This is a genomic window from Alteromonas halophila (assembly GCF_014651815.1).
GTDB classification, from domain to species: domain Bacteria; phylum Pseudomonadota; class Gammaproteobacteria; order Enterobacterales; family Alteromonadaceae; genus Alteromonas; species Alteromonas halophila.
Genome location: NZ_BMXP01000007.1, coordinates 115003 through 172673, shown reverse-complemented (window position 1 = coordinate 172673; position 57671 = coordinate 115003). Strand labels below are relative to the sequence as shown.

General features: G+C 53.4%; 47 protein-coding genes (1 of these 47 running past the window's edge). 27 read left to right on the top strand and 20 right to left on the bottom strand.

Annotation, left to right across the window (positions count from 1 at the left end):
* Positions 1-80 precede the first annotated feature (80 nt).
* The 4 genes from IE054_RS13705 to IE054_RS13690 form a co-directional block, all read right to left on the bottom strand.
* Positions 81-1403 (bottom strand): ABC1 kinase family protein, encoded by a 1323-nt coding sequence (locus tag IE054_RS13705; RefSeq protein ID WP_189407335.1) that lies wholly within the window; start codon positions 1401-1403, stop codon positions 81-83.
* A 28-nt stretch (positions 1404-1431) separates the two neighbouring features.
* Positions 1432-1704, bottom strand: coding sequence for a hypothetical protein (locus IE054_RS13700; protein ID WP_189407333.1), 273 nt, complete (start codon positions 1702-1704; stop codon positions 1432-1434).
* 146 nt (positions 1705-1850) lie between these two features.
* Complete coding sequence (locus IE054_RS13695) at positions 1851-2351, bottom strand: DUF6702 family protein (protein ID WP_189407394.1); 501 nt, start codon at positions 2349-2351, stop codon at positions 1851-1853.
* A 10-nt stretch (positions 2352-2361) separates the two neighbouring features.
* Positions 2362-4848: a M1 family metallopeptidase gene (locus IE054_RS13690; RefSeq protein WP_189407331.1), complete on the bottom strand. Its 2487-nt coding sequence runs from the start codon at positions 4846-4848 to the stop codon at positions 2362-2364.
* Between the two features lie 279 nt (positions 4849-5127).
* Here IE054_RS13690 and proB point away from each other — a divergent pair, with 279 nt between their 5' ends.
* The 3 genes from proB (at position 5128) to IE054_RS13675 (ending at position 7663) form a co-directional block, all read left to right on the top strand.
* Positions 5128-6228: a glutamate 5-kinase gene (gene proB / locus IE054_RS13685; RefSeq protein WP_189407329.1), complete on the top strand. Its 1101-nt coding sequence runs from the start codon at positions 5128-5130 to the stop codon at positions 6226-6228.
* Between the two features lie 62 nt (positions 6229-6290).
* Complete coding sequence (locus tag IE054_RS13680; RefSeq protein ID WP_189407326.1) at positions 6291-6728, top strand: acyl-CoA thioesterase; 438 nt, start codon at positions 6291-6293, stop codon at positions 6726-6728.
* The gene (locus tag IE054_RS13675) at positions 6725-7663 is read left to right on the top strand and encodes a D-2-hydroxyacid dehydrogenase (protein ID WP_229805166.1); all 939 of its coding nucleotides are present in this window, start codon (positions 6725-6727) and stop codon (positions 7661-7663) included. The genes IE054_RS13680 and IE054_RS13675 overlap by 4 nt, the downstream gene beginning before the upstream one ends.
* A 43-nt stretch (positions 7664-7706) precedes the next feature.
* On the opposite strand, the gene IE054_RS13670 is transcribed toward IE054_RS13675, so the two are convergent.
* Positions 7707-7982, bottom strand: coding sequence for a hypothetical protein (locus IE054_RS13670; RefSeq protein ID WP_229805165.1), 276 nt, complete (start codon positions 7980-7982; stop codon positions 7707-7709).
* A 185-nt stretch (positions 7983-8167) separates the two neighbouring features.
* On the opposite strand from IE054_RS13670, the gene IE054_RS13665 reads away from it, so the two are divergent.
* The gene (locus tag IE054_RS13665) at positions 8168-8668 is read left to right on the top strand and encodes an RNA polymerase sigma factor (RefSeq protein WP_189407324.1); all 501 of its coding nucleotides are present in this window, start codon (positions 8168-8170) and stop codon (positions 8666-8668) included.
* On the top strand, positions 8658-9233 hold the full coding sequence (locus tag IE054_RS13660; protein ID WP_189407323.1) for a hypothetical protein: 576 nt from the start codon (positions 8658-8660) through the stop codon (positions 9231-9233). Before IE054_RS13665 ends, IE054_RS13660 begins: the two co-directional genes overlap by 11 nt.
* 53 nt (positions 9234-9286) lie before the next feature.
* Here IE054_RS13660 and IE054_RS13655 read toward each other — a convergent pair whose 3' ends face one another.
* Both IE054_RS13655 and IE054_RS13650 read right to left on the bottom strand, forming a co-directional pair.
* A complete protein-coding gene (locus tag IE054_RS13655; protein ID WP_189407320.1) occupies positions 9287-12982 on the bottom strand; it encodes a translocation/assembly module TamB domain-containing protein in 3696 nt (1231 codons plus the stop codon).
* Positions 12979-14769: an autotransporter assembly complex protein TamA gene (locus IE054_RS13650; RefSeq protein ID WP_229805163.1), complete on the bottom strand. Its 1791-nt coding sequence runs from the start codon at positions 14767-14769 to the stop codon at positions 12979-12981. The genes IE054_RS13655 and IE054_RS13650 overlap by 4 nt, the downstream gene beginning before the upstream one ends.
* A gap of 352 nt (positions 14770-15121) precedes the next feature.
* On the opposite strand from IE054_RS13650, the gene IE054_RS13645 reads away from it, so the two are divergent.
* Complete coding sequence (locus IE054_RS13645; RefSeq protein WP_189407316.1) at positions 15122-17086, top strand: alpha/beta hydrolase family protein; 1965 nt, start codon at positions 15122-15124, stop codon at positions 17084-17086.
* Between the two features lie 110 nt (positions 17087-17196).
* Positions 17197-18441: a multidrug effflux MFS transporter gene (locus IE054_RS13640; protein WP_189407314.1), complete on the top strand. Its 1245-nt coding sequence runs from the start codon at positions 17197-17199 to the stop codon at positions 18439-18441.
* 120 nt (positions 18442-18561) lie between these two features.
* Here the strand turns inward: IE054_RS13640 and IE054_RS13635 are convergent, their stop codons facing one another.
* Entirely contained in the window at positions 18562-18891 is a 330-nt protein-coding gene (locus IE054_RS13635; RefSeq protein ID WP_229805161.1) for a hypothetical protein, read from the bottom strand.
* Positions 18892-19262: 371 nt separating this feature from the next.
* The gene (gene ilvC, locus IE054_RS13630) at positions 19263-20741 is read right to left on the bottom strand and encodes a ketol-acid reductoisomerase (protein ID WP_189407312.1); all 1479 of its coding nucleotides are present in this window, start codon (positions 20739-20741) and stop codon (positions 19263-19265) included.
* A 168-nt stretch (positions 20742-20909) separates the two neighbouring features.
* Between ilvC and ilvY the strand changes: the two genes are divergently transcribed.
* Positions 20910-21773 carry an HTH-type transcriptional activator IlvY gene (gene ilvY / locus IE054_RS13625; protein WP_189407310.1) on the top strand — a complete coding sequence of 288 codons (864 nt, stop codon included), beginning with the start codon at positions 20910-20912 and terminating at the stop codon, positions 21771-21773.
* On the opposite strand, the gene IE054_RS13620 is transcribed toward ilvY, so the two are convergent.
* Entirely contained in the window at positions 21755-23269 is a 1515-nt protein-coding gene (locus IE054_RS13620; protein WP_189407308.1) for a YifB family Mg chelatase-like AAA ATPase, read from the bottom strand. The genes ilvY and IE054_RS13620 overlap by 19 nt on opposite strands.
* A 133-nt stretch (positions 23270-23402) precedes the next feature.
* Positions 23403-24014, bottom strand: coding sequence for a trimeric intracellular cation channel family protein (locus IE054_RS13615; protein ID WP_189407305.1), 612 nt, complete (start codon positions 24012-24014; stop codon positions 23403-23405).
* 389 nt (positions 24015-24403) lie between these two features.
* On the opposite strand from IE054_RS13615, the gene IE054_RS13610 reads away from it, so the two are divergent.
* From IE054_RS13610 to IE054_RS13595, 4 genes are read left to right on the top strand one after another with little or no spacing between them, the layout of a single operon-like run.
* The gene (locus tag IE054_RS13610) at positions 24404-25336 is read left to right on the top strand and encodes a branched-chain amino acid transaminase (RefSeq protein WP_189407303.1); all 933 of its coding nucleotides are present in this window, start codon (positions 24404-24406) and stop codon (positions 25334-25336) included.
* 26 nt (positions 25337-25362) lie between these two features.
* The gene (ilvD, locus tag IE054_RS13605; RefSeq protein ID WP_189407302.1) at positions 25363-27213 is read left to right on the top strand and encodes a dihydroxy-acid dehydratase; all 1851 of its coding nucleotides are present in this window, start codon (positions 25363-25365) and stop codon (positions 27211-27213) included.
* A complete protein-coding gene (gene ilvA, locus IE054_RS13600; RefSeq protein WP_189407300.1) occupies positions 27210-28745 on the top strand; it encodes a threonine ammonia-lyase, biosynthetic in 1536 nt (511 codons plus the stop codon). Before ilvD ends, ilvA begins: the two co-directional genes overlap by 4 nt.
* Positions 28746-28770: 25 nt before the next feature.
* Positions 28771-29664, top strand: coding sequence for a prenyltransferase (locus IE054_RS13595; RefSeq protein ID WP_189407298.1), 894 nt, complete (start codon positions 28771-28773; stop codon positions 29662-29664).
* Positions 29665-29735: 71 nt separating this feature from the next.
* On the opposite strand, the gene IE054_RS13590 is transcribed toward IE054_RS13595, so the two are convergent.
* The 8 genes from IE054_RS13590 to IE054_RS13555 all read right to left on the bottom strand — a co-directional run bounded on the left by IE054_RS13590 (position 29736) and on the right by IE054_RS13555 (position 38412).
* On the bottom strand, positions 29736-30962 hold the full coding sequence (locus IE054_RS13590; RefSeq protein WP_189407296.1) for an ABC transporter permease: 1227 nt from the start codon (positions 30960-30962) through the stop codon (positions 29736-29738).
* 10 nt (positions 30963-30972) lie between these two features.
* Positions 30973-32286, bottom strand: a complete 1314-nt coding sequence (locus IE054_RS13585; RefSeq protein ID WP_189407294.1) for an ABC transporter permease — start codon at positions 32284-32286, stop codon at positions 30973-30975.
* Between the two features lie 12 nt (positions 32287-32298).
* Positions 32299-32997: an ABC transporter ATP-binding protein gene (locus IE054_RS13580; RefSeq protein ID WP_189407292.1), complete on the bottom strand. Its 699-nt coding sequence runs from the start codon at positions 32995-32997 to the stop codon at positions 32299-32301.
* 20 nt (positions 32998-33017) lie between these two features.
* Positions 33018-34313: an efflux RND transporter periplasmic adaptor subunit gene (locus IE054_RS13575; RefSeq protein ID WP_189407290.1), complete on the bottom strand. Its 1296-nt coding sequence runs from the start codon at positions 34311-34313 to the stop codon at positions 33018-33020.
* Positions 34314-34433: 120 nt separating this feature from the next.
* The gene (gene plsB / locus IE054_RS13570) at positions 34434-36881 is read right to left on the bottom strand and encodes a glycerol-3-phosphate 1-O-acyltransferase PlsB (protein ID WP_189407288.1); all 2448 of its coding nucleotides are present in this window, start codon (positions 36879-36881) and stop codon (positions 34434-34436) included.
* 156 nt (positions 36882-37037) lie between these two features.
* Positions 37038-37523 (bottom strand): GNAT family N-acetyltransferase, encoded by a 486-nt coding sequence (locus tag IE054_RS13565; RefSeq protein ID WP_229805159.1) that lies wholly within the window; start codon positions 37521-37523, stop codon positions 37038-37040.
* A gap of 14 nt (positions 37524-37537) precedes the next feature.
* Positions 37538-37957 carry a DUF2177 family protein gene (locus IE054_RS13560; RefSeq protein WP_189407286.1) on the bottom strand — a complete coding sequence of 140 codons (420 nt, stop codon included), beginning with the start codon at positions 37955-37957 and terminating at the stop codon, positions 37538-37540.
* The gene (locus IE054_RS13555) at positions 37954-38412 is read right to left on the bottom strand and encodes a GNAT family N-acetyltransferase (protein ID WP_189407284.1); all 459 of its coding nucleotides are present in this window, start codon (positions 38410-38412) and stop codon (positions 37954-37956) included. The genes IE054_RS13560 and IE054_RS13555 overlap by 4 nt, the downstream gene beginning before the upstream one ends.
* A gap of 993 nt (positions 38413-39405) precedes the next feature.
* On the opposite strand from IE054_RS13555, the gene lexA reads away from it, so the two are divergent.
* The 5 genes from lexA to IE054_RS13530 all read left to right on the top strand — a co-directional run bounded on the left by lexA (position 39406) and on the right by IE054_RS13530 (position 44718).
* Complete coding sequence (gene lexA, locus IE054_RS13550) at positions 39406-40032, top strand: transcriptional repressor LexA (RefSeq protein WP_189407282.1); 627 nt, start codon at positions 39406-39408, stop codon at positions 40030-40032.
* 407 nt (positions 40033-40439) lie between these two features.
* Entirely contained in the window at positions 40440-41561 is a 1122-nt protein-coding gene (coxB, locus tag IE054_RS13545) for a cytochrome c oxidase subunit II (RefSeq protein ID WP_189407280.1), read from the top strand.
* Between the two features lie 9 nt (positions 41562-41570).
* Positions 41571-43190, top strand: a complete 1620-nt coding sequence (ctaD, locus tag IE054_RS13540; protein WP_189407278.1) for a cytochrome c oxidase subunit I — start codon at positions 41571-41573, stop codon at positions 43188-43190.
* A gap of 32 nt (positions 43191-43222) precedes the next feature.
* Positions 43223-43813, top strand: coding sequence for a cytochrome c oxidase assembly protein (locus IE054_RS13535; RefSeq protein WP_189407276.1), 591 nt, complete (start codon positions 43223-43225; stop codon positions 43811-43813).
* A 26-nt stretch (positions 43814-43839) separates the two neighbouring features.
* Positions 43840-44718, top strand: a complete 879-nt coding sequence (locus IE054_RS13530) for a cytochrome c oxidase subunit 3 (protein WP_189407274.1) — start codon at positions 43840-43842, stop codon at positions 44716-44718.
* Between the two features lie 12 nt (positions 44719-44730).
* On the opposite strand, the gene IE054_RS13525 is transcribed toward IE054_RS13530, so the two are convergent.
* Complete coding sequence (locus IE054_RS13525; RefSeq protein WP_189407272.1) at positions 44731-44940, bottom strand: DUF2909 domain-containing protein; 210 nt, start codon at positions 44938-44940, stop codon at positions 44731-44733.
* A gap of 95 nt (positions 44941-45035) precedes the next feature.
* Between IE054_RS13525 and IE054_RS13520 the strand changes: the two genes are divergently transcribed.
* From IE054_RS13520 to pdxR, 10 genes are all read left to right on the top strand, one after another.
* Complete coding sequence (locus tag IE054_RS13520; protein WP_229805157.1) at positions 45036-45683, top strand: SURF1 family protein; 648 nt, start codon at positions 45036-45038, stop codon at positions 45681-45683.
* A complete protein-coding gene (locus tag IE054_RS13515) occupies positions 45673-46236 on the top strand; it encodes a redox-active disulfide-containing membrane protein (protein WP_189407268.1) in 564 nt (187 codons plus the stop codon). Before IE054_RS13520 ends, IE054_RS13515 begins: the two co-directional genes overlap by 11 nt.
* Positions 46237-46243: 7 nt before the next feature.
* Positions 46244-47218 carry a COX15/CtaA family protein gene (locus IE054_RS13510; protein ID WP_189407266.1) on the top strand — a complete coding sequence of 325 codons (975 nt, stop codon included), beginning with the start codon at positions 46244-46246 and terminating at the stop codon, positions 47216-47218.
* Entirely contained in the window at positions 47211-48131 is a 921-nt protein-coding gene (gene cyoE / locus IE054_RS13505) for a heme o synthase (RefSeq protein ID WP_189407264.1), read from the top strand. Before IE054_RS13510 ends, cyoE begins: the two co-directional genes overlap by 8 nt.
* Complete coding sequence (locus IE054_RS13500) at positions 48128-48784, top strand: SCO family protein (protein WP_189407262.1); 657 nt, start codon at positions 48128-48130, stop codon at positions 48782-48784. Before cyoE ends, IE054_RS13500 begins: the two co-directional genes overlap by 4 nt.
* A complete protein-coding gene (locus tag IE054_RS13495; RefSeq protein WP_189407260.1) occupies positions 48785-49369 on the top strand; it encodes a GNAT family N-acetyltransferase in 585 nt (194 codons plus the stop codon).
* 450 nt (positions 49370-49819) lie between these two features.
* On the top strand, positions 49820-51871 hold the full coding sequence (betT, locus tag IE054_RS13490; RefSeq protein ID WP_189407258.1) for a choline BCCT transporter BetT: 2052 nt from the start codon (positions 49820-49822) through the stop codon (positions 51869-51871).
* Between the two features lie 250 nt (positions 51872-52121).
* Positions 52122-55049, top strand: coding sequence for a choice-of-anchor D domain-containing protein (locus IE054_RS13485; protein WP_189407256.1), 2928 nt, complete (start codon positions 52122-52124; stop codon positions 55047-55049).
* A gap of 70 nt (positions 55050-55119) precedes the next feature.
* Positions 55120-56325, top strand: coding sequence for an MFS transporter (locus tag IE054_RS13480; protein ID WP_229805155.1), 1206 nt, complete (start codon positions 55120-55122; stop codon positions 56323-56325).
* A gap of 13 nt (positions 56326-56338) precedes the next feature.
* Positions 56339-57671: the 5' portion of a MocR-like pyridoxine biosynthesis transcription factor PdxR gene (gene pdxR / locus IE054_RS13475; RefSeq protein WP_189407253.1), read on the top strand. The gene runs 461 nt beyond the window's last position; only the first 1333 of its 1794 coding nucleotides appear in the window; it begins with the start codon at positions 56339-56341; the stop codon falls past the right edge of the window.

Here is a 57671-nt window from a genome sequence, read left to right as displayed (position 1 = left end):
GCGCAGGAAAAAATGACGGTCGCCTTGTCTTAATGATACACCGGCTGCTGAAAAACGTGCACTGCAAAGGTCAGCACACCCTAGCCGTGATCCAGCCACGGTGCCGCCACATGTCGCATATCCACCCGCGCTTCAAGGCGTTTGGCCATTAAAAATAAGCCACCCAGTTTGCGGTGAATAAACAGGGCATCAGCTGGCGGTGCATGCCAGAACTGTAGGTCATAGGTGAGCGTCATCCCGGCATCATGGGTGCGGGTCAGCAGGTCGGTGGTACCAAAATCATAGGCGCCATCCGCACGTATTGACTCACAGGCCATCATTCCCAGTTCAATCACCGCCTGTTGCTGTGCGTCATTGTGGTATTCGCTGATAAGACCAATGGCCAGTGCGGCTTCACGCATCATGCCATGATCGTTACAGGCGGCCGCATTTAACAGTTGCTGGTAGTGTCCGGCAATGGCGGGCGGAATGCTGCGGGTGGCGCCAAAATCGAGAAGCACCAGCTGCTGCGACGCGTTGATAACCCGATAGTTGGCCAGGTTTGGATCGCTTTGTAAGGTATGAAACTCAAACAGCTCCCGAAAGAACAGCTCCATCAGTGATGTCATATAGGCATCGCGCTGCTCCTGGGGCTGCTCCAGAACGCTCTCCAGTGGCTGACTTTCGACAAAATCCATGGCCAGTACATCACCGCTGCTAAAGGCTGGTATAACCTCGGGGATAATAAAGCGCGGATCCTCGCCCACGGCGTCCCGGTAACGCTTTAGCATGGCCGCTTCGTGCAGGTAGTCTGCCTCGAGGTGCAATTGCGCCTTGGCTTCTTCCAGCAAGGGCGCAATAGGCACCGCTTTAGGAATAAGGCCGCTCATGCGGATGAGTGTGGCGACATTATCAACGTCACTGTCGATGCTGTCTTTGACGCCCGGGTATTGTACTTTCACTGCCATCATCCGGCCTTCAGGCGTGATGGCTTTATGGACCTGGCCGATGGACGCAGACGCGATGGGGGCGAAGGAAAAATACAGCAGGCGATCACGCCACTGCTTACCCCAGCTAGCCTCAAGTACCTCGATAAGCTGCGCCTCGGGCATTGGCTCGGCATCTTCACGTAAGCGTGCCAGTATTTGCCCCAGCTCTTTGGGCAGAAACTCGCCGCTGTCCATGGAAATGATCTGGCCAACTTTCATGGCGGCGCCACGCATGGTGGCAAGCTGATCGGTGATACGGGTAATGTTGGCCGGGGTCAGCAGCAGGTCAGACAGTCCTGGGCGCTTACCCTTAAACCATTCACTGGCGCCATTCGTTAGCATGCTGCCAGCAATGCGCCCGGCCATTGTGCCAAGACGTCCAACCCGGCTCAGGCGACCCGCGGGGATCGGGCGGCCTGTCGACTTATTGCTCATAGTGATACACGTATAAGGTTTATACTCTTTAAACCAGTTGCGATGCAATCTGGATCAGCAGCCCCACAACACTGCCGATGGCAAAGCCCAGCCAGCCATTGCGGCCGGTGTAGCGTGCCAGTGCAGCGCCAAACAAACCACACCATAGCATCGCAGCATACACGCCGATGGTGCCTGTGCCGACGCCGGTATCAGGTAAAAAAAGCAGTACTATGAAGGTGGTAGCCATTGCACCAGACAGCAGCACCCACATAATATTTTTGCGGTTGGCAAAGGCGCTTTCTGAGGTTTCGTTTTGCATGATTACACCACTGTTTAGGGTCTGATAGTAGTGTGTCCGGTCCTGATGAGGGGGTCAATGCCGTTGATATTAGACTATAGGCGTAGGCGTGAGGCTAAAAAGTGCAGAATGGCAGTCAGGCTGCCACTCTGCCGCATCTTACGGAACTAGTGTGCACTGTTGCCGAAGGAAACCTCCAGCAGCGTCACATTGTCGGTAAATGTCAGGGTTTGCAGGTCGCCTTTGCCTTCTACATTGAGGGTATTGACCTGCGTTGGCCACAGATCGCGCAGCGCATCATGACGAATTTTAAGGCCAGCCAACTCTGGCGGCTGCGCCGTTTCCTGATACACCCAGAAAAACTTACCTTCTGTTTCAAAGCCTACTGGCTTTAATGGCAGAGGCTGTTTGTCACTGTTCAGCAGCACAAAGTGGCGGGCAACGTAGTCAGCAAAAGCCTGCTGTGTTTGTTTATCGGCAATAATATCAGCCGATTTATCAAACAGTGCTTTTACTGCGTGCTCAGCATCGTGCAGATTAAACCGGTGCATGATTTCAATATTTTCAGTGCGCGGGTTAAACAGCACGGTGGTAATGGCCGCCTTGATCTGGTGCGCATGGCTAACGTGCGTAAACAGCAGCAACAGGGCCAGCAGGCCCCATTGCATCGCAGTGCGACTAGTCTTCATTGTCACTGTCGTCATCGTCGTCGGTTTTCAGCTCAGTGGTCGAATCGTGCATGATGTCACGGTATTCGTAGGTGTCCCGGGACTTTGACTTATACGCTTCAATGCGCGAGGGAATAATACGGCGCGGATAATGATTATTTTCCACATCCACATCCGCCGTTTCCCAGTGCGGATCCACCGTTACGCTCACCAGCTCTTCGTCTTTCTCTGTGACGATAAGCTTGCTGACCGCTTTTGGTGTGCGGCGCCAGATTTCTGCTGGGATCCGCATTTCACGGCTGGTGCCGTCTTTAAATTCCAGTTCCAGCAGGATAGGCATGACCAGCCCGCCCTGATTGGAGAACTCCAGCACGTAATAGTTTTTATCTTCACGCACTGCCCGTTCAAACGCCTTACGTTCCCACGGCTCAAGCTTATTGAGGAATTTACGGTACTTGTTGCGCTCTTTGTTGGTCACTGTGTAACGATCGTTCTCGTCGTAAAAATCACTGATGTCCTCAAAACGATCGACCCACAGCTCACGACCTTCTTCACGGTTACGTTTTACGGTCAGCGATTGCGGCTTGTCTTTCTCTGCCTGGCGTTCACGGGCAAAGTCGATGTCCGGATCTTCGGTATCCAGACGCAGTTTATACACGCTATCAATGCTGATATCGACGTGATCGGTGGTGTAGAACCAACCGCGCCAGAACCAGTCCAGATCAACACCGGAGGCTTCTTCCATAGTACGGAAGAAATCAGACGGCGTCGGACGTTTAAACATCCAGCGTTGTGCGTACTCTTTAAAGGCAAAATCAAACAGCTCACGGCCCAGAATCGTCTCGCGCAGAATGTTCAGTGCCACGGCTGGCTTGGTGTAGGCATTGGGTCCCAAACGCAGTACCGAGTCTGATTGCGTCATAATCGGTACCTGTGTGGACGACTTCATGTAGCCGGTGATATCGCGTGGCTCTACGCCCCACGGAATGTTCGGATCCCATTCGCGACCGGCCACGCCGTCTAAGAAGCTGTTTAAGCCTTCATCCATCCAAGTCCACTGGCGTTCATCAGAATTCACGGTCATGGGGAAGTAGATATGCCCGATTTCATGAATAACCACACCAATCAAAAAGCGCTTTTCGGCCAGCGAATAGGTACGGCTGCCATCATCGCGTAATTCGGTGCGCGGACCGTTAAAGGTGATCATGGGGTATTCCATGCCGCCTACCGGACCATTCACGGACTGGGCAACCGGATAGGGATAGTCAAAACTGAAACGGCTGTAAACATCCATCGTATGAATAACAGCTTCGGTGGAATACTTCTTCCATAAGTCGCCGCCTTCTTTCGGGTAAAACGACATCGCCATCACGGTAGGCTGTACGTCACCGCCCTGCTGATAACCGCGTGCATCCCACATAAACTTACGTGATGAAGCCCAGGCAAAGTCCCGTACATTCTCGGCTTTAAAGTGCCAGGTCTTTTGCTTGTCGGTACCGGCTTTTTCATTTTCCAGGGCCTCTTCTGCCGTCACGATAAACACCGTGCGATCAGCATCTTTTGCCTCTTCCAACCGCTCACGCTGAGTGCTGGTCAGCACTTCATCAGGATTTTGCAGTTCACCGGTAGACGACACGATATGATCCGCAGGCACGGTCATTTCCACGTCGTAGTTACCAAATTCCAGCGTAAACTCGCCGCGGCCGATAAATTCTTTGTTAGTCCAGGCTTCGTAGTCAGTATAGGCGGCCAGACGCGGGAACCACTGAGCCAGCAGGAAGATATCATTGCCACCCTCGCGTTCATCATCGGGAAAGTGCTCGTAACCAGCACGTGCCGCTACCGCGTTTTCCTCAACGATATTGAAAGCAAAATCGATATCAAAGGTAACCTGTTGCCCGGGTTTTAGGGGGCTGTTTAAATCCACCCGCATCAGCGTGCCGACAATGACATGATGCAGGTCGTTGCCGTTAGCATCTTCAACACGGGAAATGTCATAACCCAGTTCATGGTCTTCCACAAACTGCTGGCGACGCAGCGCGCCCATGCTCAGCTGCGCAGGTTTGTCACCACTTGCCGAACGGGTCGCTGGCCCACGGTTGCCAATGCCACCAAAGGTCGTGGTCAGGGCTGACATAGAGTCATCGCGGAATTTATTCTGGTCAAGCTGGATCCACAGATACTTCAGGGTATCCGGTGCGTTGTTCTGGTAGGTGATGGTTTCTGTAGCTTCAATACGGCGCTTGTCTTCATCCAGGGTTACATCAATGTCGTAATCGACTTTTTGTTGCCAGTACTGATGCCCCGGCTCGCCGGCCGCGTTACGGTAAACGTTTGGTGTAGGCAGCACTTCGTCAAGTTGTCTGAATTTATCTTCAAAGTCGCCTTTTGTTTGTTTTATCGCTGCATTGGCAACGGGAAGCTGCGCCATCAGAGTGATGACAGGCGCAGCAATCACCGGTACTAACCAACCCAGGCGGCGTTTACTGGTACGCATGCATAATCCTCGGAATTGTAAATAGTAAGATTGCAAAGTGTTACAGAGTAACGAAAAGTCATGGCCAATTACCAGTTTTTGAACGCACATTGCCCAGTGTCTGCCGCAAAACTGGGTGTACAGTAAGTTCTGCTGTGATGCGCAGTGTGGCCGCGTTATCCGCCTTGCGACTGCGCATTTCGGGACTCGCTGAGCGACGACAGACTTATTCGCATCTTCTCTTGCTTCTTCACCGGACTGTCGTATTCTTGGGCGATAAAACCCTGATAGCGATTCATCATGCAGACATTCTCCTGGCAGCGCGCCGTAATTAAGGTTGGCAGTGCCCTCATTGCCCCTGACGGTAATGCCTGCAGTGCCCAGTATCTGCTTGCAATTGCCGGTTTCATCACGGCAAGCCGTAAGGCCGGGAAAGAGGTTATTCTGGTCTCGTCGGGCAGCGTTGCCGCTGGACGGCGCAGCGTACCGGTCACCCACCAGGCAACTATCGCTGAAAAGCAGGCTATGGCGTCCATTGGGCAGATGCAGATGATGGCAAACTGGCAGCGCTTCTTTGACTTTCCCTGCGCCCAGGTACTGCTGACCGCCGATGATCTGCGCGACCGCACCCGCTACGTGAATACCAGAAATACCCTGCGAGAACTGCTGCGCCACCAGGCTCTGCCGGTAGTGAATGAAAACGATACAGTAGCGGTGAACGAGCTGAAAGTTGGCGACAATGACAATCTGGCCGCTTTTACTGCGCTGGTAGCCCAGGCCGACACATTGATCATCTGTTCGGACATTGACGGGCTATACAGCGCCGACCCCAGGCGTGATGCCACCGCCACGCTGATACCGCATGTGTCTGAGATAACGGCGGCAACTATGGCGCTGGCTGGCGGAGCAGGCACCGCATTGGGTACCGGCGGTATGCGCACCAAACTGGAGGCAGCATCGGTCTGTGCAAAGAGCGGAATACAAACGTTGATCGTAAACGGGCGTGACGCTGCCACCTTCGATGCGCTGAGTCAGGGGCGCATACCTGGCACGCACTTTACGCCGCAGCAGTCGGCCAGCAAAGCGCGTGCACTGTGGCTGACGCATACCATTAAGACACGCGGTATACTGCATATTGATGAGGGCGCACGTGATGCCGTAGTATCGCGGGGAGCCTCGCTACTGCCAATAGGTGTGCTGTCAGTAAGTGGTCACTTCAAAAACGGCGATGCGGTCGATCTGAAGTGCAATGATACGGTAATCGCCAAAGGACTGGCGCTTTATGATCATTATGAACTTCACAAAATTAAGGGGTTACGCTCGGTGGCGATTCGAGACGTGCTAGGCTACGACAACAGCGATGTAGTTGTGCATCGCGACGATATGGTATTGATTACATAGTTAACCGCCGGTGTTGTGACAAAGACCGGCTGCATGAACGACGATCACGCTTTGGAATAATTATGACTGAACTGGTTCCCGCACTGTCCGATTATCCGTATCAGGTAACCATTGCCAGCCGCTGGCAGGATAACGACGCCTACGGCCACATCAACAACGTGGTCTACTACAGCTTTTTCGATACGGCTGTGAACCGCTTTCTTATTGAACAGGGTAACCTCGATATTCACAACGGGCGTATTGTTGCCTACGTGGTCAGTTCGCAGTGTCAGTATTTGTCGCCTGCCGCCTACCCGGAGACGATTTATGTCGGTCTGCGGGTGGTGAAAACCGGGCGCAGCTCGGTCACCTACGGTTTATCAGTGTATGCCGGCGACGCGCAGCGCCGTGTTGCCCATGGCACCTTCGTGCATGTGTTTGTAGACCGCGAAACTAACAACGCGGTACCAATTCCGGCACAACTTAAAGACACGCTTTCAACATTGGCGGATGCATTATGATGCGGGCCGTATTTCTCGATGCCGGCTCACTGGGCCTGTCTGATCTGGATACCGCACAACTGGATGCCCTTGCCATTGATCTCACCTGCTATGAGACCACACGGCCTGATCAGGTGCAGGCTCGGGTGAAAGACGCAACGGTTATTCTCACCAACAAAGTGGTGCTGGATGAGACCGTTCTCTCGCAGGCATCTCATTGCAAATATATCGGTATTACCGCAACAGGCATGAACAATGTGGATCTGACGGTCTGCGAGCGGCGTGGCATCACAGTGCGCAATGTGGCCGGTTACGGCACCGATGCAGTGGCGCAACACACCCTGATGTTACTGCTCAATCTGGCGGCACGCTTTGTCGACTACTACCAGGATGTACGCGCAGGGAAATGGTCACAGTCGCCGCATTTTTGCAGGCTGGATCATCCGGTCACTGAACTGGCCGGCAAACATGCGGTAATTGTCGGGCATGGTGCGCTGGGTCAGCGGGTTGAGCAGCTTTTCGCGGCGCTTGGCATGCAAGTCAGCATTGCAGCAAGGCCCGGCAACGCCGATGACCCTCGCCCGCCGCTAAAGGATTTACTGCCTGACGCAGATGTACTGAGTCTGCATTGCCAGTTAAGCGAGCACACCCGTGCCATGGTCAATGCCGCACTGCTTGCGAAGGTGAAGCCTGGTTGCCTGCTAATAAATACTGCGCGAGGCGGACTCATTGACGAGGCGGCATTGCTGGACGCACTGGACAGCGGCAGACTCGGTGGCGCGGCGCTGGATGTGTTAAGTCAGGAGCCGCCGCCCGAGGATCATCCGCTGTTGCAGTATGACAAACCCAATTTATTGATAACGCCGCACAATGCCTGGGTTGCGACGGCGTCGCGCCAGCGTCTGCTAAATTCGGTGGTCAGTCAGCTGAGCGACTTTATTGCACAGCCGCAATAAGCATCACAGCGCACCGGCTACGCTCTTAAGCAGTCCACCATGATTATTTAAGTGCGTCGATTTGCTTTTTCAGCTCATAGGCCGGCTCAGTAACGATGGCCTCCAGCGTTGCAATCCGCTCGCTCAGCGCATCAATTTTCGCGTCTTTTTCCGCCAGCTTTTGTTTTAACGCCCCGGTCTCGCTACGTTTAAACGGATTGCTGCATTGCCCGTTAAAATAGTCGGTCAGCCGCCACTGGTACTTTGCATCCAGATAACTGCTGATAAGCCCAACCACCATAACCACACTAATTAAAGATATAAACGTTATTGCTTCCATAGTATTCTCCAGGTGATGTCAGGATCAGGGATGATGTAACAGCGTAAACGGTGTCGTATCCTCCCCAGGTGTCATCTCTACAGTCACCGCCAGCACAAAAAAATTACAGTTTGTGTAATTTTTCTGTGGGCAGGCTGACTAGGGAAGGTGCAAATGGCATTTTACTTACCGCTTCAGGACGCGCTGTGAATCATGATTTTGACACGATAATCAAAGACTATGGAGGCTTGCTAAGCCGGGTGGCCAGTACCTATGAAGCCAATGACGCAATAAGACAGGAATTGCTTCAGGAAATAGCGCTGGCAGTCTGGCAGGGACTGGAGCGGTTTAAGGGTAACAGCAGCCTTAAAACCTACGTACTGAAAATTGCCCATAACCGGGCAGTAAGCCATATTGCCGGTCAGGTCAGGCGACGCGATGAAATTGATATGGCAAAGATGCCTCAGGCCGAGGCAAGCGATCATAGTGAGCCGGATATGGCGTATGCGCAACAACAAAAAATGCACGCATTGCTGACCTGCGTCCGGACCCTCCCACTCCCCTCCCGGCAGGTGCTGACCCTGTCGCTTGAGGGTCTGAGCTACGATGAAATTGCAGAGGTGTGTGGTCTGACAAAAAGCCATGTCGGTGTGTTGCTTAATCGCGCTAAACAGACCCTGAGCAGGAGACTTTCCAATGAACAGTAATGAAGAGCTGAGCGAACTGTGGCAGTCACAGCCAGTGTCAGACGTTGATATTGCTCAGATAAAACAGGATTTTCGAGGGCAGGTAATTAAGCAGCGCTGTTATATGCTGCTGGATGTACTTGGCATGCTGCCAGCAATTTTGCTGGTATGGCTGGGGTGGGCGTCGTTTTCGCCGCTGGCGGCGGGCATGCTGGTCGGGTTAGGGATGGTGCTGTTACCGGTCGTGGGCTATTTACTGTGGCTGCGCCGGATTGCTGCATTTGGCAGCGCCTCAACCACCACAGAGTACCTGCATCAGCTTACCCGACAGATGCAGAACAATGCCCGAATCGCCTGGCTTACCCGCCATAGTGCCTGGCTAACCCCGCTGTTTATTGCGGTCTTTTATCTGGTGATGTTTGTCCGGGGTGAGATGACGCCAGACCGGTACCCAGTGGTAGCAGGCGCACTGCTGGGGATGTGTTGTCTGATGGCGGTTTTCTATCGCTGGGCACTACTGCGGGAGCGCCGGTTTACCCGGCTGGCGAAACAACTGGCGGCGCAACAGCGAAACAGCGTGTCGTGACGTATGTGAAGTCTGACGTGGCGAGCGTGTTGATAACCCCGTTTGCACTATCTTCACTCCTGCTCATCGTCACGGTCGCCTTCATCTTCGCCGTTTGTCCCTAAGAAAAACTCATAGTACAAATCCAGGGCAAATTCAGACTCGTCCTCTATGGTGGTTTGTATGGCTTCCAGAAATAGCCGCGGCAGCAGCTTGTAACGCAATGCCAGATCGGGTGGCTCCTGACGACGCCGCAAATTGCGCGACGTATCGTCATTTTTCGACAGGCCAACATCCACGTTATATTCTACTGACAAGCGGTCATTAATCTGGCCGGTGACCGACAGGCGGGACTCATTGGTGCCTAAGCTGAATTCATCAATGCCCAGTGCGTCTCCAACCTGCGTCGTTAGCGATTCGGTATTGGATAAGCCAAAGCCCAGCAGTAACGCATTATAATTGGGGTCGGTGCTGCCGGAGTCCGGCCCTTTGCCGGTCAGCAAATAGGACAATACCGCCTGCTGATCCATGGCCGGTTCAGAAAACAAATTTACAGACGGGCTGTCTGCCGTGCCATCAACCCGGATCCCGGCAATGACACCATCGTCAGTTTTAGCCGGTTCGCGCACGGCTTCTATCAGTAACATGGGTTGATCGATAGGACCGTTAAACTGAATTTCACCGGTCTGCACGACCAGGTTCTGACCATAAGCAGAGTACGCGCCTTCCAGTACCCGCACATCTCCAAACCCAACCAGGGACGGCTGTGTCTGTATCTCCAGCGCGCCATGCAGACTCGCTTTAACACCAAAGCCTTCCAGTCTGACCTGTCCGGCTTTCGCTTTATCAATGTTCACCATAATGGTGGCGTCGACTCTATCCAGCGGGTCTGTCGGTGGTGGTTCGCCACGCAAATGCACATCTTTGGATGGCGACACGGCGCTTTCGGGCAGTTCTTCAATTTTTATGCGGGCCCAGGGAATACTGATACTGCCGCTGGCATTAAGCATCTGCCGCGATGCTGTAACAGATAAGTCCGGTGAAACCTGAAAACGCATGTTGGGCTGGCGCACCTCAAACTGTTTGCCTTTGAGGGTCAGGGATACTTCAGGCTCGTCGTCCCAGGTTGCATCTCCGTTGAGGGAGCCCTCGCCACCGCCTAGCAGGAAGGTTCCGTCAAACGATGCATCTGTGCCGTTCAGCGTCACCGTCTGCTGCCAGTCCTGCAGGGTTATCGGGGTATCCTTTACATCAATGGCACCATTTTCAATACGCAGCTGACCAAACAATTCAGGTAAGCCTTCGGCTCTGGCAATGCGAATGTCACCATTTAACGTGCCGGTCAGTTCACGAATAGCGGGCGATAATGGCCGCAGCGGCGCTACGCTGATATCAGAAAGGCGGATATGGCCATTGATCTGCGGAGAGTCTGCCAGTGGGTTGGTGGTAATATTCACACTGGCCTGTCCCAGCTCAGGGCTGACGATGTTGCTGACAGCGTTCAGCGCATCGTCTTTGTAGGTACCGTCGGTCACAAACTGACTTAAGGACAAGGTAACCTGCCGGTCTTTACCGAGTCGCCAGGTACCGGGGGTAATCTCAGCATGGAAGGCAGCGTCGACCGGCTGCCCGGCCTGATAGCGGCCACTTGAAGAGATACTCAGCGTTGTGTCATTGACTGTCGCGACGATGTCCGGTGCCAGCTCCCGTGCCCATAATCCTATGGGCAGTGATTGTGCCAGAATATCCCAGTTCGCATTATTGTCCCTGTAGCTAAGCGCATTGATACACAATTCGCCATCTGCCCGTGACAGCCAGCAATGCGTGTTGGCTTTCAGACGCATTGGCTCCGGCGTGAGTGTCAGCGAGAACGGGTTCTCCAGCGTCCACTGCGTGTTTTGTATCTGCAACTGGCTTTCCTGAATCTGTGCCTGCCACGTATCGCTGCGCCACTGGCCATCTACCACCAGGTGTGCGCGGTGATCCGGCACCACCAAAGTGAGCTCAAGCGTATGTGTATCCAGTGCGCCGTCAATGTCGAGCTTGCCGTTCATGGCGCCCTGGTTAGCCAGTGCCTCATTTACTGCCGGGTCGATGCGCAGGTTGGCAAAGGCAATCTGGCCGTTTGCCGCCGGGTTAGTCCAGGGACCGGACACAGTAATATCGCCGCTGCCCTGGCCCGTGATCTGCGGATAGAGCGCCGATGCATTTACCACGTTTAGTTTTAGATCTGCGTTCAGGTAGCGCTGGTTAAATACCTGAGCATTAATACTGGCACGGTTTTGTGACTGTTCGACGTTCAGGTTACCGACCATAATGTCACTAGGCTGCGAGTAGACAAATGTACCGTCAACCGTGAGCGGCGCATCGCGCAGCTTACCGCTGATATTCAGATCTGTAATGCTGGCTTCTATTCCCTTTTCTGTTAATTGCATCAGGCTGGTGAACTGACCGGACAGCGCAGTCGGGCCGAAGGCATGCAGCGTGTCGGCAGAAATATTGGTAAGCCGGGTCGTACCATCCCAGGACAGTTGCTGATGCAGGTACAGGGTACCGGTATTAACGATGTCGCCGCCAAGCAATGACGCATTAAGTTTATTGACCTTCACATTGCGGGTGTTCAGCACAACATCTGCGGTAAACGGGATCTCCCCTATCTGGGGAATAACGGCCGTGCTGTCGGTGAGTAACTGATAATCTCCCATGGTACCGCGCAAACTCAGATTACCGGCTTTCAGCGCGCCCTGTTCCAGCTGCGGCAGACCCTGCGACGGCCAGTTAGCCGTTATTTCAAGCGGCAACGACGCACTCAGCAGGTTGGCGCTGGCCGCCATCGACAGGGTGAGCATGCCGTCAGCATCCACGTTGAGCTGCAATGCATCGGCGGCGCCGCTGGCGCTGAGGCTGACAGTTTGTTCGCTGCCGTCAACCTGGGTTGTGGCATCCAGGTCCAGTTCAAGCGGATAGTTGTCGCTCAGCGTGACCTGCGCGCTGCTTTGCACACTGCCCTTTTCATGGACCACATCCACCGCATCGATGGTGAGGGTATGGGTGTCAAAGTCCAGGGCGTCAAACGCCAGCCGCGACAGGGATTGCGGCGTGTCGCCCTGCTTCAGGGTTGCGTTTTCCAGCAAAAAATCGTCAATCTCAATGGGGATCGGCACACGGACTTCTGGTAAGTCCGGTGGTGTATAGGACAGTGCATAGGTATCGGGCAGATCGCTGCTGTCAGGGGGCTGACTTTGCGCCAGCACGACCGTTAATTCCTGTAAGCGAGGGCTGGTTAGCACAATCCGCTTATGCGCAGTGGCAGAGAGCGACAGGCGTCCCAGTGCGATTTCCTGCGCAGGTAAATTTACTGACAGGTCGTTAACCGTGACATCATTTACGCGCACCGGTACTGGCAGGGTTAAGGGCTCTTCAGATGCGGGATCTGTGGATTCAGGCGGCGTCGCGAGTTGTGTAACCCGCACGCCCGTGGCCGACAGTGTTTCTACACACACCCGGGGCGCCGCCAGACAGCGCCAGGCGATATTGACGGTAGCGCTGTCGGTCTGCACCTGCCAGATATCATCCTGCCAGCGGACATCCGTCAGCGTCAGATCGTGCGCCAGGCTGCCGCTGATATCCTCAATAGTGAGGCCCGGTACTGCCGAAACTGCTGCATAGCGAATAATTGGGGTGCCAAGCGGACTCATCAGCAGCGCCAGCACTGCCAGTATCAGGACAAACGGGGCCAGCAGCCACAATGACAGGACGCGTTTTCTCATAAAATCTCCGGCCCAAGAATGATATGCAGCCTGAATGTCGGATCACCCTCTGTAGGAAAGCCACGTCCGACATACACACGCACCGGTCCAACCGGAGAGATCCAGTGCACGCCCATACCGACACTGTAAGTCAGTGCCTGATCGAGATCATTGGTCGCGGTACCCACATCCGTGAATGCCGCCACCCGCCAGTTCTGAGCAACCTGGTAGGCGTATTCCACACCGGCTGTCGCCAGATATTTACCACCGATGGGATCCAGGCTCTCTTCGCCGGTAACCGGATTGACGAGCAGCGCTTTGGGTGACACATCACGGTAGGCGAAGCCACGAATACTGCGATCCCCCCCGGCAAAAAAGCGCAGTGAGGCAGGGACTCGATCAAAGTTATTGGTTTCAATTGCGCCAAGTTCGCTGCGCAGCGTAAAACGGTGTTTGTCGGCGAAGGTGCGGATAAGAATCGCCTCGGCGACGCCTTTAGCGAAATTTATGTCTGAACCCAGATTATCTCTGCCCACCTGGGCTAACAGCGACACATAAGTGCCGTTTGAAATATTCAGATCATCATCCTTGTCGCGGAAACGAATGCCATAGCCGGGCATGATGAGCGACGTGGTTGCCTCCGGCGCAATGCCCTGCAGATAGGTTTCACGTAAATAGGTCAGCGACACATCCTGCTGCCAGTTAGAATCCTGCGCCTGCCAGTAGCGGTGGCCGGACACCGACAGAGTCTCACTTTCCGTTTCTGAATTTTCGTATTCCACAAATTGATAACCGGCCTGAAGGCTGATGTAGTCCGTTGAAATGTTGTCCATGGGGATCCGGTAGTCGGTGGTCAGAGACTGCTCCGGTGCTGACACAAACATATTGGCGTTAAGCGAGTGGCCACGGGAGTTGACCCAGGGGCGTTCCCAGCCCAGCTTTAGACGCGGCCCGGTGTCGGTAGCCGCACCAATGCCGACATCAAAGATATCCCGGGGGCGGTGCTGCACCGACACTTCAATTGGCACGTTTAGTCCCTCTGCGTCTTTTACAACCGGCCGGGCGATAACCCGGGTAAAGTAGCCCGACTGATTCAGGGCCCGGTTAAACCTGGTCAGTTTTGACGCAGAATAAGGCTCGCCGGGTTTAAACGGGCTGAGCCGCTTTATAATAGCTTTGGCTTTGTCCTCACCAATGATCTTAATCTCACCGAAACGATAACGGGGACCACTCTGGGCAATCAACAGGATATTGGCTTCACGCTGCTCGCGAACCAAGTCCAGCCGGGTGGCCTGCCAGGAGTAGTCAAAATAGCCGTGAGACAAGGCATGGTTGAACATGGAAGACTTGAACGATTCATACGCAGGCTGCAGCATGATATCGCCCTTCTTAAGGGGGAAGCTGTTAAACTTTTTGCGAAATACCGGGTCTTCGCGACCAGCACCGATGATCTCCCGGGTCACATTGGAAATTTTCAGCGGTGTACCCAGTGTCACCGTGACACTTACCGCCTGCTCACCGGTCACCTCTACATCGGTGACAGCATTGTAGTAGCCGAAGGGCTCCACGGCGGTGGCCACGGTAGACTTTAATTCATCCTGCCAGTAGATATCTTCCAGTAAGCCCGGTTCCACCTGCATATTATTAAGATGTACCCGCACATTGTTTTTGATTTTGTCGTCGTTAATGCCACTGATGGTGTAAGTGACCGCCGCCGCGCTGTGACTGAATACAAGCAGAAGCCACACAGATGTCAGGATCAGAAACAATGAGGTTGCCGTGTGTCTTGCATGTCCAAAATTACTCATCAAACTCATTGCTGTAACTAATTCTCTTTCCTAAAGCGCCGGCCAGGGATGGTCTGCTGTAACGGTGTTCGGCTTAGCCTGCTACTTTACCACAGCAGAGGCCGTGACACGCAGCGTGCGTGTTACTGGAGCCTCCGGTGTTAATGCAGACTACCTGCCGGGGGCTGTCGTATGCCAGTCACGTGATTGACTATAAACCGATATGTCCCCTGCCTGATACCAAAAACAGTCTGACTAACCGCAAAAACATGGTAATTTATCCTGATTGTCAGGGAAGAAACTGAAGGACGGGCAGCGCATTTGCACGTTCAGTTGCTCTGATGCAGATACGTCGTAGTAAGGAAGAGGATCGATGAAAGGACTGCTTGCACTTGTTACTGCACTGGGCCTGCTGCTGCCGCTGACATGCCAGGCAGACACGGACACGGTTGCCACCCCACAGCTTCCGGCGGAGTTGTTTAGCCGGCTCCCTGAGTTTGAGCGCGCTGTGTTGTCACCCAACGGCGAACGTGTTGCGTACGTTCGCAATGGCAACAATCCGGATGCGGTGTCGCTGCTGGCGACCTTCGATCTCAACACCCGTGAGTCGCACTATCTGGTTACATCAGATAATGAAAAGGTAAAGATTAACTGGTTTCACTGGGCCAATAACGACACACTGGTTATCAGTGGCCGTTATGAATCGCGTGACAGGGCAACAAAGTATTACAGTACCCGTTTATTTAGTATGCCCTTTGATGGCGGTGACGCTGTCAATTTGATTAACTGGAGCCGTCTCAGCCGGCGTGCCAGCCACCCCAACTATGTACCGCAGTTTCAGGATCAGGTTATCGACTGGCTGGTGGATGATCCTGATCATATTCTGATGGCCATTGATGTGGAAGTGCCGCATATGCCATCGGTCTACAAGGTCAATATTCATAATGCCAATGCGAGCCGGCTGATTCGCGGTAAAATGCAAATTCGCGACTGGATCAGTGACCAGCAGGGCAACGTACGTATTGGTGTGTCGCTGGACAATAAAACCGGTGAGCGGGAGGTGTTACTGCTGGAAGAAGACGGTGACTGGCGAACCTTATTTGCGTTTAATATCATGACCGACAAGCCGGTAGAGCCCATTGGATTTGGCGCAGACCCACAGATACTCTACTACCGGGCCTACAAAAATGACCATCAGGTACTGTATCGGTTAAACCTGAAGACTAACCAGTCAGAAGAGGTGCTGGCGGATCCCAACTATGACGTCGATGGCAGCCTGATTTATTCGCCGGTGACCCGCGACGCTATTGGTGTGCGGCATCGTGGACGCCACTACTGGGATGATCGCTACAAATCGCTTCAGGAAGGGCTGGATAAAGCCTTAAGCGATATGGATAACTATCTGGTCAGCTTCAGCGACGATGAAAACAGTTACCTGCTGTATTCAGAAAGTGATACCACGCCGGGGATTTATCTCTATGGTAACCGTGAAAAAGGCAAGCTTGATGTGCTGTTTCAGCAATACGGCGGCATACCTTCAGACCAGCTTTCGCCCCATCAGCGAATCACTTACACCGCGCGTGACGATGTGCAGATTGAGGCATACCTCACCTTGCCTTCCACAGGCAGCGCACCCTATCCAACTATCATTCATCCCCATGGCGGGCCAGGGGTGCGTGACACCCGTGGTTTTGATTACTGGACCGCCTATTTTACTGCGCAGGGGTTTGCCGTATTGCGGCCTAACTTCAGAGGGTCGTCCGGCTATGGCTACAGCTTTTCGCAAAGCCAGATGAAACAGTGGGGGCTTGGCATGCAGGATGATATCACCGATGCTGCTAAGTGGATGGTGAAAGAAGGGTATGCCAGTAGCGACAACATGTGTATTGTCGGGGCCAGTTACGGGGGCTATGCGGCGCTGATGGCGACGGTCAAAACGCCGGCATTATTTCAGTGCGCAGTGAGCTTCGCCGGTGTCGGAAACCTAAAGGACCTGGTGATTCGCAGCCGCCAATTTACTAACAGTACTTTTGTGAAAAATCAGATAGGGGATGATTACGACGATCTGGAAGCCCGTTCGCCGTATTACCACGCAGAAAAAGTAATAGCGCCCATTCTGCTTATTCATGGTGACGAAGATCGCGTAGTCGATGTCAATCAAAGCCGGGACATGGTGGATGAGCTTGACGATTATGATAAAGACGTGACGTATATTGAGCTTGAAGCGGGTGATCATTACCTCTCGATTCAGCGAAACCGCCATGCGACTTTTGCAGCGATGGATAAATTTTTAAAATCCCACTTATCCACACAGCCACGCGGGGGAAGCGCCGACTGATACGATAAACAGCACAGCCTGACAGCGTATTATTGCGGTCAGTTTGGTATACTCTGATCTTTTCAGGCAGGCCTGCTCTGGGCCTGCCAGTATATTCCAGCAGGAGTGTCATGCAGCAACAGGAATCGGTGTCACCCGTCGCGAAGAAGCGTCTGGGGTTGGTGGAGTTTGTCGCGTTGATGGCGACCATGACATCCTTGGTGGCGCTGAGCATTGATGCCATGCTTCCAGCGCTGGATGCCATCGGCGAAGCACTGCATGCCAACGATGCCAGTGAGGCACATCTGATTGTCACGCTGTTCTTCGCAGGCATGGCGGTTGGCCAGTTGTTTTTTGGCCCCTTTGCCGACACTCGTGGACGTCGCGCCGCTATCTTACTGGGCCTGACCATATTTGTTGTCGGTACACTGATTTGTATGTCCGCTCAAACCATGACCACGATGCTTATCGGCAGGGTAGTACAGGCCTTTGGCGTTTCCGGTCCGCGTATTGCGGCCATGGCTATCATCCGGGACCTGTATGTGGGCGATGCCATGGCGCGTGTCATGTCATTCATTATGATGGTGTTTATTCTGGTCCCCATGCTTGCACCGATTGTGGGTCAGACCGTTCTGCTGTTTTTCTCATGGCCACATATTTTTAGCCTGTTTCTGATCGTCGCCTTTCTGGCCGGTACCTGGTTTTTTACCCGACAGTCAGAAACGCTGCCCAGACAGCGCCGCCAGCGTTTCTCATTCACACGCTTTTTGTCATCCTCGAAGTACATTCTCACGCATGCCTCGGTCATGGGCTATACACTGGCGATGGGGTGTATTTTTGGGGCGTTTCTGGCTTACCTGAGTGCGTCCCAGACCATTTTTCAGGGCTATTATCAGGCCGGTAAGCTGTTTCCGTTTATTTTCGCGACACTGGCGTTTTCCATTGGTATTGCTTCATTTTTCAATGGTCAGATGGTGATGCGCTTTGGTATGCGCACGCTATGCCGGGTTGCGCTGGTGGGCGTGACGGTATTCGCTGTGATCTTCAATTTTATTCTGCTTTCCTATGCAGGGCTGCCACCGTTGTGGCTGACGGTGATGATCATGTTCACCGGTTTCTTTTTCGTCGGCATTCTGTTTGGAAACCTCAACGCCATGGCCATGCAGCCACTCGGTGACATGGCCGGGTTAGGTGCAGCCATCATTGGTTCGCTATCCAGTCTGTTTTCGGTGCCTATAGCGTTGTTTGTCGACAGCTTCTTAAACGGTACGCTCTACCCAATCGGTTTAGGGTTTCTGGTATTTTTCGTGCTTGCCGGCATATGTGTACGCATGGCCGAGCGCGCAACACCCTGCTCAGCGAACACAGATACCTGACAAACTAAGGAAGAGGCGACTAGGTCTGTCATTACTCAGCGAGCCCTGAAGTGCGTAGCCGCAAGGCAGGTTTCGCAGGCAATGGCTAATCTCCTGGTAAGAACTTCCTTAACCGCAGCGTTATTTAACCAGCTTGATCTTGGCAGACCGGTTTGACGGCGAAATATCAACAATACGGGGGATACGGATCCCCTGGCGCACTTTGTCATAGTGTACCTGAGATAGCTCCATCTCCTGGCAGAAACGATAAAAGGTCGTGAAGTCCTGTCGGCTGAACTCAGCGTCAGCACGCGACATTTGCGTGTCGATATACGCCTGTTCACCATTAATGGTCATCATCGCCACCGATGAATAAGGCTCGCCAAAATGCGATGTTTTAAGGGCTCTGACCATTTTCACTTCAAATAACCAGTCACCCATCTGCGTAATTCTGGACGGGGAGAATTGCATGATTTTTCCTCTGATAAGCAAGTGTTTTATTATTAGGTGAGATTCACCAAAGTACCAGTTACAAAGTACGTGCCAAGGTTTGCAACCAGTTAAATTTCAGAGACTTAACTGATTAAGTACGGTCAGCATGTAAGTTATTGGCAACACTCATTCATTGGGCCTGTATAGCTGTACTCGTTGCCATCAAATGGGATCAACACGAATCTTTAACTGTATGATATTTAAGTTTTTTTAATGTGTAGCTATTAGGTAACAATAGTTCAGGCAGGCATAAAAAAGCCCGGTCAGAATGACCGGGCAAAAGGGCTTTTTAAAGCACCTAACGACAGAAACAGGGAGGCGTTGAGATCCTTGTCAGGATCTCGCCATCGTCAATCAATAATTGCTTTCATATCCGTCATATAGCCACGGAGCACCGCGCCTATTTGTTCGACACCATGGGCACGAATGGTGTCATTGACCTCCACCAGCCGCTTGTTTTCAACTTTATTGGAGGAAACCGCCAGGCCCTTGCCAATCAAGCTGGTATCCACAGACGGCATAAACTGTTCACGAAGCAGAGGAATGGCGGCATTAGCAAACAGATAGTTACCATATTCGGCAGTATCTGAAATCACCACATTCATTTCGTACAAGCGCTTTCTGGCAATGGTATTAGAGATAAGCGGTGTTTCATGCAAAGACTCGTAATACGCAGACTCAGGCAAAATGCCGGTTTCAACCATGACATCAAAAGCCAGCTCAACGCCGCATTTGATCATGGCAACCAGTAAAATACCGTTGTCGAAAAAGGTCTGTTCATCAATGCTGCCCGTGTACTCAGGGGCTTTTTCAAACGCACTCTGAGCGGTTTCTTCCCGCCATTTCAGCAGGTTGGCATCACCGTTCGCCCAGTCAGCCATCATCGTGCGTGAAAACTCACCGCTGATAATGTCATCCTGATGCTTTTCAAACAGAGGGCGAAGCACAACTTTCAGCCGTTCTGACAGATCGTGCGCTTTTAGCTTGGCCGGGTTTGATAAGCGGTCCATCATATTGGTGACGCCACCAATTTTTAACGCTTCAGTGATGGTTTCAAGACCAAACTGGATTAGCGCAGCAGCATAAGCCTGGTCAATGCCGTCATCGACCATTTTTTCATAGGCAAGCACCGCCGCCACCTGTTGCATTCCGCACAGGATTGTCTGCTCACCCATCAGATCAGATTTCACTTCAGCGACAAACGAGGACGCCAGTACACCTGCTCTATCGCCACCCGTTGCACTGGCCAGCGCTTTGGCAATATCCCAGCCTTTATTGTCCGGATCATTCTCCGGGTGAACGGCAATGAGCGTGGGAACGCCAAATCCGCGTTTATATTCTTCCCGCACTTCGGTGCCGGGACATTTTGGCGCACACATCACTACCGTAATATCACTGCGGATCTGCTGGCCTTCTTCAACAATATTAAATCCGTGTGAGTAGCCCAGTGCCGCACCTTTTTGCATCAGCGGCATGACTGCTTCTACCACACTGGCATGCTGCTTATCCGGCGTCAGGTTATACACCAGGTCCGCTTCGGGGATAAGTTGCTGGTAAGTGCCCACAGTGAAGCCATTGGATGTGGCGCGCTCATAGGATTCACGCTTTTCATCAATCGCGGCCTGGCGCAGCGCATACGCTACATCCAGCCCTGAGTCACGCATATTAAGTCCCTGATTCAGCCCCTGAGCGCCACAGCCAACAATGACAATTTTCTTGCCTTTGAGAGCTGCGCAGCCTTCGCTGAATTCATCACGCCGCATAAACCGACAGCGACCTAACTGGTCAAGTTGTTCACGCAGCGACAGGGTATTGAAATAATTAGCCATAAAAATTCCGAACACAATTATGTCATGCACCACGCCTCTGGCGTGGGCGGCCCAGGTAACAGAGGCCTGTTCTGACAGTGTTACACCGACGATTCTGAGACTATCCGATTTTATTTATATTTAAAAATGATATATTCGCAATGTAATATTTCAAAAAGTGAAACGCTAATGGATTTTCGAAGCCTGCAATTGTTTTCTCATCTGGCCAACAGCCTGCATTTCGGTGAAACGGCCCAGGCCATGTATGTATCGCCATCGACATTAAGCCGGGTTATTCAACGTCTTGAGGATGAGTGTGGCTGTATCCTGTTTAAACGGGACAACCGCAAGGTAGCCCTGACCCATAGCGGGCATAAGCTGCTCGCATTCAGTACACGGGCTCTGAAAGACTGGCAACAGTTAAAAGATGAGTTGCGCGATGACAGTGAAGCCCTGCAGGGCGAGCTAAGTCTGTTCTGCTCGGTAACTGCCAGTCAGAGTCATCTTCCAGCCCTGCTGCGCCGTTTTCGTCAGCACCATCCCGGCGTGGATATCCGTCTGCTTACCGGCGATCCCTCGCTGGCTATCGACAAAGTAAAGAAGCAGGAGTGTGATTTATCAATTGCAATTCATACCCCCGATTTTCCTACCGATCTGCATTTCACGCCACTGGAGCCGGTACCACTGGTGCTTATTGCGCCGCGTGACTGGCGGTTGACGCAGTTAGATCAAATCGACTGGACACAGCATCCGGTAATCATGCCCGAGCATGGACCGACCCGTCGTACGGTGTACCACTGGTTTGCTGAGCACAGTGTGCGACCCAATGTCTACGCGTCTGTCGGAGGCAATGAAGCTATCGTCAGCATGGTGGCACTGGAATGTGGCATTGGTTTTGTGCCCAAGGTAGTCCTTGATCACTCCAGTATGGCGAGTGCGGTGACGCAGATACGGGTGGACGATATTGAGCCATACGCGCTGGGGATCTGCTGTCAACAGCGGTCTAAAAACGAACCGATGCTGCATGCCTTTCTTCAGGTTGCACTGAGCTGATGAATCAGCCTGTCCAGAGCCCGGTAGCCCAGTGCTTCTGCAATATGTTCGCGGCGCACCCGCTGCGCACTTTCTAAATCTGCCAGCGTGCGACTGACCTTCAGGGTGCGATGAAAAACCCGCATCGACAATTTTAATTTGCTGGCGGCGTGCTGTAAGAAGCTTAGGTCGGCCGCATCAAGGTAGCAGACCTTTTCCAGCTCGCTTGGTGCCAGATGGGCGTTGGCTTTGCCCTGCCTGGCGTGCTGTTGCGTCACGGCTTCCATCACTGCATCACGGGCGGTGAGCATCGAATCCGGTTGCGACGGGTCGGGTGAACAAAGCAGGTAATCCGGTTGCCGGGGCACTTCAACCTGAATATCAATACGATCCAGCAACGGGCCTGACAGCCGGTTTAAGTAGTTTAGCTGCTGTTGTGGGGTTAGCCGGTTGTCATCAATATCGCCGGTCGGGCTGGGGTTCATAGCGGCGATCAGCTGAAAGCGGGCTGGGAACGTTGCCTGACCACTGGCCCGGGCAATGTGTACGTCGCCGGTTTCCAGCGGTTCGCGCAGGACATCCAGAGACCGGCGGCCAAACTCTGGCAGTTCGTCTAAAAACAGAATGCCGTGATGTGCCATGGACACTTCACCCGGCATCGGAATGCTGCCACCGCCCGTTAGGGCAACGGCCGAGCAGGTATGATGCGGTGAGCGAAAAGGCCGTTGCAGAAAACGGGCCGGTGACACCGGCTCGCCGCGGATCGACAGGATACTGGCCACCTCAAGCGCTTGTTGCTTTGTAAGCGGCGGTAACAGCGACGCCAGGCGACTGGCCAGTAAGCTTTTGCCGGTTCCCTGCGGACCAAGCATCAGCAGGTTATGCGCCCCTGCTGCTGCGACCTGCAAGGCTCGCTTGGCCTGTTGCTGGCCGATGATGTCGTCCCATCCGGGCAGGGCTGGTGGTGCAGCGTCGGCCGGCATCTCCGGGCTCTGACGTAATGCCAGTTCACCACTCAGGTGATGAACCACGGCCAGTAAATCAAACGCCGGCAGTCGCGTTGCCTGCGTGACCAGCGTTGCTTCAATGTCATTGTCTCCCGGATAGATGAGCGCACGGTTATTTTCTGCACTGGCAATCAATGCCGGAATCACCCCCTGCACCGGTTTGAGCTCCCCGTTTAAGCTCAGTTCGCCAATGAGATAACAGTTGTCCAGTTGTTCCTGTGAAAGGTATCCGGCGGCGGCGAGAATGCCGATAGCGATGGGTAAATCAAAGCGGCCGCCCGCTTTGGCAATATCGGCCGGGGCCAGATTCACGGTGATACGCTTGGCAGGAAAGTCAAAGCCGCAGGTGAGCAGCGCGCTGCGTACCCGCTCGCGGGCTTCTTTAACGCTGGTTTCTGCCATGCCCACCAGCTGAAACGCCGGCAGGCCGTTGGCCAGATGAACTTCGGCCGTGACCGGCAGCGCATTCACGCCCTGCCCGGCAAAGGTCGATACGAGGGCCAGTCCCATACTCACTCCTGTCAAAAGAGTGCTTAGTGTACTGTGCACGGCACAGGCCGACGACTGGCCTTAAGACAGGTTTTATCTGTTCTCGGGAAAAGTGTCAGCCCGGTTTCAACTGTGCGAAATGGCGGGCTCTGCGTTAGTCGCCACTGAACACCGGCAGTTGCCAGTGCCAGCGCAATGCGCCTAAGCGCAATAATACGGTCACACTTAAGGCAAGCAGGCCGCACCACGCCGTACTCAGCCCCGCCTGCATGGCGACCCCATACGCAATGCCACCGATAATACAGGTAATGGCATACAATTCGCCGTCCAGTACCAGGGGCACCTCGCGACAAATCACGTCACGCAACAACCCGCCAAAAACCCCGGTGATGGTGCCCATGGCGATAGCGACCGCCATTGAGGTATCGCTGGCCAGCGCCTTTTCAATGCCGACCACATTAAACAGAGCCAGGCCGAAGGCATCGGCAATCAGCAGGTAATGATAGGGGAACTGAGGGCTCAGGCGCAGCCAGATTACCGGCACCAGGGCCGCCATCAGTGTGGTATACAGGTAATCGGTATCGGCGATCCAGAATACCGGCACATCCAGCATCAAATCGCGCAGTGTACCGCCACCAATGGCAGTGGCGCTGGCCAGTACAACCACCCCAAAGCCATCCATACGCTTCTGATAGGCCATCAGCGTACCGGATACCGCACATACTGCGACCCCGGCCAGGTTTAGCCAGTGAAACCAGTCAATCATTAGTCCCCCGTTCGCGGATTGACGAATACCCACAGGATGTGTGCAAATTACTTGATTCGGCCGCGACTTTCATGCTATTTCTTACATCAAATGGCAATCACAGGAATAGCCAGCCTGTAATGCCCGTGGAATTCTCCACGTCCGAACCTACATATAACGCGATATCATATCGCGGTCATGCAAGCCTAAAGGTCTGCCTTACAGGGTGAACGCCGTTGTGTTGAAGACAGCGCGTTACGCTGGGTGGTTTGTAAATAATTCTGTCCAGAAAACCTGCGATTTGCCTGCCATATTGGGCGGTTGCTCAGGGTCATGTATTATTCGTCTCAACACGTAATGCCACCAAGGTGGCTATCCGGGTATTTACCCTACACTTGAAAGGAATAAACATGGCTAAGCAACCTGCAGAATACATTTGGTTTAACGGCGAAATCGCACACTGGAAAGATGCCACCGTGCATGTGATGACGCATGCGATCCACTATGGCTCGTCCGTATTCGAAGGCGTCCGGGCCTATAAAACACCGGATAAGGGGACCTGTGTGTTTCGTCTTCAGGAGCACAACCGTCGCCTCTTTGATTCGGCGAAAATTTACCGTATGACCATCCCGTACACGCTGGATGAAATTAATCAGGCGACCCTGGATATTATCCGTAAAAACGATTTGCAGTCTGCCTATATCCGTCCTATTGCCTATTACGGCGATATTGGCATGGGTCTGCAGGTACCGTTTGGCACCGAAACCGATGTCGCCATTGCCGCGTTTGAGTGGGGCGCCTACCTTGGTGAAGAGGCCATCAAAAATGGTGTCGATGCGGGTATTTCCTCATGGAACCGGCTGGCCGCTAATACCATGCCGACCGGTGCTAAAGCGGGCGGTAACTACCTGTCGTCACAGCTTATTTCCATGGAAGCCCGTCGCCACGGCTACGGCGAGGGTATTGCACTTGATCGCAATGGCTATATCAGTGAAGGCGCTGGCGAGAACATTTTTGTTATCCGCAATGGCGTGGTCAGTACCACACCGCGCACTGCCGCAATTTTACCGGGGATCACCCGCGATACCTGTATGACGCTGCTTAAAGAAATGGGCTATGAAGTGCGCGAAGAAAACATCCCGCGCGAAGCCATGTACCTGGCTGATGAAATCTTTATGTGCGGCACCGCTGCCGAAGTCACGCCGGTTCGCAGTGTCGACGGCATCGATGTAGGCAGTGGCGGTCGCGGGCCAATAACAGAGAAAGTCCAGAAGATGTTCTTTGGCCTGTTCGACGGCACCACCGAAGACAAATGGAACTGGCTGACGCCGGTTTATGACTAACACTTAAACAACTATGGGAAGTCACTATGCCCAAATTACGTTCTGCAACCACCACACAGGGAAGAAACATGGCTGGGGCGCGCGCCCTGTGGCGCGCCACCGGTATGAAAGATGCCGACTTCGGTAAGCCAATTATTGCCATTGCCAATTCCTTTACGCAGTTTGTACCCGGGCATGTGCATCTTAAAGACATGGGGCAGCTTGTCGCCCGCAGCGTCGAAGCAGCGGGCGGCGTAGCCAAAGAGTTTAATACCATCGCGGTGGATGACGGCATTGCCATGGGCCACAGTGGCATGCTGTACAGCCTGCCGTCGCGGGAAATCATTGCCGATTCGGTCGAGTACATGGTGAACGCGCACTGCGCCGATGCCATTGTGTGTATTTCGAACTGCGACAAGATCACGCCGGGGATGCTGATGGCGTCAATGCGCCTGAATGTGCCGGTGGTGTTTGTCTCAGGCGGGCCAATGGAAGCGGGTAAAACCCAGTTATCGGATAAACTGATAAAGCTGGATTTAGTCGATGCCATGGTAGCCGCAGCAGATGACAAGGTCAGCGATGATGACGCCAACGAGATTGAGCGGTCAGCCTGCCCGACCTGCGGCTCCTGCTCCGGCATGTTTACCGCCAACTCCATGAACTGCCTGACCGAAGCGCTGGGGCTGTCGCTGCCAGGCAACGGCTCGATGCTGGCCACCCATGCCGATCGGGAAGACCTGTTTAAACGTGCCGGCTCGGTGATAGTCGAGCTGTGTCAGCGCTGGTATGGCAATGACGATGCCAGCGCCCTGCCGCGCAATATCGCTAACTTCAAGGCGTTTGAAAACGCCATGAGTCTGGATATTGCCATGGGCGGCTCGACCAATACGATTTTGCATTTGCTGGCCGCGGCCATGGAGGGCGAGGTGCCCTTTGGAATGGCCGATATCGATCGGTTGTCGCGACGGGTGCCGCATCTTTGCAAAGTGGCCCCCTCCACCCAGCAGTACCATATGGAAGACGTGCACCGTGCCGGTGGCGTTCTCGGTATTCTCAACGAGCTGAATAAGGGTGGGCTGCTGCATAACGATGTCAGCCATGTCCTGGGTGGCAGTATTGGTGATGTCATCAGCGAGTGGGACATTACGTCCGGCAATAACGAGCAGGCTGATAAATTTTACCGCGCCGGGCCTGCCGGCATTCGTACCACGCAGGCATTCAGTCAGGATTGCCGCTGGCCCAGTGTGGATGCCGACCGCAGTAATGGCTGTATCCGCGATATGGCCCATGCGTTCAGTGAAGAAGGTGGCCTGGCGGTCCTGTACGGCAACATTGCCAAAAATGGCTGTATTGTGAAAACCGCCGGTGTTGATGAATCTATCCACACCTTTACCGGCAAAGCACGCATCTATGAGAGTCAGGATGCCGCCGTAGCCGGTATTCTGGGTGATGAGGTCGTCGCCGGGGATGTGGTGATCATTCGCTACGAAGGGCCAAAAGGCGGGCCGGGCATGCAGGAAATGCTCTACCCCACGTCGTATCTTAAATCCAAAGGGCTGGGCAAAGCCTGTGCACTGGTTACCGATGGCCGCTTCTCCGGCGGTACCAGCGGCCTCTCGATTGGTCACTGTTCACCGGAGGCAGCCAGTGGCGGCGGTATTGCGCTAATTGAAGATGGCGACCCCATTTGCATTGATATTCCTAACCGCACCATCAATATCGACATTGATGATGCCACGCTGGCAGCGCGGCGCGAAACCATGGAAAAAAGTGAGCGGCCCTGGCAGCCACAAAGCCGTGAACGGCATGTGTCACTGGCTCTGAAGAACTTTGCCGCGCTGGCGACCAGTGCCGATAAAGGCGCTGTGCGGGATGCGTCCAAGCTGGAGTCATTATGACGGTCAGCGATCATGACTACCTGAAAAAAGTCCTGCTGGCGCCGGTGTACGATGTGGCGGTTGCCAGTGACCTGGTGCTGATGTCGCGACTGTCAGCTGAGCTTGGAAACGACATTTTTTTAAAGCGCGAAGATCAGCAGCCGGTTAAGTCATTCAAATTACGGGGTGCCTACAACCGCATCTGCTCACTCACCGATGCGCAGCGCGAAGCGGGCGTGATTGCCGCGTCAGCAGGTAACCATGCGCAGGGGCTGGCCTATGGTGCTCACACCAAGGGTATTCGTGCCACCATTGTGATGCCGGAAACCACCCCCGATATCAAGGTCGAGGCAGTGCGCCGGTTTGGCGGCCAGAATGTGAAAATTGTCCTGCACGGGACCAGCTTTGATCAGGCCAATGATCATGCAAAAGCATTGTGTGAATCAGAAGGCTATACCTATGTGCCGCCCTTTGATAACCCCGATGTCATTGCCGGTCAGGGCACTGTTGCCCGTGAATTACTGGAGCAAAACCCCTATATTGACGTGCTGTTTGTGGCGATTGGGGGCGGTGGCCTGGCTGCCGGTATTGCTGTGTATTTGAAGCAGCTCAAGCCGGATATTCGTATTATTGGTGTCGAGTCTGAAGAGTCGGCCTGTTTTGCCGCTGCCCGGGAGGCAGGAAAACCGGTAACCCTGAAAAATGTCGGGATCTTTGCCGATGGCGTTGCGGTGCGCACCATGGGTGAGGAAACCTTTCGGCTGTGCGACCGCCTGCTGGATGACACCATGACGGTGAGCAACGACGAAATCTGTGGTGCGATAAAGGATATCTTTGATGATACCCGGGTTATCGCTGAGCCTGCCGGTGCTCTGTCGGTGGCGGCTATCCGTAAATATGCCAAGCACCATGATATTCAGGGCAAACGCCTCGGCGGTATTTTATGTGGCGCCAACATTAACTTTCATACCCTGCGCTACGTGTCTGAACGCTGTGAACTGGGCGAGCAGAAAGAAGCCGTGTTTGCGGTGCGGATCCCCGAACGTCCCGGCGCCTTTAAGCAGTTTTGCGAGTGTGTCGGCAACAAGGCAATCACCGAATTTAACTATCGCTATGCCAATGACAGCGAGGCCCATATTTTTGTGGGCGTGAAGCTTAAAGGTGGTAAAAGTGAATATGCCGAGCTGCAACAGGAGCTGGAAACGCGCGGTTATGCCTGTGTTAACCTGTCTGACAATGAGCTGGCAAAACTGCATGTGCGGCATATGGTCGGCGGACGGCCGCCTACGATCCTCAATGAACAGGTATTTGCCTTTGAGTTCCCAGAGCGCCCTGGTGCGTTGCTGAACTTCCTGACGACATTGTCGGATCGCTGGAATATCACCTTGTTCCACTACCGTAATCATGGGGCGGCGCAAGGACTGGTGCTGGCTGGCTTTGATATTGAGCCGGACAGCCGCGAGGACTTCAATGCGCATCTGGCCAAACTGGATTATGACTATCAGGACGTGTCAGATGATCCTGCCTACCGGTTCTTCTTGTCCCATGATTAAACACTAAGGTAACAGGAAGGCCGGCGTGACTGCGAACACTATCCTTCAGACCATGCGCTCGCCCTTTCTGCTGCTGGTGGTCAGCTGTCTGTCGTTACCGCTGTGCTACAGCATAGCTGCCGACATTCGCTGGTCGCCGGTGATCCTTACCCTCATTGTTGCCAGTGCGCTGCTCGCGCATATCAGCGTAAATATGCTCAACGAATATATGGACTGCGACAGTGACCGTCAGCGCGGCTCCAGCCGCACCCCGTTTAGTGGCGGAAGCGGCGCACTGGTCGCACAGCCTCAGCGACGCGACGTGGTAAAGCATATGGCCCTGGTGATGGTGGGGCTGACCATAACCGGCGGCCTGGCGATTGTTATGCTGCAGCCTGCTCAGACCGGATTGCTGGTGCTGCTGGGGCTATTGGGGGCTGGCATTGTTGTCACCTATACGCCCTGGCTGAACCGCCTGCCCTGGTTGTGTTTGCTGGCCCCGGGCACAGGCTTTGGGCTGGTGATGTGTTTTGGCAGTTATGTGGCACTGACCGGCCGTACTGACAGCGCGATGCTACTTCTCGCGCTTATTCCCATGTTGTTGGTGAATAACCTGCTGCTACTTAACCAGTTTCCCGATGCCGACATCGACAGGCGCCATGGCCGCCGTCATCTGGTGATTGTGTATGGGTACCGGACTGCCGCTACCGTGTTATGCGTGCAGTGGTGCCTGGCCGCCGCGATTATTGCCGGTCTGGTTGTCAGGGGTACCCTGCCAGTACCTGCCCTGGCAACGCTTACGTTTTTGCTCCCCGCGCTGTGGATAGCCGGCAAGGCGCGGCATTATCACGCGCCGACGCCAGCGTTTATCCGCGCCATGGGGCTGAATGTGCTGATAACGCTGCTGTTGCCGGTCGCCCTGGCCGTGAGTGTTTTGTAGGCAAAGACCGATGAATACAGGGCGACGGCTAAGAGTCTAACCGTCGCCTTTACCCACAATGTGCAACCTGCCTATACGGTGCGGGTGGCCAGTGCCGGTGGGGTTTGTGCGGCGCGTAGAGCTGGGCCAAGTACCGCAAGCTGACCAATCAGTATTAATACGCCAATGCCCGCCGGAATATAAAACCAGTCCAGCGCAGTCTGATTAAACCATTGTACCAGTGCCATGTTCAGGCCCACCGTCAGGGCACTGCCAAGCACAATGCCCAGTGTGCATATCATCAGGTTCTCCAGCATAAAGTAGCGAATGATGGCAGGTTTGGTGGCGCCCAGCGCCCGTCGGGTACCAATTTGCTTTCTGCGGCGGCTGACGTTAAAGCTGGTCAGACCCACAATACCCAGTGCGGTGATGGTGCACAGTAAGACCATCACCGCCGTGAGAATGGTGATCATGGCGCTGTGACGACGATAACTGCGCTCGCGGGTGGCGGTTAAGGTATCCACGTCGCGAATTATACGGTTGGGGTAGGCATCGGCCAGTGCTGTCTCAACCTCGGCCATTAGCCGGTCGCGCTGTCCCGGCTCGGTGCGAATGAGATACCGGGTAGACGAGAAGTCCATTTTTTCCGGCGTCAGCATGGCGTGTTCAAGCCGATCCCAGCCAATCCAGGGGGCCTGCAGTTTGTCGATAATCCCGGTCACGGTCACCGGTTCATCGTTACCGATATACACGGTTTTACCAACCACATCCGCATAATTAGTGTCCGGGAACAGATTTTCTGCCAGTGCTCTGGTGATCATGGCAACGGGTGGCCAGTCACTCTGGTTACGTCCGCGCAGGCGCACATCGGAAGCCGTGAAATTCTCCCCGGCAATCACCTGTAAATCCAGCGCATCCACACCGTGCTCATCCACAAAGTAATTGGCGGTGCCTATGCCGTCGATGTCGGCGCCGGTTTCGGTTTTGAGGCTCATCGACCAGCCGCCACCACTGATGGGGATGGCATTAATTTGCACCGCATCAACCACGCCGGGTGTGCCTCGTAGCCGCCGCAAATCCTCATCAATCACGGACGATGCATTAAACGCACTGCCAAAGCCGGTGCTGGTGAGATAAAAGGTATTGGCTTCATCGACGCCAGACTCCCTTCCCATCAGCGCACTGCGCTCCACAATAATGAAGATAGCGTTGATAATGATGGTCATGGTAATGGCAATTTGCAGGGCGATAAGCAGCGCGCCCACCTTATTGCGCGACATGGCGCGCAGAATCGGGCCGGTTTCCCAGTTATGTGTCATGGCTCGCTCCTTACTGTGTTTTTAGCTGACTGGCCGGGGCAATCAGTGTTGCCCGCCAGGCCGGATAACACCCAGCCAGCATGCTGGCCAGTACTGAGAGTAAGATTGCTGCTATCACCAGCGGAATATCCAGCGCCACCAGGTTGCTGACAAAGTCGCCGTACAGCAGCTTAATGCCTTCCAGCCCCAGTAATGTCAGGCCCAGACCGGCTATGCCACCGGCGACACCAATCAGCGCGGTCTCGGTCAGGTACTGGGCGAAAATTGCGCTGCGGCTGGCCCCGATGGCCCGGCGCAGCGCCACATCACTGCTGCGCTGTGAAAATTTCGAAAGCAGCAGGCCAATGGTGTTTAATATGCATACCAGCAAAAACAGCAGCGCCACCCACAGCATGATTTGCGCGTCGTCGGCCACCACCTGCTGGTTTTCCAGCCAGGTCATCACATCACTTAGCCGGTTATTCAGTGGTCGTTCAAAGCGGCCTAAGGCTTTTTGCTGTTCCACGTAACTGTTCATAAAATCCAGATAAGCGGCGCGCTCACCGTCAGAGGGCAGCTCGACCCACATCTGAAAGTTGATACATTCCGACTGCAGAAACGCGGTAAAACCCTCGCCTTCCGGTGACTTCCAGCAATTGGTGTTGCCGCTGTTAGGCAGTTCCAGTTCGCGCTTCATATAAAACGGCATAAAGATATCGGCGGTATCCTGAAAGGCGTTGGTGGTGACATCATAGAAGCGGGGCACAACAATCCAGGTATCCAGCACCCCCACTACCCTAAATGGCTTACCGGCCACCGTTAAGGTGCGGCCCACCGAGTTTTCTCCGCCGAACACCCGGTCATTCACGTCTTTACTGATCACCACCACATAGGCGGGGTCGTTATCGTCCTCACTGCCCCAGCCACTGCCATACAAAAAGGGCGTGTCGAACATCGGGAAGAAATCACTGAAGTTGAGTCGAAGTGAGGCCATAAACGGGTTAATGTCCTGGTCGGCAGGCTCCACCACGGCGCCACTGGTGGCCATGGCCGTCTGGCGATGGGCGCGCTTTGCTTCCATCAGATTGGTGGCATCGCGCCAGGTCAGCTGATCCGGTGGTTCGTTCGGCTCACGAAACGGCGAATACGGATCCCAGCTATCCAGCTGCACATAGTAAAGATCATCACTTTTGTGCGGGATAGGGTTGGACGACATAATGTAGTTCACCGTAATGGTGGTCATGCAGGCACCAATGCCCAGTGCAATCGCCAGCATCATCAACAGGCTCAGGTACGGGTTGCGGCGAATACTTTTGGTCGCTAACCGCAAATAGTAGGCAAACATAGCTTTCCCCTGTTATTCATTGACGGTGGCAAGCTGAACCGGTGCAGCTTCATCACACACGCGGCCGTCTTTTACGTAAACATTGCGCTGGGTCTGGCGGGCAAGTTCCGGGTCGTGGGTAACCATCACAATGGTCGTGCCCTGTTGATTAATGTCCTGTAGCAACCCCATCACACTGGCGGCCATCTGGCTGTCGAGGTTGCCGGTCGGTTCATCGGCCAGCAAAAAGCGCGGATCACCAGCCAGCGCGCGGGCAATTGCCACGCGTTGCTGCTGTCCTCCGGAGAGCTGAGCCGGAAGGTGTTTCATGCGGTTGGCCAGGCCAACCTGCTCGAGGCTGTCGCAGATACGCTGGTGGCGATCGCCGGCGGTCATGCCCCGGTAGCGCAGCGGTACATCGACATTGTCGTAAAGATTCAGGTCGGGAATAAGATTAAAACTTTGAAAAATAAAGCCAATTTTTTCATTTCGCAGCCGGCTGCGCTGCCGGTCGTTTAAGGTGAAAACATTCTGACCGTCCAGGGTATAGTCACCGCTGGTATAGGTTTCAAGTAGTCCGGCAATGTTGAGAAAGGTGGTTTTACCCGAGCCGGACGGGCCGGTCACAGAAACAAACTCACCTTCATCAACATGCAGACTAAAATCGCGCAGCGCGTGGGTTTCCACCAGTTCGGTGCGAAACACTTTGGACAGATTGGTCATACTCAGCATCGCAGAGGTTCCTTCTTATTTTATTGTGTAATTAATACCGACTGCGCACCGTCAAACGCACTGGTGCCGGAGATAATGATTTGATCATCAGGCGCCAGGCCATCAACGATTTCCACTGACGACAGACTGCGGGCCCCGGTCTGAATGGCCACCCGGTGGGCCATGTCGCCATCAACGCGATAGGCAATGCGCCCGGCACCGCTGTCGAGGAACTGGCCACGCTGCACCATCAGAACGTTAGGTTTGTTTTCCATAAGAATGCGGGTGGTCAGGCGCTGGTTCTGACGCAGGCCGACTGGAATGGCATCAGGATCATCCTCAGGCGGCGCAAAGCGTACCCGGCCAGTGACCTGATTGTTTTCTATTTCTGGTGAAATACTGATAAGTTTCGCCGCATACAGGCTGTTGTTAAACCGCACTTCGGCTGGCATACCAATACCGAGATCATCGGCGTAGCTCTCTGGAATGGCCACTTCCAGTTCCAGCTCCGTTAAGTCCACCACGCTGAGTAGTATCTGGTTTTTGGTGACCTGGTTTTTTTGCTCTACCGCCAGGTTGCCGACAATACCGGTGACCGGTGAGCGCAGTGTCAGAGCATCCACCTGACGCTTGAGGTCGCTGTACCTCAGTTGCTGGCGGTTGGCTTCATGTTCTTTTGCTTCTATTTCAAACAGCAGGCTCTCTTTATTCAGCGCTGCGTCCTGCACCGCATGCTCGTGCACCAGTTGGGCGTTATTTAAGTCATCCTGCGCCTTTTCATAGTCAATATTGCTGATTGCCCGGGTCTCGTAGGCTTTGTCGGCGCGTCGCTTTTCTCGATCGGCAGCCAGCAGGGTGACGTTGGCCAGATCAATGGCTTTCTGATCTTCCAGCATCTGTTTTTTGGCCTGAATGCGCTGGCGCTCAAGTGCCACATTCAGCGCCTCGTACTGGCTTTGTTCCTGCTGCAGCTCATTGGTCAGCAGCGGGCTGTCGATGGTGGCGAGTACCTGCCCCTGGGTTACCTGTTCACCGGCATCCACGTGCAGGTCGATGGTGCCCTGCGCCGGGCTGTAAATACGGGGGCTGACCGCCGCCACAACGCGCCCTTCAACGGACAAGTCACGGATAAGATCGCCATAGCTGACGGTGGCAATGCGCAATCGGTCGCGTGGTACTGAGGCTTCACTTTGCTGCCAGTTACTGATGGCCGGTAGCGCCACAACAAGCGCCAGGATTAACAGCGCGACAACGGCAACAATCCAGATAGTACGACGACGGGAAGAGGCGGCCGGCGACAACAGGGTGTCCTGCCCGCTGGTGTCAGCAATCGACATAGTTCAACAAGTCCTGATTACAGTGGTGATGTTGACTAAGTCGCGGCCGGATTGAGAATAGTTTAAATGGCAGAGAAAAAAACACCCGGCGCTGGCCGGGTGTCAGTCAATCGTGTGACCTTACTGATGTAAGGCGACATGCTCCAGATGCTGGATCATCTCCGGCCACACCAGGGCCATTACGTCCTGGCGCAGCGCTTCACATTCTTCGGAATATTTCAGCGCGCCATCCTCCGCAGTATCTATCCAGTGATTTTCACGCAGTGCCGTGATGAAGCTGGACAGTACGTTTTTATCGTAAAATTCCGGTGAATTCAGGCCGTAGAGCGATGACAGGCGCTCAGCGACCTGACGGCTGGTGCGTTCCAGTGCGCCGCGACTGATGTTCCGCTCTTTCTCCAGAATGGTCAGCACCACAGCATAGCGCTGGAAGGTGTCCTGCAGGCAACGGCTTAGCAGCCAGGCCGAATGGAACCGTTTATCTTTGGTGTCCGGCGCACTTAGGTAACGGCCGCGCTGTTGCAGCAAGCCCTGTTCTTTGAACGCAGTGATCAAATCGGCACTGTAAGACAGCGCCTCATCCTGTGTCATATGCAAAAACAGTTCGCGCTGTAACAGCGGGTACAGCGCAGCAACAAGCTGCAGTACCGTATTTTTCTCGATATTCCGGTGCGCAAATACCGCCGCCATAATGAGTCCGGGCAGCGCAAACATATGCAGAATGTTATTACGGTAATAGGTTAAAAATACCGCCGATTTGGCTTGTGGTTTAATTAACTTGCCGTACTCATCCTGCTCAATATCAAAACGGTTGAGCCTGAGTGTTTCACTGAGCATCTGATCGGCGGTGATATCAGGAACGGTCGCATCACTGCTGAACGGCACGTCCCGCAGCAAGTGCAGAAAGTCATGCAGGGCCTGTCTGAGTTCGTCTTCACTTAAGGTCTGGGTTTTTGAAGACAGAATACACAGCGATGACAGGGCCATGCCGTTGATCGCCGCGGAACGGTTGATGCGGGTCATGACATTATTGGCCAGTTCATTCACCACCGGGGTCAGCCAGGCAGGCTTCTTATCCATTGCCGCATTGCGGTGTTCACGCCAGTCCGGTACCCGCTTGTCCATAAACTGGGCCAGTGACACCGGCTCACCGAAATTCACGTAGCCGTGGCCGTAGTTCTTCAGCTTGCGAATAGCCGAGAATACCTGCCAGTTCGACTCTTTCTTCTTAACCGAGCCTTTCAGTTCGCTGAGGTAACTTTTCACCTCCATGACGTTCTCATAACCGATGTACACCGGCACAATACTAACCGGGCGGTTGATGCCTTTTACCATGCCCTGTACCGTCATCGCCAGCATGCCAGTCTTAGGCGGAATAAGGCGGCCTGTGCGGCTGCGTCCGCCTTCAGGGTAATACTTTACGCTGTAGCCTTTATTGAACAGCAGCTCCAGATACTCACGGAACACGGCGGTGTAAAGTTTATTGCCGGCAAAGCTGCGGCGCAGGAAAAACGCACCACCGCGACGGAACAATTTACCCACCGGCCAGAAGTTCAGATTGATTCCGGCGGCAATATGCGGCGTTACCAGCCCTTCGTGATAGATCACATAGGTCAGCAGCAGATAGTCCATGTGGCTGCGGTGACACGGCACATAAATAATTTCATGGCCGTTTGCCGCCAGCTCTCTGACCCGACTGGCATTGCCGACACTGATCCCGTTGTAAATTTTGTTCCAGATGCGGGTGAGCAGGCGGTCGCCAAAGCGGATCAGCCCTTCCCGGTAATCGGCGGCAATTTCGTCGATGTATTCGACCGCCCGTGATTTTGCATCATCATGAGAGAGTTTTTTGGCGCGGACCTCCTCGGCGATAGCCCGGCGTACCGCGTCCGAGCCAAGCACACTGTTGTGCAGTTCCTGACGCTCCAGCAGGGTTGGGCCGGTAAGACTCTGACGCTTTCTGTGAAAGTGAGTACTTGCTACCCGCATAAGCTTCTGGGCAATCTGTTCGTCACTGCCATGCTGGTTAGCCATAGTACGGGCAGAGACGGCCTTGCTGTAACTGATGAAGTTGTCTCTGCCTAAAAACAGGACAATAAACAGTTTGCGCAGCCAGCTTGGCGCGGCGCGATCGGCGATGAGATCGGCCAGACCAGGGTTGCCTTTGCCGGGGGCGCGTCCCCAGGAGACAAAGACCGGCACGACCTGCGCGTCCAGTTCAGGGTTATCGCGAAACAGATGAAACAGGCCAACGAACGTTGTTTCGATGCCCGTATTCCCTTTGATCTTGGAGAAGATCGGCTGCGTCTTGCGTAAAAATAATGCAGAGGGGTACGACTCACCGGCAAGTGAGATAGTCTCTGTCGGGCTGGGCAGACCCAGCGCACGGGTCGACATTCTCAGTGCCAGCTGATCGGTCACGGAGTTGGTCGGCAACAAGTAAATGATGGGCTTGGATTTGTCGATACCCAGTTCCGATTCCACATTGGTCGGAATGCTATGGGCTCTGACCAGCCATTTTACCGGATAATGAAACAGCGACTGCAGGGCTTTTCGCATCCAGGTCATGAAGAGGGGATCCTTTACAATGAAAACCGCCAAAGTGTAACACAAAGTCGGTGAAGGTGCGGGTAGCCACTTAGCAAGCCGGGACGCACCTGAGCAGCTAAGCGGTTACACGAACAGCGTGTCTGGTAATGAAAACGTATGGCCCGGCCAATCAGTTTACTCTGCTACTGCATAGCGCATGGCAACATCACAGCGCTGATAGCCATGTCCGTAGGTTGCCAGCACGTCTGCGTCATGAACAAAACCGTTTTTCTCATACAAATGGATGGCCGCCTCACAGCGGCTGTTGGTCAGCAAGAACAGCTGGCGGGTGGCGATAGACGGCGCCTGCGCAAGTACATGTTGCAACAGCGCTTCGCCTACTTTATGACCGCGGGCCGAGGCGCTGACGCCCATTTTGGTCAGCTCAAACACGCCATCGGCTTTTTTAGCCAGTGCGCAGGTACCGACAATGCCCTTTCCGGGCAGTTGCGCAAACCAGATGTGTCCGCCGGGCGCAATAATATGGGTCTCGGGATCGCTGATCACCTGCTCGTCGACCTCTTCAAGAAAAAACATCCCGGTGATCCATTCACGGTTAATACGATCGAAGTCTGCGGCAAGGCCAGACTCAAAATCCAGAATTTGCAGGGAAGCCGTCATGGGGTCCGTTCCTGTCATTGTTTACCAAACCGATTGATCATGGCGCGCCCAGCTGTACTCAGCAAGGCGGTGGCAACGGTGCCCCATGCCAGATCCACCAGTGTCATGTTTAACGGCCAGCCGGCGATAATGGAATAACCGGTAAGATTATAGGTTCCATAGGCCGCGGCGCCGAGCATTGCTCCCCTGCCCAGTGCGCTTAACACGGATGTGTGACGTCCAGGACATACTGCAAGTACGACAACAATCAGGCAGTAGGCGAGGTAAAACACCATCCAGGGCCAGGTAATAAACGGCTCACGCAGTAAACCGGCAAAGGCATCCTGATACCAGGGCATAGCAATGATACCCAGCCAGATGCCATCGAGCACCGCAAATAATAGCAGCACCGTGATATAGGCAATAAGTGTGGCGCGCGATAACAGTGCGTTCATAAGGGATACCTCATTTCTATCAGATTAGCGGTGAAGCCCGACGCTTTATAGGTCGCAACAGCCGCCTGATTGTCGGCAAAGACATCCAGGCGCAACTCATCCAGGCCCATGGCTTTTGCCTGCTGTGCCAGGGCTGAAATTACCTTTTTCGCCACGCCCTGCCCGCGATAATCAGGCAGCGTATAAATAAAACCAACATAGCCATGCCAGTCATGCTGCAGATACGCTTTCGAGGGGCGCTTTTGCACATACCCCGAGCCAATCAGACGCTGCTGATGCTCGGCGACAATGATTCTGGTGTCAGTATCGCTGAGCAGCGCAGACAGATCGTAATAGGAATAGTCCTGATCTTTTCGACGTGGAATGTATTGCGCTTCCGCAGCGATAATTCCGCGCTGAAACTGATTAAGGGTGGGTAAGTCTGATTCAGTCGCCAGTCGGCACGCGACACTCATGAATTGCCCCTGTGATTGGAAGAAAGTGTTTGGCGTTTGATAGCATGGTTTCGTAGGGGGATGCAAAAGTATTCGCACTTTCCATATCACCGAAGGCGGGCGATTAACGATGCTGCTAATATAGCTTGTTCACAATACGCTTTTGTTTGATACTCAAAGCAAATTTGGAATAGTTTTTAATAAAAAGGAATTGAATTTGAATGTTAATTCAGTTGTTTTTGGTCAAATCATATTTCTAATAAATATTACCGTTATTGCCTTTACAATATATTACACACGATCATTTAAAAAAGATTTTCCTTGCGTAACGTTACTTGCCGTTTTATTCAATTTCATTCTACCGCCAGTAGGTTGGGTGTATTGTTGGTACAGAATGAATATTGCTTATAAACATAAAAATGGAGCGGCTTGAACTATTATTACCCCCCCCTGCTATTATCGCGCTGAAATGCAGTAGAGTATTAACATAACTATATGGTGTATTTGTTCTGGTTTTCAGGTGGCGTGGGCCTGCTGTTAATCGCAGAATTCGTTTTTCGTATTGTTCCGAGAATAACATCAATACTGAGTGTAGCAGACCATCACTGGGATTATTTCTATGTCGCTCTGACAGCTCACGATCTGATTTTGAGTTCTTTCGTTTTTGTCCTCGCAAATGTAATTATTCGAAAAGTGATATCTAAAAAAATTCCGTTTAAGAAAATAGCTATAATGCAAATTCCGTTTGCCGCCATAGCTTTTCCGGAAGCAATCAGGATACTTCTTAAAGCGGGTGATATTGAGGAAGTAGGGTATGTTTATTACAAGATAATTAGTTCTCTTTTTCAATCGTGTGGATTGATTATCATATGGTCACTTTTCTCTACAAACAGGAAGACCGAGTCCAGAACGTAAGTGCTTCGCTTCTTATCTGAAATTCGGTCCTCACAGCGCTTGCGATTTACTGATATGCGGTTATACTGCGCTTTAACTGTATAGAAAAACAGGCTGTGTATGCGTCCACTTACCCCACGACAAACGGAAGTCCTCGAACTGATTAAAACCACCATGGCTGAAACCGGCATGCCACCAACGCGCGCCGAGATTGCCCGCCAGTTGGGGTTTAAATCAGCCAATGCCGCTGAAGAACATTTAAAGGCACTGGCCCGCAAAGGGGTGATTGAAATAATGCCCGGCCGCTCCCGCGGGATCCGCGTCAATATTGACGTTGAGGCGGAAAATGATGAAGAACAGGGGTTACCGCTGATTGGTCGAGTGGCAGCCGGTGAGCCGGTGTTAGCGCAGGAGCATATCGAAGCGCACTACAAGGTAGACCCGTCTCTGTTTCATCCGCATGCCGATTTCCTGTTGCGTGTAGACGGCATGAGTATGAAAGACATTGGTATTCTGGATGGCGATCTGCTGGCCGTTCACCGCACCACTGACGTTCATAATGGTCAGGTTGTGGTAGCCAGGGTTGATGAAGATGTGACAGTAAAACGGCTCGAGAAAAAAGGCCGCGAAGTGCTGCTTCATGCCGAAAATGACGAGTTCGCACCGATCAAGGTCGACCTTGCCAGTCAGCCCTTTAATATCGAAGGCATCGCAGTGGGTGTCATTCGCAACGCAGACTGGATGTAACTACATTCAGGCGTCAATCTGGCAGGCACTAACCCAGCTAACTGAGACACGCGTTCGCCGTGTCTCGCTTTTTTCACTATTTATCCTCTCTGATACGTTTTAAGTACGCAAAGCCTTACTGACCATTCCCTCTGGCTACGATCGCCCTTCAGACTATAAAAAAACTTTGGTTAAATTATCATCAACCTGATGTGGATTTGACAGAAAAGACTAGACTCAGCATTCATATTGCGTAATTCTTAGTCAGTAGTTAACAACATAATAACAAAGGCTAAATTAGCAATTTACAAGCCTGGGTCATCAAATAAAGTCTTTATGGGAACTTTGGACCACTTCAGAGTCCGACTAGCCCGCTATGGAGGTGCTGAGTGAAACGACTGACGAATTACGTTTCGACGAGAGTAGGAATGCTATTGGGTACGCTTTTATCTGCATCAGCGGTGGCTGAAACGGCAGGGGCGGACAGTGCATTAAACCTTCGTCGTGGGGCCACTGATATCAGTGGGCAGGTGTATGACCTGCACATGCTGATGTTCGCGATTTGTGTGGTGATCGCCATCGTGGTGTTCGGTGCCATGTTCATTTCCATGTTTTTGCACCGCAAGTCGCGCGGTGTTAAACCGGCGAACTTCCACGAAAGCGTGAAAGTTGAAATTGCCTGGACCGTGATCCCGTTCCTTATTCTGGTGTTTATGGCCGTGCCAGCTGCGCGCACACTGATAGCCATGGAAGATACCACAGAGCCCGACCTGACCGTGCTGGTGACGGGGTCGCAATGGAAATGGCACTACAAGTACATGGACACCAACGTCGACTATTATTCATTGCTGGCCACCCAACGCGAACAAATTGAAAACAAATTTTCAAAGGGTGAAAACTATCTGCTGGAAGTTGACCGCCCGCTGGTGATCCCGACCGGCCAGAAAGTCCGCTTTTTGATCACCTCTGATGACGTTATTCACTCCTGGTGGGTGCCGGATTTTGCGGTGAAAAAAGACGCTAACCCAGGCTTTATTAATGAAGCATGGACCAAAGTGAATGAGCCCGGTGTATACCGTGGTCAGTGCGCAGAGCTGTGTGGTAAAGATCACGGCTTTATGCCCATCGTGGTGATCGCCAAGGAGCCGGCTGAATATGACGCCTGGCTGAATGAGCAGGAAGAGATTGCGCGCCGTGAAAAAGAAGAAGAACAGCGCTTGCTGGCCATGAGCATGTCTAAAGAAGAACTGATGAGTGTCGGTGAGCGGGTGTATAACTCTACCTGCGCATCCTGCCACCAGCCAAATGGCGAAGGGTTGCCCGGTGCATTCCCTGCCCTGAAAGGCAGTAAGATGGTACTGGAAGACATTGAAGGGCACATTGATATTATTCTGCACGGTAAGTCCGGCACGGCCATGCAGGCGTTCGGCAACATGCTGAGTCTGAAAGAAGTGGCGGCGGTTGTGACCTATGAGCGTAACGCCTGGGGCAATGATACCGGCGATGTGATCCAACCCAAAGATGTTAACGCTGTCGCAACCGGAGAATAGGAGCACATTATGAGCAAAGCAAACGATGTCATTTCGCCGGATTCAGCGGCACCTGAGCATGATGATCACCATGACCATCACGATCACATTCCTAAGGGTATAACACGCTGGCTGTTTACCACTAACCATAAAGATATCGGTACACTGTATCTGTGGTTCGCCTTCATTATGTTTCTGGTGGGCGGTGCCATGGCCATGGTTATTCGTGCGGAACTGTTCCAGCCGGGCCTGCAGATTGTCGAGCCAGACTTTTTTAACCAGATGACCACCGTTCACGGACTGATCATGGTATTTGGTGCGGTAATGCCGGCCTTCACCGGTCTGGCTAACTGGCTGGTCCCCATGATGATTGGCGCACCAGATATGGCCTTGCCGCGTATGAATAACTGGAGTTTCTGGATCCTGCCGTTTGCCTTTCTGATCCTGCTAAGCTCGCTGTTTATGGAAGGCGGCGGCCCTAACTTTGGCTGGACCTTCTACGCACCACTTTCCACCACGTACAGTGGAGATTCTACCGCCTTGTTTGTGTTCTCCGTACATATCATGGGGATCTCATCCATCATGGGCGCGATTAACGTCATCGTGACCATATTCAATATGCGCGCACCGGGCATGACGTGGATGAAAATGCCGCTGTTTGTGTGGACCTGGCTGATCACGGCTTTCCTGCTTATCGCGGTGATGCCGGTACTGGCAGGTGCCGTCACCATGGTGTTGACCGACAAGTTCTTTGGCACCAGCTTCTTTGATGCTGCCGGTGGCGGTGATCCGGTGATGTTCCAGCATATATTCTGGTTCTTCGGCCACCCCGAGGTGTACATCATGATCCTGCCGGCATTCGGGATCATTTCGCACATTGTGCCAACCTTCTCACGCAAGCCCCTGTTTGGTTATGCCTCGATGGTATACGCCACCGCGTCCATTGCGCTGCTGTCATTTATTGTGTGGGCACACCATATGTTTACGACAGGGATGCCGTTGTTCGCGGAAATGTTCTTTATGTTCGCGACCATGCTTATATCAGTACCGACCGGGGTGAAAGTCTTCAACTGGGTTGCCACCATGTGGCGCGGTGCGCTGACGTTCGAAGTGCCAATGCTGTTTGCGCTGGCATTTATTGTGCTGTTCACCATCGGTGGTCTGTCCGGGTTGATGCTGGCAATTACGCCGGTGGACTTCCAGTACCACGATACGTACTTCGTGGTGGCGCATTTCCATTATGTACTGGTGACCGGTGCAATCTTCTCGATTATGGCGGCGGTGTATTACTGGTTGCCGAAGTGGACCGGCAAAATGTTTGATATCACTCTGGCCAAGTGGCACTTCTGGTGCTCGCTGATCTCAGTGAATGTCTTGTTCTTCCCTATGCATTTTGTTGGCCTGGCGGGGATGCCACGTCGTATTCCCGACTATTCGCTTCAGTTTGCAGACTTTAACCAGTGGATAAGCTTAGGAGGCTTTGCCTTCGGTCTGTCGCAGCTTATCTTCCTGGCACTGCTGATCAAAGCCTGTCGCAAACAGGGTGAGCCGGTATCTGATCAGGTATGGGAAGGGGCACACGGACTGGAATGGGAAATCCCCTCGCCGGCACCGTATCATACCTTCGAAACGCCTCCGGTTGTTAAGTAACAAGTAACAAGTAAAAGGAAGGCACTCAGGTTATGGCAACTGCGCAAAACAACAACAGTAAGCTGGTCATTAAATTACTCGCCGTAGTAATTGGCATGTTCGGTTTCGGCTTTGCGCTTGTGCCCCTGTATGACGTGTTTTGCGATATTACAGGGATCAACGGCAAAACCTCGAATCAGGCGGCCAGCTATCAGTCGATTGAGGTTGATGAGTCACGTGAAGTCACCGTGGAATTTATCACCCGAACCAATACTGGTATGCCCTGGGAGTTCCGGGCGCAGACGCACCGCGTGAAGGTGCACCCCGGTGAGTTAAACACGGTTGAGTTTTATGTGCGCAATCCGCTGACAAAAGAAGTGGTAGCGCAGGCCATTCCGTCTGTTTCGCCGGGTCAGGCTGCGTTGTTTCTGAATAAAACAGAGTGTTTTTGTTTTAATCAGCAACCGCTGGCTGGCGGGGATGAAGCCTCGCTGCCGATGCAGTTCTACGTTGACCCGCAACTACCTGAAGATATTAACTATTTTACTGTTCAGTACACACTTTATGATGTGACGGCCCGGACCAATGATTTACCGCAAAAAGAAAATCCGTTTTTAACGCAGCAAGAAAGCAGCGGAAAGTAAGCGGTCAGGGCGTAAAGGAGAAGGCAATGCAGCAAGAGTATGAACGCTATTATGTACCCGCACAGAGTATCTGGCCGATCGTTGGGGCCGTGGCATTATTCTTAATTGCGGTAGGTGCGGGCAATTATGTCATTGAAGCCACCAAAGGCGAGCCCGGTTACGGCGGCTACATCTTACTGGCCGGTATCGTGACCCTGTTGGTTATGCTGGTGGGCTGGTTTAAAAACCAGATTGATGAGTCGATGAGTGGCCTGTACAGCGATCAGCTGGGGCGTTCTTACCGTCAGGGTATGAGCTGGTTTATCTTCTCTGAGGTCATGTTTTTTGCTGCCTTCTTCGGCGCCTTATTCTACGCGCGGGCAATTGCCGTGCCCTGGCTGGGTGGCGCGTCTAACAACGCCATGACCAACGAGGTGCTGTGGCCTGGGTTCGAAGCAATGTGGCCGCTGATATCCACCCCCGGAGGTACAAGCACCGAGGCGATGGGCGCCTGGGGACTGCCTACCATTAACACGGTGATACTGCTGGTCTCCTCCGTGACCCTGCATTTTGCGCACGTTGGTCTTGAGGAAAATAAACGCAAACAGTTGTCCTGGATGCTGGGTGTGACCATTCTGCTGGGGCTGATATTTCTGGTATTGCAGGTTGAAGAATACATTCACGCCTACCAGGAGCTGGGTCTGACCCTTCAGTCGGGCGTGTACGGAAATACCTTCTTTATGCTGACCGGGTTTCACGGCATGCACGTGACACTGGGCACCATCATTCTGATCGTGCTGTTTTTCCGGGTCCTGAAAGGGCATTTTACCCCGAAAGACCACTTCGCGTTCCAGGCCGGTGCCTGGTACTGGCATTTTGTCGATGTGGTCTGGGTAATGCTGTATATCTTCGTGTATGTATTGTAAAAGGCAGGGCCGTTAATACGGCCTTGGGTTAGGTGTTATTACGCCTGTGCCAATCGCTACCAGGATAATGATAACGATGATGGCAGAGGTTAACACCCGGCGCCCGATGTACCTGCTCATCGGGCCGTCCTTTGGGTCATTTTTCATCATCACACGCATGGCTCTGAACAAATTCAGAATCATATACAGAACCAGACAAATCAGAATTATTTTAACTAACATACTTTCCTCAATTGGAGTGCGCTTACCTCGCCATGCTGTCCTTGAGCTTTCCAAAACTTGTTGCCATCGTCATCACTGGGCTGTGCTGTGTGATCATGACGTCTCTCGGCTTCTGGCAACTGGACAGAATGGAACAAAAACAACAGCGTCTGGCTAGCATAACGCAAAAGCAGGCGCAGGGTCCCGTTGATTTTTCACAGGTTATTAACATGCCTGATCCCCGTGATATAGATGTCACGGTCAGCGGTATCCCTGACACCAGCGCGATAATGCTGCTGGACAATCAAATCCACCAGGGAAAACCGGGCTACGATGTGCTGATACCCGTGCAGACCGACTTTGGCTGGCTGCTGGTCAACTATGGCTGGGTTGCCGCACCGCGCTATCGTGATGAATTGCCGGACCTGGATGTGGCGAGCGAGGTTCAACGGTTTAAGGGGGTGATCACCCGCCCCGGTGACAACCCGATGATCCGTGAAACAGCTACCGAAGCCAGTCACTTTCCCCTGGTGATCCAAAAGCCCGATACCGATACGCTGGGAGAATTACTTAATCGTCAGTTCAGACCACATATTCTTGAGCTTACTACGCCCGATGCGCAATATGTCCGTGAGTGGGAGCCAGTGGTAATGTCGCCTGAAAAGCATCTTGGCTATGCCATTCAGTGGTTTGGACTGGCTCTGGCAGGCGCGGTCATTGGCGCTGTAGCAATATTCAGAAAAGGAAATAACCATGCCCGATAAGCCACGAAATAATAAGAAAACCCTGTTACTGGTATTTCTGGCGTTTTTAATACCCGTGGTGCTTGCCAAGTTTGCGCTTGAGCAGGACTGGTTTAACCGTGGTGCGACCAACAAAGGCGAATTGCTGCAACCAACCCTGGATTTCTCCGGGCCACTGAATGACTTACCACCGAAGTGGCGACTGGTTTACCTGGTACCTGAAACCTGTGACAGCGCCTGTGAAAATGCTATTTACAGTATTCAGCAGGTGTGGCTGGCGCTTGGCCGTGAAACAGACCGGGCACAGGCACTGGTACTGGCGACCGCAGCGAGTGATGCGGCCACAATCAGCGACCTGAAAAATACGGATAAAGTCAGTGTGCAGATGGTCAGCGAAAACAGTGTTAATAAATTGTTTAAAGCTGAGCAGCGCAATGGTATTTTTGTGGTAGATACACAAAATAACGCCATGCTCAGATACCCGGCGAGAGCAGATAAGAAAGAGGCGGTCATGGACAGCCGCGACATGCTGTCTGACGTAAAAAAACTATTAAAATTGTCACGTATTGGGTAGCGCTATCATGAAAAAACTGGCTGTTTTCAGTCTGGCACTCGCATTTGTTGTGATCATCCTTGGCGCCTATACGCGGCTTACCGATGCAGGTCTTGGGTGTCCCGACTGGCCGGGCTGTTACGGGCATATTGGGGTACCGCAACAGGCTGAGCATGTGGCAGCGGCGAATGCCGCTTTTCCAGATCGGCCGGTAGAAGCGCACAAAGCCTGGAATGAGATGATCCATCGCTATTTTGCCGGTACGCTGGGGCTGTGCATACTGGCCATTGCCATCATTGCGCTGGTCAAACGGGAACCATCGAGACCGCTGAAACTGCCGCTGGCCTTGTTGGGACTGGTGATATTTCAGGCTGCACTGGGAATGTGGACGGTAACGCTTAACCTGTTGCCGGTTGTAGTGATGGGCCATTTACTGGGTGGCTTTACGGTGCTGGCGTGTTTGTTCGTGCTTTATCTGCGTCTTGCAGACCCGCACCGGTCGTATGCCGGTTTACCGCTGCTGGCGGCAGGCGGCATCGTTGTGCTGATAGTTCAAATTGCACTGGGCGGCTGGACGTCAGCCAACTATGCGGCGCTGGCCTGTACCGAATTTCCGGTATGTGAGGGGCAGTGGTGGTCAAGACTGGATTTTGGTGGTGCCTACAGCGTGCCACCGGCTGACAATTATGAATTTGGTGCGCACGATTATGCAGAGCGTATGACCATGCATATCGTGCATCGCATCGGTGCGGTGGTGACATTTTTCTACCTCGGCTTTGTTGCCTTACGCCTGCTTGGCGGGCACTCCCGGGTGTCGAAAACCGCGCCGGTTGTGTTACTGGCAGTACTATTCCTGCAGGTTGGGCTGGGCATCAGTAATGTGGTGTTCAGCCTGCCACTATTCGTTGCGGTGGCGCATAATGCGGTCGCCGCGTGTCTTCTGCTGGTGATGATCTGGATCACCTGGCAATTGTCTCAGGCTCATGGAGGGTCCCATGGCTAAATCTGCTTCTGTTTCTTCTTCAGCACAAACGCATCGGCACGGATCGGCAAGCTGGCGCGATTATTATGAAATGACCAAACCCAATGTGGTAATGCTGTTGCTGTTAACGGCGCTGGTGGGCATGTGTCTGGCAACACCAGCCTGGGTCGCCTGGCAAACGCTGGTGTTGGGGCTGGCGGGCATTGGCCTGTTATCGAGTGCAGCCGCTGTGGTAAATCACGTGGTGGATCATAAAATCGACAGCCAGATGGCCCGCACCTACAACCGGCCTGTGGCGCGGGGTAAGGTCAGTGCTCAGCGCGCGCTGCTGTTTGCTTTTGCAATGGGCGTCACCGGTACGGTCGTACTGGCACTGTTTGTGAACATGCTCACTGCCGTTCTTACCCTGGCCAGCCTGGTCGGTTATGCGTTCATTTACACCATGTTCCTGAAACGGGCGACACCACAGAACATTGTGATTGGTGGTCTTGCTGGCGCTGCTCCGCCTCTGCTGGGCTGGACCGCGGTGACCGGTGAAATACACGCCCATGCGCTGCTGCTGGTATTGATCATCTTTACCTGGACGCCCCCGCACTTCTGGGCGCTGGCCATTCACCGGGAAAAAGAATACGCCAAAGCCAAGGTGCCCATGTTGCCAGTCACCCATGGTGTAGCATTCACCAAAACCTCAGTGCTGCTGTATACTGTTCTGCTGTTCCTGGTCTGTCTGCTGCCCTACCTGACCGGTATGAGCCATGCTATTTATCTGTTTGGCTCGGTGGCATTAAACGCAGGCTTTTTGTATTACGCCTGGAAGCTCAAATATGCCGCCCAGTCGAATACCGCGATGCAGACCTTTAAGTATTCCATCGTGCATTTGATGTTACTATTTGTGGTCCTGTTGGTTGACCATTATTTACCGTACAGCTTATGAGCCAGAAAAACATTGTCGGGCTGGTTGCCCTTATCGCATTAATACTGGGAATTTATGGCGCAACAATCATTGCGCCGCCTGATGTCGACACCCCGCCCGATCCTGACTATTTCAGTATGTATCCGGCGCCCCGTGAATTAAGCGAAGTCAATCTCACCACGCACACCGGTGAGCCCCTGACCAACGCCGATTTGACCGGACAATGGACGCTGGTGTTTTTGGGCTACACCTTTTGCCCGGATATTTGTCCGACCACCATGGCAACGCTTAACCGCATTTATCCGGAACTGCAGGATATCAACAGTGCTGATCCTATCCGCGTGCTGTTCATCTCTGTGGATCCAAACCGTGACTCGGTCGAACGCCTGGCGGAATATGTGGGCTTCTTTAATGAAGCCTTTACCGCCGCCACGGGTGAGCATAAAAATCTGTTTCCGCTTACTCGTAGCATGGGCATGATGTACGCGATTGCTGAAAGTACTGACAAGCCCAACTATCTGGTCGATCACAGTGGCTCGGTTGTTTTGGTTAATCCTGACGCACAGGTCATTGGCCGGTTCAAACCCGTCATGTCACCCGGCAAACTGGCGGTCGCTGATGGCGAACAGATTCTTCACGATATGCCCATCATCACCAATGCCGATGCACCGTGAATGGTCACCCTGCGCGCCGCTGAACAAACCGATGGCGAGGTGGCAACCGAGCTGCTGATGCAGGCGGCGGGTGCGTTACTGACAGATATATTCGGTAACGGTGATGAGGCCCGCGTACGTCGCTATCTGTTTGCCGCCTGGCACGCAGGTGAAGGGCAGTATGGCTATAAAAATCACTGGGTTGCCTGCCAGGACGAACGCGTGATTGGGCTTGTCACCTGCTGGCATAACCAGCTGCCTGAGAACTTTGACCGCGCGACCTTAGACGTAATTACTGCGCATTTCGGCCTGGACGAGTCGCTGAATATTGTCATGCGAAGCCAGGTCTATTCGTCTGCATTACATCCGCCGACGGATACGCAAATGGCGATTGGCCACCTCGCGATCACGCCTGACTGTCGCCGACAAGGTGTAGGACGGCGTCTGCTTGACGAGATGCAGGCACTGGCAGTCTCGCTGGGTAAAACAGCTCTGGTGCTTGATGTTGAACAGACCAATCACAGCGCGATAGATTTTTACCTGGCGAATCAATTCAGTACTCTTCAGCACTGCCCCCCTTTTCAGCATATGTACAAGCCACTCTGAATTGTCAGCCACTGTCTGAAAACGTGGCAGATAACCTGGATATTTTTGCGGAGTTCGCGGGTTTGTCTGGCGAAGTCTAATCCAAAAGCAGGTGTTACCCCGTATAGGTCGATATGTATTAAGCAGAAAGTATAAATGGAGATTATATGGGTACGGGCTATCTGTACACGTGCCTTACCTTGATTTCGCCTGTGCCTGACACACGGTGGCGTACTACTTCCAGCGCTGCAATGTGGCAAGTAAGCGGCAAGCAATCCTTCGAAATCACATCTTCTCTACACCTATCTGACTTAACTACATTACCTTCGAATGACATTTACAGCGCTGCTTGTTGCGACCAGCCATAGTGATCATTGCTGTGTCTGCGGGACAGGTTTAACACGGATGGCCTTAACGTAGTTCGAACCAATAACAATTTACCACGCATTAGAATCAAGTGAGGATATTGCGATGTCGGATGATAAAGATAAGCAGGAACGTGGTGGCGGTGACGATAAAGTCCGCGTCAACCCGATCCCTTTTTACGGTTCTGTAATTGGGATCACGATATTCGCCCTGTGGGCGATCTTATTTACTGAAGCAGCCAGCAGCGTTATTGGTCAGGTACTGACCTGGATTTCATCAACCTTTGGCTGGTTCTATTTTACCGTCGTTGTGGCCTATCTGGTCTTTGTGATAGTCATCGCGCTTTCTCCCTGGGGCAAGGTCCGGCTCGGTCAGGACCACTCCAGGCCTGAGTTTAATGTGGTGACCTGGGCCGCTATGCTATTTGCGGCAGGCATCGGTATTGACCTTATTTTCTTTTGTATTGTGGAGCCCATTACCCAGTTTATGGCACCGCCTGTGGATGCAGGCGAAGGGGCAGAAGCGGCCCGAAATGCAATCAAGCTGACACTGTTCCACTGGGGCGTATCTGGCTGGGGAGTGTACACACTGGTCGGCATGTCGCTGGCGTACTTCAGTTATCGTCACGGACTGCCGCTGGCAATTCGCTCAGCCCTGTATCCACTCATCGGTAAGCGCATCTACGGGCCCGTCGGACATACGGTGGATATCGCCGCCGTACTGGGTACCGTTTTTGGTCTGGCGACCAGTCTTGGAATTGGCCTAATTCAGCTCAACTATGGTCTTAACCATGTATTTGGGGTGCCGGAAGGCCTGCTTACGCAGGTTATACTGGCGGCCGTGGTGATTGTGTTTGCTGCCATATCCGCGGTGACGGGCGTGGACAAGGGTATCCGTCGTTTATCGGAATTTAATATGCTTCTGGCATTATTGCTGATGCTGTTTGTGTTATTTGTCGGTGAAACCCGCTTCCTGCTGAACGCGCTGGTCCTCAATGTCGGTGACTATATATCCGGCTTTATTGATATGTCGTTCAATACCTATGCGTTTGACCAGCCTACCGACTGGCTGAATGCCTGGACGCTGTTCTTCTGGGCCTGGTGGATTGCCTGGGGCCCATTTGTGGGGCTGTTCCTGGCGCGTATTTCCCGTGGCCGGACGATTGCAGAGTTTGTGGCCGGTACGCTTATCCTGCCACTGACGTTTATGATGGTGTGGATGTCCATCATGGGTAACAGCGCCATTGATATGGTGATGGGCGGTGCCCAGGAGTTTGGTCAGCAGGCTATGGATAATCCGGGCTCTGCCATTTATATGTTCTTAGAAGAGATCCCGTGGGCCGGTCTGACTACCATTGTGGTCAGTATTCTGGCATTTATCTTCTTTATCACATCGGGTGACTCCGGTTCGCTGGTATTATCGAATCTGACATCTATTCTGAAAGACCCCTACAGCGATGCCCCCTCCTGGATGCGGATTATGTGGGCGGCAATAATCGGCTTATTAACCATTGCGCTGTTGCTGGCTAATGGTCTGACCGCCCTGCAAAGTGCCGTCGTGATCACCGGGCTGCCATTTGCCATTGTACTGTGTGTGATGATGGTGGGCGTGGTTAAAGCGCTGCGGCTTGAAGGACTTAAACAGCGTAGTATCGATGCCAACCTGCCGATTCACCCGCATGCCGGTGAGTCGTCGAAAAGCTGGACAGAGCGCCTGCAGCGCGCAATGAGCTTCCCGGATGAAAAAGAGTGTCAGCAGTTCCTTGACGACACGGCGAAGCCAGCGATGGAAGCGGTCAAGAGCGAGCTGGAGGCCAGAGAGCTGAAGGTTCAACTGATTGACCGTAACGATGATGATGATGAGTTCATGGCATTGAGCGTGGATCTGCAAAGTGCGCAGGATTTCTATTATGAGTTGCGGCCAAGTCAGCATCTGTTGCCGTCGTTCGCGACCGGATCGGTAAAAGGTAAAACGCGTTACTACCGGGTTGAGGTGATGCTGGTCGAAGGCGGTCAGGGTTATGATCTGATGGGCTATACCAAAGATCAGGTGATTGCCGATATCCTTGAACACTTCGAGCGTCATATGCACTTCCTGCACGCTCAGCGTGAGCAACCAGGGGCGAATGTGGAGCTGTTCAAGCCTCAGAACCAGTAGTCGTTAATGATCTTCTGCCAGGGATGGCAGGCTTAAGCTGGCAAGTTGCGTTCACTGTAACGTGCAGCTATGCCGTTAAAAAAACGCGGATACCCAGATTGAGAAAGGGTATCTGTGTTTTTTACTGCCTCGCATATCGTATGTAACTCACCTGTATCAGCCTCTGGCCCCATTTAAATAAACAACTGGCCCTGTTGTGTGTTCGCCAGCGTCATAGACTGTCTAAAAATGCAACAGTAATGGGGTGTCTATGTTTAACTGGCAATACTATTTATTCTCTGTCGCCTGCGCGTGTTTGGCAGCCTGTGCATCAGCCGACACCATTGTTGATGAGGATTTTCAATCCGCTGCCTATAGCAGCTGGGCCGCCAGCGGTGACGGCAGCGACAGCATTAACCTGTATCAGGGCAATTATTCGGTGCGTCATGACGGCCTGCGTACACTGACACTGGCCACCTCGTCTCAGTCTTACCAGAATGTGGCGCTCAGCATGGACGTAGCTGCGACAAACCTGGTACAGGGTGACAGTTGTCATGCGGAGGTATCGGATGATGGTGGTGCGACCTGGCAGACCGTTGGCATTATCGGGGCCAGTGACGCCAATGGCAGTTTCACGACATTCACGCAAGATACCGGGCTGGACAATGTCGCTGAACTGTTGCTGCGCTTTCGCGCCTACACCCTCTACGGTCATTATTGTTATGCAGACAATATCATGCTGACCGGTCAGGCCGGGTCGCCGGGCGTGGTATTTGAAGATACGTTTCAGGACGGAGAATACAGCAACTGGCAGTTAAGCGGTGATGGCAGTGACACGGCCAATGCCTATCAGGGTAACTATTCTTTGCGTCTTGACGGATTGCGACAGGCACAATTTACCGCGTCCACCCAAAACTATGAGAACGTGACACTGTCAGTCGATCTGGGTGCACTTTATCTGGTGTCCGGTGACAGCTGTCATGGTGAGTATTCATTGGACAATGGCAACACCTGGGTGTCGTTGATTGAGGTGACGTCCAATCAGGACGATGGGAGCCTTTATACCGGTACGGTCAGTAGCGGGCTGGACAATGCCTCTGAACTATTGCTGCGCTTTCGCGCCAACACCTTGTATGGCAATTTTTGCTACGGTGACAATGTGTCGCTGACCGGCAGTCCGACGTCGGCCACCGGGCCATTGCTCTCGGTTTCAGGGACAACCGACATCGGTCCGGTTGAGGTCGGGCAGACAGCGCAAACGGAGCTGACACTGCAAAACAGCGGCGATGAAGCACTCAGTATCGGTACGCTGGCGGCGCTTTCTGCCCCCTTCTCACTGAGTAACGACACCTGCAGCAGTCAAACGCTGACACCCACAGCGAGCTGCCAGCTCACGGTAACTTTTACGCCTGACACAGACGGTGCGCAAAGTACCACGCTGCTGGTGCCGTCCAACACTGCGTCATCGCCGGCGTCCATCACCGTGTCGGGGACCGGTCTGTCCGCCTCAGCCTGTGCGTTTGACTGTCTGACCGGCTCGGGTAATACCGCTCGCAGTGAACTGACGTACGCAACACTCAGTAATACTTCCGCGTTATCGCTGGTCGACTATCAGCACTACGGCGTGCCCGCTGAGGCGGCGAACCCCGGTAATACCCTGGAAGGTACCCTGTCACTCACTGTCTCGCCGGGCACCCTCACCGAGCAGGGCACAGCGCTGGCATCCGCGTATACCAATCCCGACTCGCTGCCACCGTTTACCTTCGACTTTGTTCAGTACGGGACGCATGTGCTGCCGGTTGAACGTCAGGTGGTCAATACCGGTCATACTGCCTGGGAGTGGGTGCTGCTGCCTGGCCGGGTGTGGAATGAAAGTACAGACAATGGTTACTCCCGTGTTGCGCTGCCCTTTGCCTTGCAGGAAATTAACGCCAACTGCACGCACAACGGGGTGATGACCTTTCTGTTTAAAGACGACGGCAGTGTCTCACAGGTAGCCTATCAGATTGCCCAGGAAACCTGCGAGTACTTCAAATACAACCTGCACGGCAAAGTATCAGCAGACTTTACACCGGGTGAGGTGTCTGAGCGGGCAACGGTAATTAACCGCTATGTGCAGGAGTACGCCAACCGACTGCCGGTGAAGCCGCTTAGCGCGCTGGTCACCGACTATCCGGCCGCTGGCATTGTCACCGCCAATATCGGCAGTGATCAGAGTGCCTCTCACCTGAGTGCCTATGGTGTGCTTGTCGATGGCACCCATTATCGTGGTGCCTGTCAAACCCGGTATGGGCTTTACCCGTTTTGTAACGTTATGGCGCTGCCTTCCTATTCTACGGCAAAAACCATTGTTGCCGGGCTGGGTGTCATGCGAGCCGAACAGGCATTTGGCGGCAGCCAGCAGGATCTCACTGTGAGCAGTTATGTGAGTGCTTGCAGTGGTTCGCAGTGGCAGGATGTTACGCTACTCAACACACTGGATATGGCGACCGGCAATTACGACTCAAACCAGGACTCGGCAGATGAAGGTGCCCAGAAAACCGTGGATGATTTCTTTCTGGTGGCCTCTCATGCTGACAAAATAGCCCACAGTTGTGCCTACCCGCGCAAAACAGCGCCCGGAACACAGTTTGTGTACCATACCTCTGACACCTATATCGTCAGCCGTCTGTTGCAGCAGTATTATGAGCAGCAGGCCGGCAGCGGGGCCGATTACTTTACCGATCTGCTGGTTGAGGATATTTTCAAACCCCTGTATTTAAGCCCGCTAAGCTATGCCAGCAAACGGACTTATGACAGCCAGGCCCAGGTATGGGGAGGCTTCGGTCTTACCCTTACCGGCGACGACTTTGTCAAGCTGGGCCAGTTTATGGGCCAGGGAGCCGGGCAACTGGGGGGCCAGACGGTACTGGATCCGACCCTGCTGGCAGAAGCCATGCAGCAAACCAGTAACCGCGGGCTTTCCACCGCGCCTGGCAGCCGCTATCAGCACAGTGTCTGGGCCTATGACCTGAGCGCGTCAACCGAGGTAACTTGTACAACATCCACCTGGATCCCCTATATGTCGGGGTTTGGCGGTATCGGTGTGGTGATGCTGCCCAATGATATGGTGTACTACTATGTCAGCGACAATAACCAGTATGGATTTACTAAGTCGTTAAAAGAACTGGAAAAAATAAGTCCAATTTGCGGGCAGTAAGTATCTGGTGCCCCGTAGAGTGTCTATCTGGCACTAACGGGGAATTCTCAGGTTCAGTAGGGTAAGGGATATGACAGATGTAGCAAAAGAGGTGTCGATGAAGCCGGCCATGACAGTTAACGCAGAGGGAATGATGGCGCGGGTAATGCTGGCTTTTTTAGCCACAGCAGGCCTGTTTTACGTCAATATCATGCCGGCAATTGTATCGGGACTGATTGATTCGCTGGGCTTCTCCCGGGCAGATGCCGGACTGGTTGCATCACTTAATATCTATGGTGCAGCAGTCGGCGCTCTGGTTGCCGTGTTTATTATTACGCGGGTTTACTGGAAGCCGCTGGCCGTTGCATTACTACTGGGGCTTATTGCGCTGGATACCCTGTCTATCTGGGTAACAGAGCCGCTCACCATGAAGCTTCTGCGAGGTCTGCACGGCATGGTTGGCGGTATGCTGGTGGGGGTTTCGTTTGCCGTTATCGCGCGTGTCAGCCTGGTGCACAAAACCTTTGGATATCTGTTGTTTGTGCAGTTTGGCTTAGGCGGCCTGGGGGTCATGTTTCTACCGCCGCTGGCACCGGTTTACGGCACGGCAGCACTGTTTCTGTCACTCATTGCCTTTAGCGCGGTCAGTCTGGTGATGTTGCTTATGCTGCCTGCCTACCGGGTCGAGGATGCACCTAAACCGACGGTGGGAAGTGATATTCAGTGGCGACCGCTGGGTGCGGCGCTGTTGTCGGTATTTTTGTTTCAGGCGGCCAATATGGGCCTGTATGCCTATATCATTGATTTGGGGAAATCATACGGACTGAGTCTGACCTTCATCAGTCCGACGCTGGGAATTTCCGCCTGGGCGGGGCTGGTAGGAGCCTGGCTGGTCATCATCTTTTCAACACGCCTGGGACGCACCGTTCCCTTGTTCGTAGCGACCACGCTCACGCTGCTCGCCACCATTGCGCTGCATTACAGTGCTTCTCAGTCGGTCTTTTGGATCGCTAATGTGCTGGTGGGGATCACCTGGGCGTTTTGTATCGCCTACCTGCTCGGCATCTGTGCCGAATTTGATAAAGAAGGCAAAATGGCCGCGCTGGGCGGCTTCGCCTCAAAAACGGGACTGGCGTCAGGCCCTATGGTGTCGGCGTTGTTACTGAGTGGTGGCGACTACACGGTATTAATAAACGTGGCGGCCATTGCGCTGGCGGCCTGCCTGCTAATTTGCCTGTACCCCACACAACTACTTGATAAACTGGATAAAAGCGTACAGGATAGCGGTAGCGGATGATACTAAGAAAACTATGCTGCAACACCTTTTTATCCTCGATGACGATGATACCACCAGCCTGCAGCGCCAGCTGCAGCGCAAGCTGATAGACGCGATTTTAAGCGGGTATTTTGCTGCGGGATCGCGTATGCCCTCGTCCAGAAAACTGGCAGAAACACTCGGTGTTTCACGCAATACCGTGGTGGCCGCTTACGAACAGCTGATCGACGAAGAATACCTTGTCAGTCGCGAACGCAGCGGCATTTTTGTCAGTGATCACCTGTTTGATGAACACGCTGAAGCACAAAGCCCGGCTGTTAGCGATGCCGAACAGTTTGACTGGCAGGGCGCCTGTAACACCGCCGCTATTGAAAGCAGCCGGCCGCCCTACCCGGATAACTGGGAAGATTTCACCTACCCGTTTATTGACGGGCAATATGATCAGTCACTGTTTCCGCTTAACCAGTGGCGGGAATGCTCGCGGCTCAGCCTGAACGTCGATGAAATAAAAAGCTGGGCGGGTGACAGTGGCTACCATGACGATGCCAGCCTGATCCATGAAATTCGTACTAAGGTTTTACCGCGCCGCGGCATTCAGGCCGGCACCGATGAAATACTGGTTACCCTGGGCTCGCAACAGGCGCTGTACCTTGTCAGCCGTCTGCTGATGAACACCACGACGTTACTGACCATGGAAGAGCCGGGTTATCAGGGTATACGTCAGCTGGCCCAGCACAACCTGTGCCCGGTTCGCTTCGCCGGTATTGAGAAAGACGGTATCGCGCTCGACGAGGTCTGCCCGCAAACCCGTATACTGTATGTAACACCCAGTCATCAGGTGCCCACCGCTGTCACCATGTCCCGGGAAAAGCGTGACGCACTGATACAGCGTGCCAATCATGATGACTTTATCGTGATTGAAGACGATTACGAAAGTGAAGCAAACTTTATCAGCAACCCCAACCCGGCACTCAAAAGCCTGGATACGCAGGGCCGCGTTGTATATATCTCCAGTTTCTCAAAAGCACTGGCACCAGGTTTACGGCTGGGGTTTATGGTCGCCAGCCCGGCGCTTATTCAGCGAGCCAGGCAACTGCGAGCACTGATGCTACGCCACCCGCCGGCTAACAACCAGCGCATCATGGCGCTGTTTCTGTCGCTGGGCTATTACGACATGACTATGCGACGGCTGTATCAGGCTATCAGTGAGCGTTGGCAGGAATTGCGTGAAGCCCTCAACCATTATCTGGGGCCATACATTGTGACCAGTGAAACCATGGGCGGCAGCACCTGCTGGGTGAAGGGCCCCCCCGGTCTGAACAGCCAGAAATTCGCCGCTGCGGCGGCCGAAAAAGGCATACTGATTG

Bases quoted from the DNA above. Each gene is read 5' to 3' on its own strand.
- IE054_RS13620 (WP_189407308.1), bottom strand. From the start codon at position 23,269: ATGGGACTGGCCCTCGTATCGACCTTTGCCGGGCAGGGCGTGAATGCG.
- IE054_RS13615 (WP_189407305.1), bottom strand. From the start codon at position 24,014: ATGATTGACTGGTTTCACTGGCTAAACCTGGCCGGGGTCGCAGTATGT.
- IE054_RS13640 (WP_189407314.1), top strand. From the start codon at position 17,197: ATGCAGCAACAGGAATCGGTGTCACCCGTCGCGAAGAAGCGTCTGGGG.
- IE054_RS13580 (WP_189407292.1), bottom strand. From the start codon at position 32,997: ATGCTGAGTATGACCAATCTGTCCAAAGTGTTTCGCACCGAACTGGTG.
- IE054_RS13680 (WP_189407326.1), top strand. From the start codon at position 6,291: ATGACTGAACTGGTTCCCGCACTGTCCGATTATCCGTATCAGGTAACC.
- lexA (WP_189407282.1), top strand. From the start codon at position 39,406: ATGCGTCCACTTACCCCACGACAAACGGAAGTCCTCGAACTGATTAAA.
- IE054_RS13645 (WP_189407316.1), top strand. From the start codon at position 15,122: ATGAAAGGACTGCTTGCACTTGTTACTGCACTGGGCCTGCTGCTGCCG.
- plsB (WP_189407288.1), bottom strand. From the start codon at position 36,881: ATGACCTGGATGCGAAAAGCCCTGCAGTCGCTGTTTCATTATCCGGTA.
- IE054_RS13695 (WP_189407394.1), bottom strand. From the start codon at position 2,351: ATGCAATGGGGCCTGCTGGCCCTGTTGCTGCTGTTTACGCACGTTAGC.
- IE054_RS13585 (WP_189407294.1), bottom strand. From the start codon at position 32,286: ATGTTTGCCTACTATTTGCGGTTAGCGACCAAAAGTATTCGCCGCAAC.
- IE054_RS13650 (WP_229805163.1), bottom strand. From the start codon at position 14,769: ATGAGTAATTTTGGACATGCAAGACACACGGCAACCTCATTGTTTCTG.
- IE054_RS13575 (WP_189407290.1), bottom strand. From the start codon at position 34,313: ATGTCGATTGCTGACACCAGCGGGCAGGACACCCTGTTGTCGCCGGCC.
- IE054_RS13520 (WP_229805157.1), top strand. From the start codon at position 45,036: ATGACGTCTCTCGGCTTCTGGCAACTGGACAGAATGGAACAAAAACAA.
- IE054_RS13495 (WP_189407260.1), top strand. From the start codon at position 48,785: ATGGTCACCCTGCGCGCCGCTGAACAAACCGATGGCGAGGTGGCAACC.
- IE054_RS13560 (WP_189407286.1), bottom strand. From the start codon at position 37,957: ATGAACGCACTGTTATCGCGCGCCACACTTATTGCCTATATCACGGTG.
- IE054_RS13535 (WP_189407276.1), top strand. From the start codon at position 43,223: ATGGCAACTGCGCAAAACAACAACAGTAAGCTGGTCATTAAATTACTC.
- IE054_RS13555 (WP_189407284.1), bottom strand. From the start codon at position 38,412: ATGAGTGTCGCGTGCCGACTGGCGACTGAATCAGACTTACCCACCCTT.
- IE054_RS13660 (WP_189407323.1), top strand. From the start codon at position 8,658: ATGAACAGTAATGAAGAGCTGAGCGAACTGTGGCAGTCACAGCCAGTG.
- ilvD (WP_189407302.1), top strand. From the start codon at position 25,363: ATGCCCAAATTACGTTCTGCAACCACCACACAGGGAAGAAACATGGCT.
- IE054_RS13510 (WP_189407266.1), top strand. From the start codon at position 46,244: ATGAAAAAACTGGCTGTTTTCAGTCTGGCACTCGCATTTGTTGTGATC.
- IE054_RS13655 (WP_189407320.1), bottom strand. From the start codon at position 12,982: ATGAGAAAACGCGTCCTGTCATTGTGGCTGCTGGCCCCGTTTGTCCTG.
- IE054_RS13525 (WP_189407272.1), bottom strand. From the start codon at position 44,940: ATGTTAGTTAAAATAATTCTGATTTGTCTGGTTCTGTATATGATTCTG.
- IE054_RS13700 (WP_189407333.1), bottom strand. From the start codon at position 1,704: ATGCAAAACGAAACCTCAGAAAGCGCCTTTGCCAACCGCAAAAATATT.
- coxB (WP_189407280.1), top strand. From the start codon at position 40,440: ATGCTATTGGGTACGCTTTTATCTGCATCAGCGGTGGCTGAAACGGCA.
- IE054_RS13480 (WP_229805155.1), top strand. From the start codon at position 55,120: ATGACAGATGTAGCAAAAGAGGTGTCGATGAAGCCGGCCATGACAGTT.
- IE054_RS13485 (WP_189407256.1), top strand. From the start codon at position 52,122: ATGTTTAACTGGCAATACTATTTATTCTCTGTCGCCTGCGCGTGTTTG.
- ilvC (WP_189407312.1), bottom strand. From the start codon at position 20,741: ATGGCTAATTATTTCAATACCCTGTCGCTGCGTGAACAACTTGACCAG.
- ctaD (WP_189407278.1), top strand. From the start codon at position 41,571: ATGAGCAAAGCAAACGATGTCATTTCGCCGGATTCAGCGGCACCTGAG.
- IE054_RS13670 (WP_229805165.1), bottom strand. From the start codon at position 7,982: ATGGAAGCAATAACGTTTATATCTTTAATTAGTGTGGTTATGGTGGTT.
- IE054_RS13515 (WP_189407268.1), top strand. From the start codon at position 45,673: ATGCCCGATAAGCCACGAAATAATAAGAAAACCCTGTTACTGGTATTT.
- IE054_RS13590 (WP_189407296.1), bottom strand. From the start codon at position 30,962: ATGACACATAACTGGGAAACCGGCCCGATTCTGCGCGCCATGTCGCGC.
- IE054_RS13705 (WP_189407335.1), bottom strand. From the start codon at position 1,403: ATGAGCAATAAGTCGACAGGCCGCCCGATCCCCGCGGGTCGCCTGAGC.
- IE054_RS13500 (WP_189407262.1), top strand. From the start codon at position 48,128: ATGAGCCAGAAAAACATTGTCGGGCTGGTTGCCCTTATCGCATTAATA.
- IE054_RS13675 (WP_229805166.1), top strand. From the start codon at position 6,725: ATGATGCGGGCCGTATTTCTCGATGCCGGCTCACTGGGCCTGTCTGAT.
- IE054_RS13690 (WP_189407331.1), bottom strand. From the start codon at position 4,848: ATGCGTACCAGTAAACGCCGCCTGGGTTGGTTAGTACCGGTGATTGCT.
- IE054_RS13530 (WP_189407274.1), top strand. From the start codon at position 43,840: ATGCAGCAAGAGTATGAACGCTATTATGTACCCGCACAGAGTATCTGG.
- proB (WP_189407329.1), top strand. From the start codon at position 5,128: ATGCAGACATTCTCCTGGCAGCGCGCCGTAATTAAGGTTGGCAGTGCC.
- betT (WP_189407258.1), top strand. From the start codon at position 49,820: ATGTCGGATGATAAAGATAAGCAGGAACGTGGTGGCGGTGACGATAAA.
- ilvY (WP_189407310.1), top strand. From the start codon at position 20,910: ATGGATTTTCGAAGCCTGCAATTGTTTTCTCATCTGGCCAACAGCCTG.
- cyoE (WP_189407264.1), top strand. From the start codon at position 47,211: ATGGCTAAATCTGCTTCTGTTTCTTCTTCAGCACAAACGCATCGGCAC.
- IE054_RS13610 (WP_189407303.1), top strand. From the start codon at position 24,404: ATGGCTAAGCAACCTGCAGAATACATTTGGTTTAACGGCGAAATCGCA.
- IE054_RS13565 (WP_229805159.1), bottom strand. From the start codon at position 37,523: ATGACGGCTTCCCTGCAAATTCTGGATTTTGAGTCTGGCCTTGCCGCA.
- IE054_RS13635 (WP_229805161.1), bottom strand. From the start codon at position 18,891: ATGCAATTCTCCCCGTCCAGAATTACGCAGATGGGTGACTGGTTATTT.
- ilvA (WP_189407300.1), top strand. From the start codon at position 27,210: ATGACGGTCAGCGATCATGACTACCTGAAAAAAGTCCTGCTGGCGCCG.